Source organism: Mycobacterium pinniadriaticum, from assembly GCF_026242045.1.
Lineage (GTDB): Bacteria > Actinomycetota > Actinomycetes > Mycobacteriales > Mycobacteriaceae > Mycobacterium > Mycobacterium pinniadriaticum.
Genome location: NZ_JAPJDO010000032.1, coordinates 1 through 57,303, shown reverse-complemented (window position 1 = coordinate 57,303; position 57,303 = coordinate 1). Strand labels below are relative to the sequence as shown.

Annotated in this window: 51 protein-coding genes and 1 pseudogene (1 of these 52 only partly in view); 25 read left to right on the top strand and 27 right to left on the bottom strand. The window is 67.1% G+C overall.

What is annotated here, in order from left to right; translation table 11 throughout:
* Positions 1-514, bottom strand: the 5' portion of a protein-coding gene (locus tag ORI27_RS25660) for a methyltransferase domain-containing protein (RefSeq protein ID WP_265999859.1). The gene continues 86 nt to the left of window position 1, outside the view; the window shows 514 of its 600 coding nt (coding positions 1-514); its start codon is at positions 512-514; the stop codon falls past the left edge of the window.
* 497 nt (positions 515-1,011) lie between these two features.
* On the opposite strand from ORI27_RS25660, the gene ORI27_RS25655 reads away from it, so the two are divergent.
* A complete protein-coding gene (locus tag ORI27_RS25655; protein WP_266074025.1) occupies positions 1,012-2,415 on the top strand; it encodes a PE-PPE domain-containing protein in 1,404 nt (467 codons plus the stop codon).
* Between the two features lie 16 nt (positions 2,416-2,431).
* Here the strand turns inward: ORI27_RS25655 and satS are convergent, their stop codons facing one another.
* A complete protein-coding gene (gene satS, locus ORI27_RS25650) occupies positions 2,432-3,706 on the bottom strand; it encodes a protein export chaperone SatS (protein WP_265999861.1) in 1,275 nt (424 codons plus the stop codon).
* A 44-nt stretch (positions 3,707-3,750) separates the two neighbouring features.
* Here satS and ORI27_RS25645 point away from each other — a divergent pair, with 44 nt between their 5' ends.
* Both ORI27_RS25645 and upp read left to right on the top strand, forming a co-directional pair.
* On the top strand, positions 3,751-4,323 hold the full coding sequence (locus ORI27_RS25645; RefSeq protein ID WP_265999862.1) for a YdcF family protein: 573 nt from the start codon (positions 3,751-3,753) through the stop codon (positions 4,321-4,323).
* Between the two features lie 20 nt (positions 4,324-4,343).
* The gene (upp, locus tag ORI27_RS25640) at positions 4,344-4,967 is read left to right on the top strand and encodes a uracil phosphoribosyltransferase (protein WP_265999864.1); all 624 of its coding nucleotides are present in this window, start codon (positions 4,344-4,346) and stop codon (positions 4,965-4,967) included.
* On the opposite strand, the gene ORI27_RS25635 is transcribed toward upp, so the two are convergent.
* The 3 genes and pseudogenes from ORI27_RS25635 to ORI27_RS25625 form a co-directional block, all read right to left on the bottom strand.
* Positions 4,968-6,560 carry a phospho-sugar mutase gene (locus tag ORI27_RS25635; RefSeq protein ID WP_265999866.1) on the bottom strand — a complete coding sequence of 531 codons (1,593 nt, stop codon included), beginning with the start codon at positions 6,558-6,560 and terminating at the stop codon, positions 4,968-4,970.
* Positions 6,557-6,727 (bottom strand): annotated as a pseudogene (locus ORI27_RS25630) (MarR family transcriptional regulator); the annotation flags it as partial. The gene ORI27_RS25635 and the pseudogene ORI27_RS25630, both read right to left, overlap by 4 nt.
* A gap of 42 nt (positions 6,728-6,769) precedes the next feature.
* Positions 6,770-7,570 (bottom strand): purine-nucleoside phosphorylase, encoded by an 801-nt coding sequence (locus ORI27_RS25625; RefSeq protein WP_265999912.1) that lies wholly within the window; start codon positions 7,568-7,570, stop codon positions 6,770-6,772.
* A 22-nt stretch (positions 7,571-7,592) separates the two neighbouring features.
* On the opposite strand from ORI27_RS25625, the gene ORI27_RS25620 reads away from it, so the two are divergent.
* The 4 genes from ORI27_RS25620 (at position 7,593) to ORI27_RS25605 (ending at position 11,915) form a co-directional block, all read left to right on the top strand.
* Complete coding sequence (locus ORI27_RS25620) at positions 7,593-8,783, top strand: M20 family metallopeptidase (protein ID WP_265999867.1); 1,191 nt, start codon at positions 7,593-7,595, stop codon at positions 8,781-8,783.
* Positions 8,780-9,949: an amidohydrolase gene (locus tag ORI27_RS25615; RefSeq protein WP_265999868.1), complete on the top strand. Its 1,170-nt coding sequence runs from the start codon at positions 8,780-8,782 to the stop codon at positions 9,947-9,949. The genes ORI27_RS25620 and ORI27_RS25615 overlap by 4 nt, the downstream gene beginning before the upstream one ends.
* Positions 9,949-10,908, top strand: a complete 960-nt coding sequence (gene galE, locus ORI27_RS25610; protein WP_265999870.1) for a UDP-glucose 4-epimerase GalE — start codon at positions 9,949-9,951, stop codon at positions 10,906-10,908. The genes ORI27_RS25615 and galE overlap by 1 nt, the downstream gene beginning before the upstream one ends.
* Positions 10,909-11,027: 119 nt before the next feature.
* Positions 11,028-11,915, top strand: coding sequence for a hypothetical protein (locus tag ORI27_RS25605; RefSeq protein ID WP_265999871.1), 888 nt, complete (start codon positions 11,028-11,030; stop codon positions 11,913-11,915).
* A gap of 57 nt (positions 11,916-11,972) precedes the next feature.
* Here the strand turns inward: ORI27_RS25605 and ORI27_RS25600 are convergent, their stop codons facing one another.
* On the bottom strand, positions 11,973-12,452 hold the full coding sequence (locus tag ORI27_RS25600) for a gamma-glutamylcyclotransferase (protein ID WP_265999872.1): 480 nt from the start codon (positions 12,450-12,452) through the stop codon (positions 11,973-11,975).
* A gap of 173 nt (positions 12,453-12,625) precedes the next feature.
* Here ORI27_RS25600 and ORI27_RS25595 point away from each other — a divergent pair, with 173 nt between their 5' ends.
* From ORI27_RS25595 to ORI27_RS25585, 3 genes are read left to right on the top strand one after another with little or no spacing between them, the layout of a single operon-like run.
* Positions 12,626-14,053, top strand: coding sequence for an NAD(P)H-quinone dehydrogenase (locus tag ORI27_RS25595; RefSeq protein ID WP_265999873.1), 1,428 nt, complete (start codon positions 12,626-12,628; stop codon positions 14,051-14,053).
* A 9-nt stretch (positions 14,054-14,062) separates the two neighbouring features.
* Complete coding sequence (locus tag ORI27_RS25590) at positions 14,063-15,808, top strand: glycerol-3-phosphate dehydrogenase/oxidase (protein ID WP_265999874.1); 1,746 nt, start codon at positions 14,063-14,065, stop codon at positions 15,806-15,808.
* Positions 15,809-15,815: 7 nt separating this feature from the next.
* Positions 15,816-16,682: a pseudouridine synthase gene (locus tag ORI27_RS25585; RefSeq protein WP_265999875.1), complete on the top strand. Its 867-nt coding sequence runs from the start codon at positions 15,816-15,818 to the stop codon at positions 16,680-16,682.
* On the opposite strand, the gene ORI27_RS25580 is transcribed toward ORI27_RS25585, so the two are convergent.
* Entirely contained in the window at positions 16,668-17,669 is a 1,002-nt protein-coding gene (locus tag ORI27_RS25580) for an AraC family transcriptional regulator (RefSeq protein ID WP_265999913.1), read from the bottom strand. The two genes, ORI27_RS25585 and ORI27_RS25580, sit on opposite strands and share 15 nt — an antisense overlap.
* 120 nt (positions 17,670-17,789) lie before the next feature.
* On the opposite strand from ORI27_RS25580, the gene ORI27_RS25575 reads away from it, so the two are divergent.
* The 5 genes from ORI27_RS25575 to ORI27_RS25555 all read left to right on the top strand — a co-directional run bounded on the left by ORI27_RS25575 (position 17,790) and on the right by ORI27_RS25555 (position 23,514).
* Positions 17,790-20,699 (top strand): arylsulfatase, encoded by a 2,910-nt coding sequence (locus ORI27_RS25575; protein WP_265999876.1) that lies wholly within the window; start codon positions 17,790-17,792, stop codon positions 20,697-20,699.
* A 101-nt stretch (positions 20,700-20,800) separates the two neighbouring features.
* A complete protein-coding gene (locus ORI27_RS25570) occupies positions 20,801-21,631 on the top strand; it encodes an SDR family NAD(P)-dependent oxidoreductase (protein ID WP_265999877.1) in 831 nt (276 codons plus the stop codon).
* Positions 21,628-22,506 carry an alpha/beta fold hydrolase gene (locus ORI27_RS25565; protein WP_265999878.1) on the top strand — a complete coding sequence of 293 codons (879 nt, stop codon included), beginning with the start codon at positions 21,628-21,630 and terminating at the stop codon, positions 22,504-22,506. The genes ORI27_RS25570 and ORI27_RS25565 overlap by 4 nt, the downstream gene beginning before the upstream one ends.
* Positions 22,503-22,883: a DUF1330 domain-containing protein gene (locus ORI27_RS25560; RefSeq protein ID WP_265999879.1), complete on the top strand. Its 381-nt coding sequence runs from the start codon at positions 22,503-22,505 to the stop codon at positions 22,881-22,883. Before ORI27_RS25565 ends, ORI27_RS25560 begins: the two co-directional genes overlap by 4 nt.
* Before the next feature lie 73 nt (positions 22,884-22,956).
* Positions 22,957-23,514 (top strand): DUF1269 domain-containing protein, encoded by a 558-nt coding sequence (locus tag ORI27_RS25555; protein WP_265999880.1) that lies wholly within the window; start codon positions 22,957-22,959, stop codon positions 23,512-23,514.
* On the opposite strand, the gene nei2 is transcribed toward ORI27_RS25555, so the two are convergent.
* Both nei2 and ORI27_RS25545 read right to left on the bottom strand, forming a co-directional pair.
* Positions 23,483-24,250 (bottom strand): endonuclease VIII Nei2, encoded by a 768-nt coding sequence (gene nei2, locus ORI27_RS25550; protein WP_265999881.1) that lies wholly within the window; start codon positions 24,248-24,250, stop codon positions 23,483-23,485. The two genes, ORI27_RS25555 and nei2, sit on opposite strands and share 32 nt — an antisense overlap.
* Before the next feature lie 9 nt (positions 24,251-24,259).
* Positions 24,260-25,666, bottom strand: coding sequence for an HNH endonuclease signature motif containing protein (locus ORI27_RS25545; RefSeq protein WP_265999882.1), 1,407 nt, complete (start codon positions 25,664-25,666; stop codon positions 24,260-24,262).
* Between the two features lie 70 nt (positions 25,667-25,736).
* Here ORI27_RS25545 and ORI27_RS25540 point away from each other — a divergent pair, with 70 nt between their 5' ends.
* Complete coding sequence (locus tag ORI27_RS25540; protein WP_265999883.1) at positions 25,737-26,363, top strand: maleylpyruvate isomerase family mycothiol-dependent enzyme; 627 nt, start codon at positions 25,737-25,739, stop codon at positions 26,361-26,363.
* Here ORI27_RS25540 and ORI27_RS25535 read toward each other — a convergent pair.
* From ORI27_RS25535 to ORI27_RS25510, 6 genes are all read right to left on the bottom strand, one after another.
* Complete coding sequence (locus ORI27_RS25535) at positions 26,360-30,937, bottom strand: ATP-dependent helicase (protein ID WP_266074024.1); 4,578 nt, start codon at positions 30,935-30,937, stop codon at positions 26,360-26,362. The genes ORI27_RS25540 and ORI27_RS25535 overlap by 4 nt on opposite strands.
* A 164-nt stretch (positions 30,938-31,101) precedes the next feature.
* The gene (locus ORI27_RS25530) at positions 31,102-33,714 is read right to left on the bottom strand and encodes a helix-turn-helix transcriptional regulator (RefSeq protein WP_265999885.1); all 2,613 of its coding nucleotides are present in this window, start codon (positions 33,712-33,714) and stop codon (positions 31,102-31,104) included.
* A gap of 18 nt (positions 33,715-33,732) precedes the next feature.
* Positions 33,733-34,995 carry a cytochrome P450 gene (locus ORI27_RS25525; RefSeq protein ID WP_265999886.1) on the bottom strand — a complete coding sequence of 421 codons (1,263 nt, stop codon included), beginning with the start codon at positions 34,993-34,995 and terminating at the stop codon, positions 33,733-33,735.
* A gap of 14 nt (positions 34,996-35,009) precedes the next feature.
* Positions 35,010-36,410 carry an NAD(P)/FAD-dependent oxidoreductase gene (locus ORI27_RS25520; protein ID WP_265999887.1) on the bottom strand — a complete coding sequence of 467 codons (1,401 nt, stop codon included), beginning with the start codon at positions 36,408-36,410 and terminating at the stop codon, positions 35,010-35,012.
* The gene (locus tag ORI27_RS25515; protein WP_265999888.1) at positions 36,407-36,622 is read right to left on the bottom strand and encodes a ferredoxin; all 216 of its coding nucleotides are present in this window, start codon (positions 36,620-36,622) and stop codon (positions 36,407-36,409) included. The genes ORI27_RS25520 and ORI27_RS25515 overlap by 4 nt, the downstream gene beginning before the upstream one ends.
* A gap of 58 nt (positions 36,623-36,680) precedes the next feature.
* Positions 36,681-37,049, bottom strand: coding sequence for a heme-binding protein (locus ORI27_RS25510; RefSeq protein WP_265999889.1), 369 nt, complete (start codon positions 37,047-37,049; stop codon positions 36,681-36,683).
* A gap of 108 nt (positions 37,050-37,157) precedes the next feature.
* On the opposite strand from ORI27_RS25510, the gene ORI27_RS25505 reads away from it, so the two are divergent.
* On the top strand, positions 37,158-37,421 hold the full coding sequence (locus tag ORI27_RS25505) for a hypothetical protein (RefSeq protein WP_265999890.1): 264 nt from the start codon (positions 37,158-37,160) through the stop codon (positions 37,419-37,421).
* Positions 37,418-38,545 (top strand): epoxide hydrolase family protein, encoded by a 1,128-nt coding sequence (locus ORI27_RS25500; protein WP_265999891.1) that lies wholly within the window; start codon positions 37,418-37,420, stop codon positions 38,543-38,545. Before ORI27_RS25505 ends, ORI27_RS25500 begins: the two co-directional genes overlap by 4 nt.
* On the opposite strand, the gene ORI27_RS25495 is transcribed toward ORI27_RS25500, so the two are convergent.
* From ORI27_RS25495 to ORI27_RS25480, 4 genes are read right to left on the bottom strand one after another with little or no spacing between them, the layout of a single operon-like run.
* Positions 38,542-39,192: a TetR/AcrR family transcriptional regulator gene (locus tag ORI27_RS25495; protein ID WP_265999892.1), complete on the bottom strand. Its 651-nt coding sequence runs from the start codon at positions 39,190-39,192 to the stop codon at positions 38,542-38,544. The two genes, ORI27_RS25500 and ORI27_RS25495, sit on opposite strands and share 4 nt — an antisense overlap.
* A gap of 29 nt (positions 39,193-39,221) precedes the next feature.
* A complete protein-coding gene (locus ORI27_RS25490) occupies positions 39,222-40,304 on the bottom strand; it encodes a phosphotransferase (RefSeq protein ID WP_265999893.1) in 1,083 nt (360 codons plus the stop codon).
* Positions 40,301-40,594: a YfhL family 4Fe-4S dicluster ferredoxin gene (locus ORI27_RS25485; protein WP_265999894.1), complete on the bottom strand. Its 294-nt coding sequence runs from the start codon at positions 40,592-40,594 to the stop codon at positions 40,301-40,303. The genes ORI27_RS25490 and ORI27_RS25485 overlap by 4 nt, the downstream gene beginning before the upstream one ends.
* A gap of 1 nt (position 40,595) precedes the next feature.
* Positions 40,596-42,227 (bottom strand): phytoene desaturase family protein, encoded by a 1,632-nt coding sequence (locus tag ORI27_RS25480; RefSeq protein ID WP_323055670.1) that lies wholly within the window; start codon positions 42,225-42,227, stop codon positions 40,596-40,598.
* A 58-nt stretch (positions 42,228-42,285) separates the two neighbouring features.
* Between ORI27_RS25480 and ORI27_RS25475 the strand changes: the two genes are divergently transcribed.
* Positions 42,286-42,882 (top strand): TetR/AcrR family transcriptional regulator, encoded by a 597-nt coding sequence (locus ORI27_RS25475; protein WP_265999896.1) that lies wholly within the window; start codon positions 42,286-42,288, stop codon positions 42,880-42,882.
* An 11-nt stretch (positions 42,883-42,893) separates the two neighbouring features.
* Positions 42,894-43,340 carry an ester cyclase gene (locus ORI27_RS25470; protein ID WP_265999897.1) on the top strand — a complete coding sequence of 149 codons (447 nt, stop codon included), beginning with the start codon at positions 42,894-42,896 and terminating at the stop codon, positions 43,338-43,340.
* Here ORI27_RS25470 and amaB read toward each other — a convergent pair.
* On the bottom strand, positions 43,337-44,887 hold the full coding sequence (gene amaB / locus ORI27_RS25465; protein ID WP_265999898.1) for an L-piperidine-6-carboxylate dehydrogenase: 1,551 nt from the start codon (positions 44,885-44,887) through the stop codon (positions 43,337-43,339). The two genes, ORI27_RS25470 and amaB, sit on opposite strands and share 4 nt — an antisense overlap.
* On the bottom strand, positions 44,884-46,128 hold the full coding sequence (hglS, locus tag ORI27_RS25460) for a 2-oxoadipate dioxygenase/decarboxylase (protein WP_265999899.1): 1,245 nt from the start codon (positions 46,126-46,128) through the stop codon (positions 44,884-44,886). Before hglS ends, amaB begins: the two co-directional genes overlap by 4 nt.
* 102 nt (positions 46,129-46,230) lie before the next feature.
* Here hglS and ORI27_RS25455 point away from each other — a divergent pair, with 102 nt between their 5' ends.
* On the top strand, positions 46,231-46,704 hold the full coding sequence (locus tag ORI27_RS25455; protein ID WP_265999900.1) for an Lrp/AsnC family transcriptional regulator: 474 nt from the start codon (positions 46,231-46,233) through the stop codon (positions 46,702-46,704).
* 34 nt (positions 46,705-46,738) lie between these two features.
* On the opposite strand, the gene ORI27_RS25450 is transcribed toward ORI27_RS25455, so the two are convergent.
* Positions 46,739-47,182 carry a hypothetical protein gene (locus ORI27_RS25450; RefSeq protein WP_265999901.1) on the bottom strand — a complete coding sequence of 148 codons (444 nt, stop codon included), beginning with the start codon at positions 47,180-47,182 and terminating at the stop codon, positions 46,739-46,741.
* Positions 47,183-47,226: 44 nt separating this feature from the next.
* Complete coding sequence (locus ORI27_RS25445; protein ID WP_265999902.1) at positions 47,227-51,690, bottom strand: cation-translocating P-type ATPase; 4,464 nt, start codon at positions 51,688-51,690, stop codon at positions 47,227-47,229.
* Positions 51,691-51,808: 118 nt separating this feature from the next.
* On the opposite strand from ORI27_RS25445, the gene lat reads away from it, so the two are divergent.
* Together lat and ORI27_RS25435 are read left to right on the top strand one after the other, a co-directional pair.
* Positions 51,809-53,179: an L-lysine 6-transaminase gene (gene lat, locus ORI27_RS25440; RefSeq protein ID WP_265999903.1), complete on the top strand. Its 1,371-nt coding sequence runs from the start codon at positions 51,809-51,811 to the stop codon at positions 53,177-53,179.
* 10 nt (positions 53,180-53,189) lie between these two features.
* The gene (locus tag ORI27_RS25435) at positions 53,190-53,864 is read left to right on the top strand and encodes a sensor domain-containing protein (protein ID WP_265999904.1); all 675 of its coding nucleotides are present in this window, start codon (positions 53,190-53,192) and stop codon (positions 53,862-53,864) included.
* Positions 53,865-54,259: 395 nt separating this feature from the next.
* Here ORI27_RS25435 and mbp1 read toward each other — a convergent pair whose 3' ends face one another.
* The 3 genes from mbp1 to ORI27_RS25420 all read right to left on the bottom strand — a co-directional run bounded on the left by mbp1 (position 54,260) and on the right by ORI27_RS25420 (position 54,990).
* Positions 54,260-54,499 carry a microaggregate-binding protein 1 gene (gene mbp1, locus ORI27_RS25430; protein WP_265999905.1) on the bottom strand — a complete coding sequence of 80 codons (240 nt, stop codon included), beginning with the start codon at positions 54,497-54,499 and terminating at the stop codon, positions 54,260-54,262.
* A gap of 16 nt (positions 54,500-54,515) precedes the next feature.
* On the bottom strand, positions 54,516-54,698 hold the full coding sequence (locus ORI27_RS25425) for a Rho termination factor N-terminal domain-containing protein (protein ID WP_265999906.1): 183 nt from the start codon (positions 54,696-54,698) through the stop codon (positions 54,516-54,518).
* A gap of 79 nt (positions 54,699-54,777) precedes the next feature.
* Complete coding sequence (locus tag ORI27_RS25420) at positions 54,778-54,990, bottom strand: hypothetical protein (protein ID WP_265999907.1); 213 nt, start codon at positions 54,988-54,990, stop codon at positions 54,778-54,780.
* 392 nt (positions 54,991-55,382) lie between these two features.
* On the opposite strand from ORI27_RS25420, the gene ORI27_RS25415 reads away from it, so the two are divergent.
* Together ORI27_RS25415 and ORI27_RS25410 are read left to right on the top strand one after the other, a co-directional pair.
* Positions 55,383-55,820, top strand: coding sequence for an ATP-binding protein (locus ORI27_RS25415; protein ID WP_265999908.1), 438 nt, complete (start codon positions 55,383-55,385; stop codon positions 55,818-55,820).
* A complete protein-coding gene (locus ORI27_RS25410; RefSeq protein ID WP_265999909.1) occupies positions 55,817-56,608 on the top strand; it encodes an RNA polymerase sigma factor SigF in 792 nt (263 codons plus the stop codon). Before ORI27_RS25415 ends, ORI27_RS25410 begins: the two co-directional genes overlap by 4 nt.
* Here the strand turns inward: ORI27_RS25410 and ORI27_RS25405 are convergent.
* A complete protein-coding gene (locus ORI27_RS25405) occupies positions 56,579-57,019 on the bottom strand; it encodes an STAS domain-containing protein (protein WP_265999910.1) in 441 nt (146 codons plus the stop codon). The genes ORI27_RS25410 and ORI27_RS25405 overlap by 30 nt on opposite strands.
* Positions 57,020-57,303: the final 284 nt, after the last annotated feature.

Here is a 57,303-nt window from a genome sequence, read left to right as displayed (position 1 = left end):
GGAACATAGACCGCACATCCTCTTCGAGGTAGCTGTTCAACCAGCCGCGGCTGACGCGGTCGATGGCCCCGAGCTTGGTACGCCGGAACTGGTCATTGCTATCCGGGCAGCCGTAGGAGATCACGCAGCGCGGCACGAATGTGGACAGCCAGTCGAGCACCGACGGCACATCACGGAGGTATTCCAGCACCCCCATGATGACGGCGACGTCATAGGTGTCCGGGCCCAGGTTCGGCAGCGGCCGCTCATTGAGATCGCAGACGATCGTTCCCGGGCCGCGGTCGACGAGATCGGAGGGTGTGTAGGTGCTGGACGGGTCGAGATGGCGTTCGAGGGCTCGAGTACCCGCGCCGAACTCGATCACCCTGCTGCCGGCGGGTATCAACTCGGCGGCCCGTTGCGTCCGCGGCTCCCAGTCCGAGTAGAGATTCCGGGTGTCCGCCCAGCGCTTGTAGTCGGTCTTCTGGCGCAGTGCGGCGATAATCCCCAACTTCGGGATATGGACTCGGCTCACTGAATATTCACCCCAACCATGTCGATATCCCGTGTCCGGGTCATGGGTCGGCCGCCCTGATGAGCCAACACCCCTTGTCGTTCCCAGAAGGTTAGCATTCCGCGGTTCGGCGGCTATGACGGGTTTGCGGGAGGGTTTCGCCGGTGTCAATTTCTCGCCGGCCGGGACGGGACGGCTCCTGGCCGGTTTGCCCTAGTCGTCGGTAGTGGTTGCGGTCCGGCTGGCCTCACCGGGGCTGCGGTTGCCCCCGATTCGGTGCACGTCGGGTGCCCAGTTTTGCGTTTGCTGATAGAGTCTCTCAGGCCTGGTCGGGGGCAGGTGGTTCGCTCTCGTCGTGCGTGATACTGACCGGGATAGGGGTGTGACCCGATATGCGCTCAGCGGCTCGGAGCACGGCAGTGTCGATCGCTGCACTGGCAGTGTTCCTGTCCGTGGCCCTCGTTTCGACAACGACGGCGACTCTGAAGCTTCTACTCACTGGCACAACGGTTCTCGTGATGGGCGGCACCGGACACTCGCTGTCACCCGCCGAGGACACCGACGAGTTCGTCGAAAGCTATATCGCAGGTGCCGTCGGCAATTACGTCGACCCCGCCTCGACGCTGGGCGCCGGTATCCCGGCGGGCCCCTACAACGGAGTCGCGGTCGTCACGCCCGAACAGTTCGCGCCGGATACCGGCACGTTGACCTACGACCAGTCGGTGGCCCTGGGCGTGCAGAACCTGGACAACTGCATCAAAGGCACGTCGTGCAACTACAACACCGAGGTGGGCTCGGTCGCACCGGCGCCGGGTGACACATTCGTGGTCTACGGCTTCTCGCAGAGCTCCACGATCGCGACCCTCGAAAAGCGGTCCTTGGCAGCGGAATACGCCTATGGCGAGGGCCCGGACGTCAGCTTTGTGCTGATCGCCAACGGAAACCGCCCCAATGGCGGGTTCTTGTCGCGCGGGCCGACCGGCGTCACCATCCCGTGGTTCCTCCAGTTCGGCGGCGCGACCTTCAGCGGGCCGACCCCGACGAACACCCAGTACGAAACCGTCGACACCGCCGCCGAGTACGACGGATGGTCGGACTTCCCGGAGAATCCGCTGAATCTGCTGGCCGTCGTCAACGCGATGATGGGCATCACCTACCTGCATCTCGGTGGGGTTTACGACGACACCAGCCTCACCGATCCCGGTGTCATCGATCAGGGCCAGTACGGCGACACCCACTACTACCTGATCTCCACCCCGATCCTTCCGATTCTGATGCCGCTGGAGAACTTCGGGACGCTGGGTCATGCGCTGGCGGACACCCTCGACCCCGCCCTGCGCGTCATCATCGAATCGGCCTACGACCGCAGCGTCAGCCCCGGCGAGCCGACGTCGTGGAACATCTTCTACTTCGAGAATCCGGTCAAACTGACCAAAGACTTTGTCGAAGCGATTCCGGTCGGTTTGGACAACGGGATGGAAGATCTCTTCGGGGTTCGTCCGTTGGGGACGACGCGGCCGGGTCCGTACGGTGTCGGCGGACCCGACGTCACTTATACCGACTCGGAAACGACCGAGACCGCCAGTGCCAACTCGGCAGCGACGAGTACCTCGACCGAGTCGACCACGGAATCGACATCCAGCGACTCGTCGTCCTCATCGTCGACTGATGACACCGATTCCGCGACGTCGACGAGCACGAGCAGCGCTATCGGTCACTTCCGGCCGCGCCCCACTTCGACCTCAACGGCCTCGACAGCCTCGGCGGCCTCGACGAAGAAGGCCGTGTCGGCGGCCTCGACTTCGGGCAGCTCGAGTTCCGGTTCCAGCTCGAGTGGCTCCTCCAGCTCGAGCTCGACGTCCAAGCACAGCGGTGTGGGCTCGTCGAAGCGCGCCAAGGCGAGTTCGGGGTCCAGCTCCTAGGGGCCTGGGCGCACCGCTATTCGCGGCGCAGCCGCGACTCCACGAACCGCTCGATCTCTTCCCACTCCTGCACCGCCGCCGCATACGGTCCGGCGGGCCGAGAGTTCTCCTCGGGATCGAGCACGTAGTCGACGAGCTTGCCGAGCGGACGGTCTTGGGCCAGTAGCCGGTCGACAACGTCTTCCTCGGAGTACTCGCCGACATCACGGACGAGTTCGACGGCCAGCTCCAGCTGATCGCGGTCGATCGTGTCGGGCCCGTCGGAGATGTCGTCGCTCAGCCCCGTGAGCATGTAGATGTTGTCCTCGGTCACGTCGACCCGCAGCGAGCCGTCGGTGGCCGCGGTATGGATGTCGTCGTAGGTGCTCAGGTCCGACAGATCGTGGTCGCGTTGGTCGGCGAGGTAGCGGGCCAGCGAACGCTCCGATCCGAACACGCTGATCCTGCCGTTGCGCCCCAGGAAGATCGGCCGGTCGTCGAAATAGCAGCGCAGTGTGTACAGCGTTCCCGAGCCGAGCGTGATGCGCACCGGGTCGATGCCGACCGCGGCCCAGAAGTCCTCGTCACTGCCGAGCACCACATCGTCCTGCGGCGCCCGCTCGTCGGCACTTTTCTCGGTCTCCGGCTCGCCGGCGTCTTCGTCGGCGTCCTCGCCGGCTGCGCTCTCCGACGGCTCCTCCGTCTCCTCCTCGTATGGCTCTTCGAGCTCGTCGGCGGCCAGCTTGGCGGCCCGCTCGTCGACCTCGGGGGTGGTGATGACCTCGTCGATCGCCGACAGCACCCCATCCCACCCGCGGCCGACGATCTCGCCGACCACACTCCAGCGTTTACGCCCTGATTTGCCGCTGAACTGTTCGATACCACCGGAGAGCAGCCCCAGGTTGGGGTTGCCGTTGAAGAACCGCGTCACCGCCGGCAGCTCGCACACCGAGCCGATCGAGGAGACGATCGCCATGGTGTTGGCCAGCGCGGTCACCGACTCCTCGGTCGGCTTCTCCGACAGGGTCTCCTCGACCGAGATCAGATCGACCTCGCGGTCCGGCTTCGGCACAAGCTTGTGGGCATTGGCCCCCACCAGGTCCTCCCACCCTGGGTGATCGGCCAGATCGTTGTCGGTGTTGGTGCGAACGAATGCGGCGAGATCTGCCACCGATTCGAACGCGAAGAGGTCCTCGTCCTTGCCGAGGAACGCCTCCCACTCGTCGCCGCCGTCGCGCCAGCGGGGCGCCCACAGCGTGTACAGGTCACCTGCGGTCACGCCGATGCGGACCGGAACGAGCTCAGCAGCCATGCCGCACAGCCTAACGACGCTTGCTGACCGGTAACCTGCCCCCCGTGGGGAGGTGGCGTCGCGCGCTGGCCATCGTGGCGGTGATCGGCCTGGGAATCGTCGGCATCCTGGGTGTCACCGGATACTTCCTGTTCAACCGCCCGCGCGCAGACCCGTTGACCAAAGCCGACGCGATCATCGTGCTCGGCGGCGACAACGACGGTCGGCTGGAGTACGGCCTGAGCCTGGCCGAGCAGGGCTACGCCGATACGGTCGTGCTGTCCAACGCCTACTCCGAAGACGAGGCGGATTCCGCGGACTACCGCCGCGCGTGCGCCTCGGGCACCCCGACAGTGACCGTCATCTGCTTTCGGCCGGTGCCGTTCACCACCCGCGGCGAGGCGATGTACCTGACCCGTCTTGCCAAGCAACACCACTGGACTCGCGTGATCGTGGTGTCCTGGAACTACCACATGGTGCGGGCGCGCTACATATTTCACCAGTGCTTCGACGGCAGCGTCACCATGCGGCCGGTGCCGCGCACCTACGACTATCCGCTCTGGTACTGGGCCTGGGAGTACGCCTACCAGTACACCGCAATGATCAAGGCGTTTGTTCTCGGCTGCCACGCCCGGTGACGCTCCTCTAGTCTCTGCGCATGGATGTGTGCGTGATCGACCACCCATTGGCCCGGGCGCGGCTGACCACGCTGCGCGATGAGCGCACCGACAACGCCTCCTTTCGCTGTGCGTTGCGGGAGCTGACTCACATGCTGGTCTACGAAGCCACCCGAAGCGCACCCTCTGAGGACGTCACAGTTCGGACTCCGATGGCCGAGACCACCGGCGCGCGCCTGGCTGTTCCGCCGCTGCTGGTACCGGTCTTGCGCGCCGGGCTGGGGATGGTCGACCAGGCGAGTGCCCTGATCCCCGAGGCGCAGGTGGGTTTCGTCGGCGTGGCCCGTGACGAGACCACTCATCAGCCGACGCCCTACCTGGAATCCCTGCCGCAAGACCTGAGTGCTCAGCCGGTAATTGTGCTCGACCCGATGCTGGCCACCGGCGGTTCCATGGTTTACACGATCGGGTTGCTGCTTGACCGTGGTGCCCGCGACATCACCGTGGTGTGTGTGGTGTGTGCACCGGAGGGCATCGCCGCGCTCGAGAAAGCGGCTCCGCAAGCCCGGCTGTTCACGGCCGCCATCGACGATGGCCTCAACGACATCGCCTACATCGTGCCCGGTCTCGGCGATGCCGGTGATCGCCAGTTCGGGCCGCGTTGACTACCAGTTCCGCGCGGACTCCAGCAGACTCCGTTGCAGCGCGCCAGCGCGCTCGCGCGCATCGGCCAGATCCGTGCTGATCGCCTGGCCAACCTCGGTGTAGCACTTGACTTTCGGTTCGGTACCCGAAGGCCGCACCACGACCCGGACCGACGTCTGTTGGTCGCCACCGGTCAGGAACACGGCATCGGCTCGCTCTGTTGCGGTGGCCGGAAAGCCGGCCAGTTCGGTGGGGGGCGCGGTACGAAGCCGGCCCATCAGCGCCGCGGCTTCCTCGGCGTCGGCCACTCGGCGTGACACCGCCGCGGTGGTGTGCACCCCATATCTGCGGGCCAACCGGTCGAGCGAAGCGGGAATCGAATCACCCTGAGCGCCAAGACTGGCCAGCAGATCGCACACGAGGACGGCGGCGCTAATCCCGTCTTTGTCGCGGACGGCGGACGGGTCGACACAGTGCCCGATTGCTTCCTCGTAGGCGTAGACCAGACTGCGCCCGCTCAGACCGAAGTCGGCGCGGGCGAGCCATTTGAAACCGGTCAGCGTCTCGACGTGCTGGGCGCCGTAGTCTGCGGCGATCGCCGCCAGCAGCTGCGAGGAGACCACGCTACTGGCCACCACGCTACTGGTGGCTTGCCCGGGTGGAAGGCTGGACAAGATGTAATCGCCTAGTAGCCAGCCAGTTTCGTCGCCGGAGAGCATTCGCCACCCGTCGGGAGTGGGGATGCCGACGGCGCAGCGGTCGGCATCGGGGTCCAGCGCGATGGCGATATCGGCACCGATCCGACCCGCCAGTTCCAGCAGCAGATCGGCCGCGCCGGGCTCCTCGGGGTTGGGGAACGTCACCGTCGGAAAATCGGGGTCCGGCGTGAATTGGCTTGTCACCGTGTGGACATCGTTGAACCCGGCGGCACGCAGCGTGCGTATGGCGAGTTCGCCGCCGACCCCGTGCATGGCGGTCAGCGCCACCCGCGGCGCTCCGTGGGCGTTCCGCCGAAGGCTCGCCGCTCGCCCGACGTAGGCGTCGACCAGTGTGTCATCGGTGGGCGGCGCGGGTAGGCGGGGAATCTGGTCGGCTGGTGGCGCCGCGGCCATCGCGGTCTCGATCTCGCGGTCGGTGGGCGAGATGATCTGCAGCCCGCCCTCGAGATAGACCTTGTAGCCGTTGTCACCTCGGGGGTTGTGGGATGCGGTGATCTGCACCCCTGCGGCGGCGCCGGTGTGCCGGACGGCGAACGCCACGACCGGGGTTGGCACCGGATGTTGCCAGGTGATCACCGCAAAGCCTTGGGCGGCGAATACTTCGGCCGCGGCAATCGCGAACTGCGCCGACCCGTGCCGGGCGTCGCGGCCCACCACGACGGCCGAACCGCCCAGGCCTCGACCGGCGAGCACCCGGGCGACCGCCCAACTGACTCGCAACACCACCGCGAGGTTCATCGCGTCCGGCCCACCGCGTACCGGACCGCGCAGGCCGGCGGTGCCGAATGTCAAGGGCCGGCCGAAGCGGGCGGCGAGCTCGTCGGGATCCAGGGCGGCCAATTCGGCCGCCGTGACCGGATCGGGATCATGGGCGATCCAGTCCTCGGGGGTCACGGCACCGATTGTGCCCTGTGGTCGGCATCGGCGAGCTTGCGCAGTACCGGCGCGGTGAGCATCAGCAGGTTGAACTCCAACTCGGAGAGGTGATCGCGCATGGTCTCGTACAGCCACTGGTCGCGCTGAGCTCGGTCGCGAAGCAGCAGCTGGAAGCCTTCGGCGGTTTCATCATCGCCTCTGCTCGCCCGCGGTTTCGTTCGAGTCGCCTACAGGCGCGCCAATACCGAGGCCAGCAGCGAACCCATCGCGGTGGCTGACGCGCGGCCGGCGGCCAGCACCTCGTCGTGACTCAGCGGCTGACCGGTCATCCCGGCGGCTAGGTTTGTCACCAGCGAAAACCCGAGTACTTCGGCGCCGACAGCCCGGGCGGCGATGGTCTCGTGCACGGTCGACATACCGACCAGGTCGGCCCCCAGCGTGCGGAGCATCCGGATCTCGGCAGGAGTCTCGTAGTGCGGACCCGGCACGCCTGCGTAGACGCCTTCGGTCAGGGTCGGGTCGACCGAGCGGGCCAGTTCACGCAGCCGCGGCGAGTAGGCGTCGACCAGGTCGACGAACTGTGCGCCGACCATCGGCGAGCGCGCGGTCAGGTTGAGGTGGTCGCTGATCAGCACGGGCTGCCCGACCCGGTATTCGGGCCGCAGGCCGCCGGCGGCGTTGGTCAACACGACGATCTGCGCGCCGGCCGCACGTGCCGCGCGCACCGGATGGACGACGGCGCGCAGGTCGTGGCCTTCATAGGCGTGGATGCGGCCCAGCAGCACCAGCACGTTGTGGTCTCCGAGCGGCACCGACAGCACCCGGCCGCGATGCCCGAGTGCCGACGGGGGAGTGAACCCGGGGATCGCCGACATCGGGATCTCGGCGGCCGGTGTTCCCAGTGCTGCTGCCGCCGGCGTCCAGCCCGACCCGAGAACCACGGCGATGTCGTGTCGTGCCACACCGGTGCTTTCGGCGATCACCGCGGCGGCGTGCTCGGCGTCTGGACTCACAGCCAGCGAGCCTATCGCTGAATGCGATACTGCGTTGATGCCTACCGCCACCGCGTCGACCCGCGTCGAGGACGTCGTGATGGCGCGTCGAGGTGACTTGATCGAACTCTCCCACGCCATTCACGCCGAGCCGGAACTGGCCTTCGACGAGCACCGCAGCTGCGCCAAGACCCAGGCTCTGGTGGCTGAGCGGGGCTTCGAGATCAGCGCGGCGCCGGGTGGTTTGGCCACCGCGTTTCGCGCCGACTTCGGTTCGGGCCCGCTGGTCATCGGGATCTGCGCGGAGTACGACGCACTGCCCGGTATCGGCCACGCCTGCGGACACAACATCATCGCCGCGTCGGCGGTCGGTACTGCCTTGGCGCTGGCCGAGGTGGCCGACGAACTGGGGCTCACCGTGGCCTTGATCGGCACGCCCGCGGAGGAGTCCGGCGGCGGCAAGGCCCTGCTGATCGACGCGGGTGTCTTCGATGATGTCGCCGCCGCGGTGATGCTGCACCCGGGGCCGATCGACATTGCCGCCGCGCGCTCGCTGGCGCTCTCGGAGACGATCGTCACCTATGCCGGTCGTGAGTCGCATGCGGCCGTTGCGCCGTACCTCGGTGTCAACGCCGCCGACGCGGTGACGGTCGCGCAGGTGGCGATCGGGCTGCTGCGCCAGCAGATGGCTCCCGGTCAGCTCGCCCACGGCATCGTCACCGAGGGCGGCTCGGCCACGAACATCATCCCGGGTCGGGCCCAGCTGCAGTACACGATGCGGGCGGTCGACACCGAATCGCTGCGGGAACTGGAAGCCAAGATGCACGGATGCTTCGCAGCAGGAGCGGTCGCGACCGGATGTGAACACGAGATCGCCGAAGCCGCACCACCGTATGCCGAGCTGACCCCCGACTCGTGGCTCGCCGAGGTGTTTCGCGGCGAGATGACCAAGATGGGCCGTCACCCGGTGCCCGTCGAGGTGGAGTCCGCAATGCCGCTGGGAAGCACCGATATGGGCAATGTCACCCAGCTGCTCCCGGGTATCCACCCGGTGGTCGGCATCGAATCCGGCGGTGCGGTGATCCACCAGCCCGGCTTCACCACCGCCGCGGCCGGTCCCAGCGGTGACCGTGCGGTCACCGAGGGGGCGGTCATGTTGGCCCGCACGGTCGTTCGATTGGCGCAGACGGCCGTCGAGCGGGACCGTGTGCTGCAGCTACGGGACCGACGGGAGGCCAAGCGCCGATGAGTATCGCCGATACCGCTGAGTCCTGGCTGGCTGGGCATTTCGACGACCTGGTCGAGTGGCGCCGTCACATCCACCGGTATCCGGAGCTGGGGCGCCAGGAGTTCGCCACCACCCAGTTCGTCGCCGATCGGCTGGTGGAAGCCGGGCTCAACCCGAAAGTGTTGCCCGGTGGGACGGGTCTGACGTGCGACTTCGGCCCCGATTACGCACCGCGGATCGCATTGCGTGCCGACATGGATGCGCTACCGATGGCCGAGCGCACCGGCGCCCCGTACAGCTCGACGATGCCGAATGTCGCGCACGCCTGCGGCCACGACGCCCACACCGCGATGCTCATCGGGGCCGCGACGGCGCTGGCGTCGGTGCCCGAACTGCCGGTCGGTGTGCGACTGATCTTCCAGGCGGCCGAGGAACTGATGCCCGGCGGAGCGATCGACGCCATTGCCGCCGGCGCTCTGGTCGGGGTGTCGCGGATTTTCGCGTTGCACTGCGACCCCCGGTTGGCGGTGGGGCGGGTCGCGGTGATCCCGGGTCCGATCACGTCGGCGGCGGACTCGATCGAGATCACCTTGCACTCGCCGGGCGGGCACACGTCGCGGCCGCACTTGACGTCGGATCTGGTCTACGGGATGGGGACGCTGATCACCGGGTTGCCCGGTGTGCTGTCCCGCCGGATCGATCCCCGGCACGGCACCGTGATGGTGTGGGGGGCGGCCAACGCAGGAGTCGCGGCCAATGCGATTCCGCAGAGCGGGACGCTGGCGGGCACAGTCCGCACCGCGAGTCGCGAAACCTGGGTGGCTCTGGAAAGCCTTGTAGAGGAGACTGTTTCAGGGCTCCTTGCTCCGCTCGGCATTGAGCACACGCTGCAATACCATCGCGGTGTGCCGCCGGTGGTCAACGAGGAACGTTCGACGCAGATCATGACGCACGCCATCGAGGCGGTGGCTCCCGACGCCCTGGCCGACACCCGTCAGTCGGGTGGCGGTGAGGACTTCTCCTGGTATCTGGAGGAGGTGCCCGGGGCGATGGCGCGGCTGGGCGTATGGAGTGGTCGCGGACCGCAACTGGACCTGCACCAGCCGACCTTCGACCTCGACGAGCGGGCGTTGGCGGTCGGGGTTCGGGTTCTGGTCAATATCGTCGAGCAGTCCGCGGCGTTCTGATGAAGCTGCTAGTCACCGGCGGGGCGGGCTATGTCGGCAGCGTGTGCGCCCAGGTCCTGCTGGAGCAGGGGCACGAGGTGGTGGTCATCGACGACCTGTCGACGGGCAATGCCGACGCCGTGCCGCCCGGGGCGCTGTTCGTCGAGGCCGACATGGTCGCGGCCGCGCCGGAGTTGCTGGGCGGCGGATCCTTCGACGGGGTGTTGCACTTCGCGGCGAAATCCCTGGTGGGGGAGTCGGTGGCCGAGCCGGAGAAGTACTGGTACGGCAATGTCGTCAAGACCCTGGAGCTGCTGGAGGCGATGCGCGCGGCCGGCACGCCTCGGCTGGTGTTCTCCTCGACGGCGGCGACCTACGGTGAACCGGAGTCGGTGCCGATCACCGAGAACGCGCCGACCCGGCCGACGAATGCCTATGGCGCCACCAAACTCGCGATCGACCATGCGATCACGTCATACGCCTCCGCGCACGGACTGGCCGCCACGAGCCTGCGCTACTTCAATGTCGCGGGTGCCTACGCCGGCTTCGGTGAGCGCCATGCCACCGAGACCCATCTGATTCCGCTGGTATTGCAGGTGGCCAGCGGACAACGACCGGAGATCCTGGTGTTCGGCACCGACTGGCCCACTCCGGATGGCACGTGCATCCGTGATTACATTCACGTCCGCGATCTTGCCGATGCGCACCTGCTTGCGTTGCAGAGCTCGCGGCCGGGCGAACATCGCATCTACAACCTGGGTAATGGCACCGGCTTTTCGGTTCGTGAGGTGATCGCCTGCTGCGAGCGCGTCACCGGCGGGCCGATCGCGGCCCGTGATGTCGAGCGACGCGCGGGTGACCCGGCGGTGCTGATCGCCTCCAGCGAAAAGGCCATCACCGAACTCGGCTGGCGGCCACGGCACACCAGTATCGACGAGATCGTCTCCGACGCTTGGGAATACACGCGCTCGCGCGGCTGATCTGAGTGCGAGCGTGCGTGTCGGTGCCGTGACACGCGGTATTGGTCGGCGTGTCGCGCACGCTCGTTATGCACAGGGCTGGCTTTCGGGCGAGGCGGCACGCGTGCAGCATCACCGGTGTGCGCGATGAGCTTGCCGCCCTATTCGACAGGCAGGACGGAGTGGCCACGGCAGGGCAGATTCTTGCTCTGGTGAGTCGGGGTAACTTCAATACGTTGCTGGAATGTGCTGCAGTAGAACGTATCTGGCGAGGTATCTACAGCCGCGGAGCCGCCGATAGGGTCCGCAGGCTCAAGGGTCTCGATCTGGCCTGCGGTGAGGCGGTTGCCGTTTGCATGGGTACCGCGGCGCATGTCCACGGTTTCGACACCGAGGGCTCCACCGATCTGCACGTGGTGAACCCGAATGGGCACCAGTTGCGGCCCGCCGACGGACTTGTCGTGCACCGCCGCGATGGCGCGCCTCTGGTCACGGTGTCGGGGCGGCCGGCTACTGCGCCGGCGTGGACTGCCGTGGAGGTGGCTCGCACGTTGCGCCGTCCGCGAGCGCTCGCCACGCTCGATGCCGCCCTCCGCTCACGGTCATGCGATCTCGATGAGCTGGCTGGCGCGGTGGTGGCACAGCAGGGGAGGCGGGGCATCGTCAAGGTCCGCCAGCTGGTTCCGCTTGCCGACGGTCGAGCCGAGTCGCCGATGGAAAGCGAGGCCCGCCTGGTCATGATCGATGGCGGACTACCCAACCCGGTCCTTCAACACGAAGTGGTCGACGCCAGGGGAAGGCTGCGCAGGCTCGACTTCGCCTGGCCAGAACACAGGGTTGCCGCAGAGTACGACAGCGGCGAATGGCACGTCGGGGCGGACGCGCTTCGGCGCGACAGGGAGAAGCTGGCTGCACTCCAAGACCTCGGCTGGATGGTCGTGCCGATAGTCGTCGACGACGTCCGGCGCCAACCGAGCGTACTCGTCAACCGCATCGGTGCGCATTTGGCGTCGCGCGAGTATGCGTGAAGTGCGCCCCCGCAGCGGCGTGTCGGCGAGCAGACACGCACGCTCGCCGGGAAAGGCTTAGCCGCCGTGCCCGGGGCCGATGTTGCGCGCCGGGCGGGTACGCAGGTCGTGTACGTACTCCGCTGGCGCGCCGGCGATCTCGGCGGCGTCGGCCATCACGCCGAGGTAGCGCGCCGAGGGAAGTCCGCCCTCCCAAGCATCCAGCACATAGAGCCAGGCCAACACGGGATCGGTTGTGGTGTCGGTGGATTCGCACTCGATGCGGCATCTGATCTTCTTGTGGAAGCCGAGCTCGGAGCCTTCCCAGCGGTCCAGGTTCTGCTCGTCGGCGGGCGTCATGTCGTAGAGCACCACGAACACCCTGGCGTCCGGGTCCTCGACCAGGGTCGCCAGTGCACCCTCCCAGCCGATGTCCTCGCCGGCGAAGGTCAGCCGCCAGCCGTGCAACCAGCCGGTCCCGGCCATCGGGGAGTGCGGCGCGCGCTCGAGCATCTGCTCGGGATGCATGTTGGACCCGTAGGCGGCGTAGAGCGGCACGGAGAAAGCCTAGAACGTCCCCAGAGCGGGAGCGCAGGGAGTCGGACGATTAGATCCGGTGGGCAGGAGCGAAGCGACCCGGGTGATTAGATCCGGTGGGCAGGAGCGAAGCGACCCGGGTGATTAGATCCGGTGGGCAGGAGCGAAGCGACCCGGGTGATTAGATTGGGCACGTGACGACGCGGATCGTGATCATCGGTGGGGGACCGGCAGGCTACGAGGCCGCATTGGTCGCAGCGGGCCGCGGTAAGGACGTGGCCGAGGTCACCGTGGTGGACTCCGACGGCATCGGCGGTGCCTGCGTTCTCTTCGACTGCGTCCCGTCCAAGACGTTCATCGCCTCGACCGGGGTGCGGACCGAGCTGCGCCGCGCGTCCGGGATGGGTTTCGACATCGGCATCGACGCCGCCAAGATCTCGTTGCCCGCGATCAACAACCGGGTCAAGACGCTGGCCCGCTCCCAGTCGGCCGACATCGGCACCCAGCTGCTGCGCGAGAAGGTCAACGTGGTGCAGGGCCGCGGCGAACTGATCGATGCCGTCCCGGGAATGGCACACCACCGCGTCCGCGTGACGACGCCCACCGGCCAGTCCGGCGTCCTCAAGGCCGACGTGGTGCTGATTGCGACCGGAGCCAGCCCGAGGGTCCTGCCGAACGCCGTACCCGACGGTGAGCGAATCCTGACCTGGCGTCAGATCTACGATCTCGCTGAGTTGCCCGAGCACCTGGTGATCGTCGGCTCCGGCGTCACCGGGGCGGAGTTCTGCAACGCCTACACCGAACTCGGAGTGACGTGCACGGTGGTGGCCAGTCGTGACCAGATCCTGCCGCACGAGGACAGCGACGCCGCCGCCGTGCTGGAAGAGGTGTTCGCCGAGCGTGGTGTGACACTGGTCAAGAACGCCAGGGCCGACTCGGTGCTGCGCACCGGCTCAGGAGCATCTGGCGGGGTCAAGGTCACGATGGCTGACGGCCGTGTCGTCGAGGGCAGCCATGCGCTGATGACGGTCGGGTCGGTACCCAACACCGCTGGCCTGGGCCTTGAGCGGGTCGGTGTCGAGCTCGGGCCGGGCAACTACATCCCGGTCGACCGGGTGTCCCGGACGGCGGCATCCGGCATCTACGCCGCAGGCGACTGCACCGGGCTGCTGCCGCTGGCCTCGGTCGCGGCGATGCAGGGCCGGATCGCGATGTATCACGCGTTGGGCGAGGGGGTGGCCCCGATCCGTCTGCGCACGGTGGCCTCGGCCACCTTCACCCGACCCGAGATCGCCGCGGTCGGGGTCCCGCAAACCGCGATCGACAACGGCTCGGTCCCGGCCCGGACCCTGATGCTGCCGCTGAGCACCAATGCGCGGGCCAAGATGTCGTTGCTGAAGCGTGGCTTCGTCAAGATCTTCTGCCGCCCGGCCACCGGCGTGGTCATCGGTGGGGTGGTGGTGGCCCCGATCGCCTCGGAGTTGATCCTGCCGATCACCCTGGCGGTGCAAAACCGCATCTCGGTGACCGATCTGGCGCAGACGCTGTCGGTTTACCCGTCGTTGTCGGGGTCGATCGTCGAGGCTGCGCGCCGTCTCATGGCGCACGATGATCTCGACTAGCCTGAGCCTATGAGCGACCCGATCCTTAGACCGGGCACCGGTCAGACCCTTCTCGGACCAACTGAGCGCGCACACGCCTGGGAGCGACTGGGCAGCGAACAGTTCGACGTGGTCGTCGTGGGCGGCGGTGTGGTCGGGGCCGGCTGCGCACTGGATGCCGCGACCCGCGGGCTCAAGGTCGCCCTGGTCGAGGCGCGGGATTTCGCGTCGGGAACGTCGAGCCGCAGTTCGAAGATGTTTCACGGCGGGCTGCGCTACCTCGAGCAGCTGGAGTTCGGCCTGGTGCGCGAGGCGCTGCACGAGCGCGAGCTGTCCCTGACCACCCTGGCGCCGCATCTGGTCAAGCCGCTGCCGTTCCTGTTCCCGCTGACCAAGCGGGTGTGGGAGCGGCCGTACATCGCGGCCGGCATATTCCTGTATGACCAGCTGGGTGGTGCGAAATCCGTTCCGCCACAGAAACATCTGACGAAGGCCGGCGCGCTCCGACTGGCGCCGGGCCTCAAGCGCAGCTCGCTGATCGGGGGCATCCGCTACTACGACACCGTCGTCGACGACGCCCGCCACACCATGACCGTCGCCCGGACCGCCGCGCATTACGGCGCGGTGGTGCGAACATCGACCCAGGTGGTGTCGCTGCTGCGGGAGGGCGACCGGGTGATCGGCGTGACGATCCGCGATTCCGAGGACGGCGCCGTGGAAGACGTTCGCGGCCATGTGGTGATCAACGCCACCGGGGTGTGGACCGACGAGATCCAGGCATTGTCCAAGGAACGCGGCCGGTTCCGGGTCCGCGCGTCCAAGGGCGTGCACGTCGTGGTGCCCCGCGACCGCATCGTGTCCGAGGTGGCGATCATCCTGCGCACCGAGAAGTCGGTGCTGTTCGTCATCCCGTGGGGCACGCACTGGATCATCGGCACCACCGACACCGACTGGAATCTCGACCTGGCCCACCCCGCCGCGACCAAGGCCGACATCGAGTACATCCTCAGCCATGTGAACACCGTGCTGGCCACACCACTGACCCATGACGATATCGACGGGGTGTATGCCGGGTTGCGACCGCTGCTGGCGGGGGAGAGCGAGGAGACCTCCAAGCTGTCCCGCGAGCACGCGGTGGCGGTGCCGTCGCCGGGGCTGGTGGCGATCGCGGGCGGCAAGTACACGACCTATCGGGTGATGGCCGCCGACGCGGTGGACGCCGCGGCCGAGTACATCCCGGCCCGCGTGGCGCCGTCGATCACCGAGAAGGTGCCGCTGATGGGTGCCGACGGATACTTCGCGCTGGTCAACCAGACCCAGAGCGTGGGGGCCCGCTACGGTCTGCATCCCTACCGGGTGCGCCACCTGCTGGACCGCTACGGCTCGCTGATCGGCGACGTGCTGGCGCTGGCGGCGGACAGCCCGGAGTTGCTCGAGCCGATCACCGATGCGCCCGTCTATCTCAAGGTGGAGGCGGCCTATGCGGTGGCCGCCGAGGGCGCCCTGCACCTGGAGGACATTCTCGCCCGCCGGATGCGGATCTCGATCGAATACCCGCACCGCGGCGTCGACTGCGCCCGGGAGGTCGCCGAGGTCGTCGCGCCGATCCTGAACTGGAGCCAGACCGACGTCGACCGCGAAGTCGAGACCTATCGGGCGCGGGTGGAGGCCGAGGTGCTCTCGCAACGCCAGCCCGATGACGAATCGGCCGATGCGCTGCGAGTGGCGGCGCCGGAGGCCCGGGCCGAGATCCTCGAGCCGGTGCCCCTGAATTGAGTGGGCATTGAGGCGACCCGCGCGCGTGCCCCCTTTGCCGGTGCGCGACGGTGTGGGGCCGGCACGGCTTCGCCTGCAGGGCGGCAATGTTGCCGACGAGTTCGCCCGGCGGTTCGGTGCCGACGGACTGGCCAAGGTGCGCGCCGGTGAGGTGGTCGACGCGGCTGGCGCGGTGGTCACCCCGGCTACCGAGTTGCCGCCCGGTGCGCATGTCTACCTATACCGGGAGCTGCCCGACGAGGTGGCGGTGCCGTTCGACATGCCGGTGCTCTACCGCGACGACGACATCGTCGTCGTCGACAAACCGCACTTCCTGGCGACGATGCCCCGCGGCGGACATGTCGCCCAGACGGCCCTGGTGCGGCTGCGGCGCGCGCTGGATCTGCCCGAGCTGAGTCCAGCCCATCGGCTGGACCGGCTGACCGCGGGGGTGCTGCTGTTCACCGTGCGCCGCGAGGTTCGTGGTGCGTATCAGACGCTGTTCGCGCGCGGCGCGGTACATAAGACCTATTTGGCCCGTTCCTCGGCGCAGTTGAACGTCGAGTTACCGTTACTGGTACGCAGTCGAATCATCAAGCGGCGCAGTCAGATGCAGGCCTTTGAGGAGCCGGGTGAGCCCAATGCCGAGACGCTGGTCGAGTCGCTGGGTGGCGGGTGTTATCGGCTGAGTCCGCGCACCGGCCGCACTCATCAGCTGCGGGTGCATATGGCGTCGCTGGGGTTGCCGATCGACAACGACCCGCTGTATCCGCGGATCCTCGACGTGGCCGCCGACGACTTCTCCGCGCCGTTGCGGTTGGTGGCGCGCCGACTGCAGTTCGAAGATCCGTTCACCGGGGAGTTGCGGTCCTTCGTCAGTTCAGTTGAGCTTTAACTGTTTACGGTATGCGGCCGGCCCGCTGCCGAACCAACGGTGGCAGGAGCGGGTCAATACGCTTTGCTCGGCGTAGCCCAATTCACGAGCCAGGTGAGCCAAAGTGATCCGGGTGTCGCGCAGGTAGCGTTCGGCAAGCCCGCGGCGAATCTCATCGACGACCGCCGCGAAGGTTGTGCCCTCGGCGGCGAGGCGGCGCTGCAACGCCTTCGGGTGCAGGTGGACCTGCTCGGCGACGAGCTCCAATGTCACTGTGCCGCTAGGCAGCAATTGTCGCACCAGCGTCCGTACCGAGGTTGTGGTGCGCGAGTCGACGGCGATGATGCTCGTCAGGTATTGGACGACGGCGTCGTGAGCGAGGTCGTCGCGTTTCAGTGGCCTCTTCAGGTCTGCTGATCTGATGGTGAAACCCGCGGCACGCTGAGCGAACATCGGAGTGCAGCCGAAGAATTTTCGGTACTCCTCGACTGGGGTGAGCGGGTCGTGAGGAATGTGCACCGAAAGTGCGGCGTACTGTTCGCCGAGCAGGAATCGCAGCACTCGCAGGATCACCCCGAGGGAGAGTTCGCACCCCTGTGGGGTTGCGGGGAGGGCGGGGTCGACGAACTGGAACTCGAAGAACGAGCGTTGCGGGTTGGGGAGCGCGGCAACCCGGACCGTCATCGCCGGGCTGTATGCCGTCAGGAAGTTCTCGAATATGTCCAGCGCGTCGGCCACCGTGGCGGAAGTGCGGGCAGCCACGCCGACCGGTCCGAGGATCTCGATGCCCTGCAGTGCGGCCAGCCGACGGCCGAAGTCGGGAGCCTCCAGGACTTCGGCCGCGTTCTCGATGGCGGCGATGACTCGTGACAGGGGCACGAACACGTCGCTGCTGCCGACGGCTGCCGGATCGATCCCTGCGTGGGCGAGCAGGGCAGCGGTGTCGCCGCCCAGCCTGGCTACCAGCTGGGGATAGTTCGACATCGACGTCCCGCGCACCACCGACATGTCCTGGACTGTCAAATATTCGTCCTCATATGTCAAGTGTTTGGTGGGGTAGCAGGTGGCCGGTCGCAGGAGCCGCGCCTAGGGTGGTGGCCGGAATCCCCCCGGACCGGAGGAGAAGTCATGGCAGAGGATCCTGCGATCGTCGTTGTTGCTGCGTATCAGGATCTGGGCGTCGCGACAACGGATTTCGACGCACTGACCGCGCAGGTAGTGGAGAAGAAGTTCGCAATGCGTGGCGCGGTGCTGGTGGCCAAGGACGCCGAGGGGAACGCAACCCTCGTCGACACCGGCAACCAGATGGGCCGCCGGGGTGCTGGCTGGGGTGCGGGTGTGGGCCTGGCGGTCGGGCTGTTCGCGCCACCGCTGCTGGCCGCGGTCGCCGTCGGCGCCGCTGCCGGCGCTGTCGCAGGCACGTTCGCCGATCATCGGGTCAAGTCGGGCTTGCAGGACAAGATCGGACAGGCGCTGGCGGAGGGCACAGGGGTGATCATCGCGGTGATACCGGCGGCCAGCCGACTGGCTCTCGAGCGAGTCCTGACCGGATCTCTGTTGAAGTCGGTCGCAGAACTGGATTCGAAGACGATGCGTGGCCTGGAAAGCGCTCTGGAAGAGGCGATGGGTAAGTTCAGCCCCGACCGCACCAGGCTGCCGATCCCGGACAAGGCTTTCGGCGGTGTCGCGGGCCGTACTCTGCGCGAATCGGTTTCCGACTGGTCCATCGCGGCCGGTGTGAAGGCCCCCGAAGGCGCGCCCAACGTGCTGATCGTCCTGATCGACGATGCAGGGTTCGGTGGCCCGGATACCTTCGGCGGCGACATCAGCACCCCGACCATGAGCCGACTCGCCGAGAACGGGCTGACCTACAACCGTTTCCACGTCACCGCGGTGTGTTCGCCGACCCGGGCTGCCCTGCTGACCGGCCGCAACCACCACCGCTGTGGATTCGGGTCGATCGCCGAGTACCCCGGGCCGTACCCGGGTTACTCGGCCACTTTGCCGCGTACCATCGCCCCGCTGCCGCGCGTGTTGCGCGACAACGGTTACGTCACCGGCGGCTTCGGCAAGTGGCACCTCACACCGGACAATGTCCAGGGCGCCGCCGGGCCGTTCGACCGGTGGCCCAACGGCTGGGGCTTCGACCACTGGTGGGGCTTCCTGTCGGGGGCGGCTGGGCAGTACGACCCGATAATCACCCAGGACAACGGGGTGATCGGAGTTCCGAGCGAAGGCAAAGACGGCAGAGCGTACTACTTCCCGGACGACCTGACCGATAAGGCCGTCGAGTGGTTGCACGCCGTACGTGCCCAGGACGCCACCAAACCCTGGATGATGTACTACTCAACCGGAGCGACGCATGCGCCCCATCACGTCTTCTCCGAATGGGCCGACAAGTACAAGGGCCGTTTCGACGACGGCTGGGATGCCTACCGCGAGCGCACCCTGGAACGTCAGAAGCAGCTCGGCATCGTCCCGCCCGACACCGAACTCACCCCGCGCCCGGACTTGTTCCCGGCCTGGGACAGCCTGACCGACGACCAGCGCAAGCTCTATGTCCGGCAGATGGAGGTCTTCGCCGGCTTCTCGGAGAACGCCGACTGGAACGTAGGCCGGCTCGTCGACGCCATCGATGACCTCGGTGACCTGGACAACACCCTGATTTTCTACATCTGGGGTGACAACGGGGCATCCATGGAGGGCACGATCACCGGTTCATTCAACGAGATGACCTTCCTCAACGGCGTCGTGCTCGACGCGGAGCATCAGCTCAAGCTCATCGAGCAGTACGGCGGCATCGAGGCTCTCGGAGGCGAGCACACCGCCCCGCACTTCGCGTCGGCGTGGGCGCATGCCAACAACACGCCATTCCAATGGGGCAAGCAGATGGCCAGCCACCTCGGCGGCACCCGCGATCCGATGATTGTGCACTGGCCCGCGCGCATCACCGCCGACAAGGCCCCGAGAACCCAGTTCACGCACTGCATCGACATCGCACCGACCGTGCTCGACGTGGTGGGGCTGCCGATGCCGGTCAGCGTCGATGGATTCGACCAGGAACCGATGGACGGCACCAGCTTCGGTACCAGCCTCACCGACGGCGGCGCGGCCGAAACCCGCACGGTCCAGTACTTCGAGATGTTCGGCAGCCGGGCCATCTACGCCGACGGTTGGTGGGCGTGCACGCGCCTGGACAAGGCGCCGTGGGACTTCTCGCCGGAGACCATCCGCCGCTTCGGGCCAGACGGTGACTACGACCCCGACAATGACGTTTGGGAGCTCTACTACCTGCCCGACGACTTCTCGCAGGCGCACGACCTCGCCGACACGCAGCCCGAGAAACTCGTCGAGCTGAAGGAACTGTGGTGGTCCGAGGCCGAACGCAACCGGGTGTTGCCCTTGCTGGGCGGGATGTCGGTGCTGCTCGGCGACCTGCCGCCGATGCCGACGATCACCCGCTTCGCTTTCCGGGGTGACGTGCAGAACATCCAACGCGGCATGGTTCCCCGCATCCTCGGCCGCTCCTATTCGATCGAGGCGCAGGTCACTATTCCCGACGGCGGCGCTGAGGGCGTTCTGGTGGCCAACGCCGACTTCATCGGCGGGTTTGCGCTCTGGGTCGACGAGCAGTCACTGCTGCATCACACCTACTCGATGCTCGGAGTAGATACCTACCACCAGGTATCGAGCACGCCTATTCCTACCGGCGACGTCACTGTGAAGATGTTGTTCGAGATCACCGACCCCACACCGGGTTCCGGTGGGCACGTGACTTTGTGGGCCGACGGGGAGCTCATCGGCGAAGGCGACATGCCCAACACGGTGCCGATCGCGTTCTCGTCGTACGCGGGCATGGATATCGGCCGCGACAATGGGCTGGTTGTCGACCGCGCATATGAGGACAAGGCGCCCTACGCGTTCACCGGCACCGTCAAACAGGTCGTGTTCGACCTGCAGCCGATTGATCACGAGGCGGAGAAGGCGCTGCACGAGCACGCGGCCATGCAGGCCGTCGGGCAGGGTGCAGCGGGCTGATCGCAGCGACCCCCCGTTGCGCGCACCCGGTGTCCGGCGAAGCGAAGTCTTTGTCCTGAACTGTCAAGACTTCGCGGGTCGGATCCGCGATGGTGGTGAGCATGATTCGCACGATCGCCATCACCGGGGGTGCCCGCGGAATCGGGCGCGCCACTGCGGAAGCCTGCCTGGCAGCAGGGATGAGCGTGGTCATCGGTGATGTCGAGGGCGCGGCGTGTGCCGACGTCGCGGCTGAACTCGGTGACCGCGCGTTCGGCTTGCCGCTGGACGTCCGTGATCCACAGGGTTTCAAGGCCTTCCTCGACCACGCGGAAAACGCTGTCGGCCAGCTCGACGCCCTGGTCAACAACGCCGGGATCGCGCCGATCGGGTTGTTCGCCGATGAGGATCCCGACGACACCCAACGCGTGTTGGACATCAACCTCGGCGGGGTACTGACGGGAACGCGGCTCGCGCTGCAGCGGTTCCTGCCGCGGGGACACGGCCACATCGTGAACCTGGCCTCCTCGGCCGGTCAGATCGCCACCGCCGGTGGCGCCACCTATGCCGCCACCAAACACGGCGTTGTGGGGTTCACTCGCGCCATTCGGGCAGAGACCAGGGGGACCGCGCTGCGAACGACGCTCGTGATGCCCGGCCTGATCCGCACCGACATGATCCAGGGGTTCGCCAAGGCGCGCGGGACTCGTGTCGTCGGGCCCGAGAAGGTTGCCGGGGCCATCGTCGAAGCCCTGCGTACCGGTCGCGAGGAGGTCTTCGTTCCACGTGAGCTCGGTCCGGTTGCGCGGCTGGTGGCGGGAACCCCGCCGGCGATTGCCGACAGAGTCAAACGTGCGCTGCGGGCCGACGCGATCATGGTGGCCGCCGACATGGGTGCCCGCACCGACTACCGAAATCGGATGCAGCGCACCGTGCGGCAGTCGCAGCCGTGACACCAATAGCCACCTACCGGCTCACCGTCGCCGGCATCACCACGTCGGTGCTTGACGGCGGCGCCGGTGTCCCCGATGAAGCCGTGGTGTTCGTGCACGGCAATCCTGATTCCGGCTCGGACTGGATGCCTTTGATGACGATGGTCGCGGAATTCACCCGTGTTGTCGCTCCCGATCTGCCCGGTTTCGGGGCCGCCGGTCCACGGGTGGATCGCGACTACACGGTCACCGGGTACGCACGGTTCCTCGAGGACCTGATCGGGCAGCTGGACATCGAACGGGTGCACCTCGTCGCCCACGACTTCGGTGGGCCCATCGCCGCCGCCTGGGCCGCGGAGCACCCCGGCCGCGTGGCCAGTGTCACGTTCATCAACACGGGTGTGCTGACGAACTACCGATGGCACCGGATGGCGAGGGTGTGGCGGACACCGTTGCTCGGCGAGCTCGCGATGCGCTTCACCACTCTCGGGGTCGCCCGCGCTCTGCTCGCGCACGACAATCCCGGACTCTCCCCGGCCTGGGTCGACACCGTTGCGGGTCATCTGATGCCTTCCGAAACCAAGCGCGCGGTGCTGAAGCTCTACCGGTCCACCTCCATCCGGGACGTCGAGGCGCTGGCGCCGCGGCTGCGCCGCCACGACCACGATGCCCTGGTGGTATTCGGCGACGCCGACGTCTACATCCCTGTCGAACAGGCCCACCGTCAGAGGCAGGCGTTCCCGCGAGCCGAGATCCACGTGCTGCCCGGGGTCGGGCACTGGAGTTGGCTCGAGCAGACCGAGCAGGTCGCCGCTCATGTCGTGCCGTTCCTGCGTGATCGGGTTGGTTGCGCACGGACCACCAAAGATCAACCACTGCAAGGAGGTTCCCAATGAGCAAGACCGCCGACGAGCGCCCGATCAACCTCGAGGTGTTTACGGATCTACCGGCCGATGAGCCGGTGGTGATGATCAACCTGCTGAAGTTCAACGACGGTGAGGGCGTCGACCGCTACCTTCAGTACACCCGCGAAGTCGTGCCGCACCTGGACAGGGTCGGCGGGTCGGTTCGCTATGCGGGCACGACTCCACGCAATGTCATCGGAGACGGCGAGCGCCCCTGGTGGGACGCGATCCTGGTCGTCGAGTACCCGTCTCCCCAGGCCTTCGTCGACATGGTCGTTGATCCGGGGTACCAGAAGGTGCACCAGCATCGTGCCGCCGCCTTGGAGCAGGGCGACCTCGTTGCCACCTCGCAGTGGATGCTCGGCTGAGGGGCCGCAATGCCCTTGCGGCGATGACCCCGGCCCCTTTCCATTTGGTGTGAAGTACGTCACGCTTGAGAGCATGGACGACGATCATGACCTGGTGCTGGTAGCCGCATACCCAGACGTCGATCGGGCAACCACCGACTTCCGGGAGTTGGAGAAGCGGATCAAGCATGGTCTGGAACTGCGCGCCGCAGCCCTGGTGACGAAGGATTCCGAAGGCCATCCGCATGTGGTGGAGGCGCACAACCGGCACGGTCGGGTCGCTGCCGGCCTGGGTGCGGGTGCGGGGATTCTGGTCGGGCTCTTCCTGCCGCCGGTGGAGTTGGCGGTGGTGGTCGGTGGCGCGGCCGGTGCGCTCGTGGGCGCTTTCGCCGAGCACGAGCTACGGACCGGCCTGCAACGTGAAATCGGTAACGCACTGGACGTCGGGACCGGCGTGGTGATCGCGCTGGTCTATCCCAACGGGCGCGGACCAGTGGAATCGACGCTGTATCGGGCGGCGGAGATCAGGTCGGTTCGGCTGGATCGTTCCACCATCAACAGCCTCGACGAGTTGGTTGCCGAGGAGATGACAAGGATGTCGCACCCGCCTGCCGGCCCGATCACCGCTGACACGACGGGCACCAATAGCTGACGCGGTCGGCAGCCGAGGATTCGGCACGGCGGATCGGTGTCCCGCACCGGCGGCAGGGTTCTCTCTCTCGGCCGTAAACCCAGAGTTCCTGCTTGTGTCTACGGTTTCCCGTGGTGGTGCGGTTCGCGCGGGCGCGGTTGGACCACAACATCTCTCGCGCTCGAGTCGCTACACGTAACGGGTCGGCCAGGCTGCCCACCGGGCTGGTCGGCAGGCGACCGAACACGAAGCAGAGTTCATTGGCGTAGACATTGCCCACACCGGCCATCACCCGTTGATCCAGCAGTGCCGCCGCGATCGGCCGGTCCGGGTCGGCCGCCAGGTTCAACGCGGCCAGTTCGGGATTCCAGTCATCGCCGAGAAGATCAGGTCCGAGATAAGCGACGACGTCCTGGTCGTTCTCCCGGTCCACTACCTCCAATACGCCCAGGTCGATACCGAGCGCCTGAATATCACCGGCTTCCAAAATGATTCGAATCTTGTGAGCTGACCCGACGGGCCTGCCCCGCGGGCTCACCCGCCAGCTGCCGTCCATCTTGAGATGAGAATGAATGCTGGCCGGCCCGACCCGGATGAACAGATGCTTGCCGCGGCTGATCACCTCGTCGACGGTGTTGCCGCGCAGATCCACGGTGGCGTAGCGCGGCACCCGGATATCGCAACGGGTCAACGTCTTACCCACCAGCGCCTCGCGCAGGGTCGCGGCGGTGTGGAAGACGGTATCGCCCTCGGGCATGGTTCCAGTCTAGAAAGGTGGTGGATTGGCAGTGGCTCTTGCCTCGTTGAGGCCACGCTCCCAGCGGATCCGGTACTCCCGATCTTGAGTTCGGGTCCGGCGGCGGGTCGGCATCATCAGTCCGCGTCCGGGCACGCGCGCTCGGGCCGAAGGGTCCGGCGATCTGAGTTCCTCAGTGGGATCGAAGTGCCGTGGAAAGAACAGCGATCCACCAGGTTTGGTGGTGTAGGTGCGTCCTGATGGCGACGTCCAGATCACCGTACCGTCAGCCAGCTGACGGTCCGCCCAGCCGCCTGATCCTGTATAGAAGGTCTTCAGGAGATGATGGACGCGACACAATAGTTTCAGGTTCGATGGATGTGTCGGTCCCAACGGGTACGGCACGGTGTGATCGATGTCGGCGATCTCGGCGGGACGGTCACAACCGGGGAACCGGCATGTCAGATCGCGGCACCGGATGAACTCCGCCAACGCGGTCGACGGCCGGTAGTGCGGTTCGGCGCTCAGTTCTTTGCCGTCGATGACTGGCCGCAGTTTCGCGCGCGTCGCCAAGGCGCGCACGGTGTCAGCGGGAATCGCGCCATAGCCGGCCAACAGTGCCGGAGTGTTCTCGTTGTCCGTAATGGTCTTGGCTTCGGCCAGCAGGTGGATGACGATCTGGCCCGACTGGCTGTCAGTGCCGGACCGGGCGGGGCACTCCTTGGACATGCAATCACAGGTCATCGTCGAGATGCCTGCCGACAGCGGGGCCAGTGCATCGGCCCTGCGCTGACGGACGGTCCGGGGGTCATCTCGACAGACCGTCGCGGCCAGCTGATTCAGCCTCTGGTCGAAGGCAGCCGCGTCGGATGCGCGAACACGCGCCCAAATCTCAGCCATTCCGTCGTTCCCCGGAACGACTTCGACGTGGCGATCATCGTCGGCGTTGCGCGCCGCGCGTACGGCGTCAGGATCCAACTCGCGGATGGACCAGTCGATGATCTCGGTGATCTTCTTCCGCGAGAACGTGTTCCACCCCGTCGCGTGTGCTGCCAGGTGCTCGTCGATGGTGACGAGCATGTCGGGGTCGGTGATCAGGCCGGTGCGAAATACCGCGGCGCTCACGACGCGAAACTCGATTGCTCCCGAGGCGAACAACGCGCCCAGTTTGGGCAGCCGCTCGATGAGCTGCAGACCATAGTCCATCTGGCACGATGCCCGCCCGCGGCTGATTCCCAGCTCAGCTCCCACTTCGGCGGCTACCGCTTCCCAATTGTCGATACACCACTGGGTGCGCTCGGCTGCGTCGACCGACCTCATCCGGCGCTGACAGAGCCGACCGGCCGCGAGCAGTCGGTGGGCGATGGCAACTCGCTCGGCCCGCTGCGCCTGCTGCATGGTTTCCAGCAGGGCGGACTCGTCGAGTAGTTCGAACATGTGTTCGAGTATAGCGAAGCCGGCGACAAGATTCGAAGCCTCCGGCAACGGTGTGCGACAGTCTCATCCAATGGACGTGACGACCATGGCAACCGCCGAACGCGCCGACTTCGCCGACATGTTGTTGAGCCTGACCGGCGCGCAGTGGAAGGCGTCAACCCTGTGCGGGGAGTGGCGGGCCAGAGATGTGGCAGCCCACGTGGTCGCCTACCTCGACCGATACCGTGGCGCCTTCACCGCCGCGCTGATTCGGCACCGATTGCGGATGGATCGGCTCAATGCCCGTGACGTGGACGCTTATTCGACCTGCTCTTTGGGCGAGATCGCCGAGCGCATGCGTAGTGGGATCGTGCCGCACAGCGTGGGGACCGGCTTCGGAGGGCGAGTTGCTTTGGTGGAATGCATGATCCACCAACAGGACATTCGCCGACCGCTCGAATTGCCCCGGACTATTCCCGCCGAGCGCCTTCGCGAAGCGCTGGCCTTCACCCGAGTGGCTCCGTTGATCCGGGGCGGCTGGAGGGCCCGAGGCGTCCGGCTGATCGCTACCGACCTCGAATGGGCCGCCGGGCGCGGAGCCGAGGTCCGTGGCTCCGGTGAGGCGATATTGATGGCGATGGCGGGACGCCGTAGCGCGTTGGACGACCTCGCCGGGCCGGGTGTCACCGTTCTGGCGGCTCGTAGCTCCGCCAACTAACGCAATCGCAGGCCTCTGGGTGTGCGAGCGAAACCCGCGTCGACCAGCGCCTCGGCGGTCGCCCGGCGGTCGGCGTGCGCGGCGGCCTCCAATACCGGCACACCGTCCAGCTTTTCGACCAGCACACCGCCGATGCGTCCGCTGCTCACCAGTTCGGCCAGCGTCCCCGCCGCGGCCCGCTGCGCCTCCGGGTCGCTACTGAAGTTCAACAACGAACGACCGCCGCGTTCCAGGAACCACGCCAGCTCGCCGTCCACCAGCACCACCAGCGCGCCCGCCTTGCGCCCCGGGCGATGGCCGGCGTCGGCGTCCGGGCGGGCCGGCCACGGCAGCGCCGCACCGTAGGGGTTGGCCGGGTCGGCCGCGGCCAGTACGACCGCGTGGTAGTCCGGGCGTTCGGGATCGACCCCGTCGAGGTAGGTGCGCAGCCGGTCGACGGTCGACGCGACGGCGAACTGCGCCCCACCGAGCGACTCGACGAAGTACCCGCGTTGACATCGGCCGGCCTCTTCGAAGCCGGTGAGCACCTTGTACAGGGTGGCGAAACCGCCTGGCACACCTTCGGCGGCGGCCGCGCCCTTGGTCAGCACACCGTGCCGGTTCAGCAGCAACTCAGCCGAGAAGTGAGCGCGCACGGTGGAATCCGGCTCACGGGCCGCCAGCGCCGACCATCGCCCGGCAACGGTCGCATCCACAGCGCGGGTCTGTGGGTGTGCCACCGAATAGCGGCTCAGTCGTGGTGCCCGCCGGTGCCGGTGCGCGGGCGCGGCCGGACGGCGGGTGCCCGGCCTGCGGCCGCCGGCCAGCATCGCGCGCACCGGGGCGAACGTATCGCCGGTGACCCAGCCGGCCCAGATCAGATCCCACAGTGCGGCTTTGACGATCTCTTCGGAACCGCCCGCCAGTTGCCGGAAGAAGAACGCTCCGCGCGCCTCGCCGGGCTCACCCAAGACCTCGAGGATCGCTCGGTGTGCGTCGGTGAAGTCGATCTCGGCAGGAGTTGCCAGCGTCAGCGGCGCGGTGTCGGCGTGATGGAAGGCGATCCAGCCGTCGCTGCCCGAGATCGAACCCATACCCGACCAGGTGACCTCACCTGCGGCGAGCAGTTCGTCGAGCATCGCCGGCTGGTAGTCGCGCACCCTGGGGCCGAACACCAGCGACTCGACCGCCGAGGCAGGCACGGGCACACCGGCGAGCTGGTCGATCACCGTGGCCAGCCCGTCGATGCCGGACGTGGCGGCGCTGCCGACCTGCTGCCAGGCCGGCAGGAAGCGTGCGTATGCCGCAGTACTGACCGGTTCGACCTGTGCGCGCAGAGCGGCCAGCGAGCGGCGGCGCAGGATGCGCAGCACCTCGGCGTCACACCATTGGTCTGCGTCAGGACTGGCGACGAACTCGCCGCGAACCAGCCTGCCGTCCACAGCCATTCGACCGAGGACATCGGCGGCCACCCGCAATCCGAGGCCGAATCTCGCCGCGGCCTCGGCGGTGGTGAATGGTCCGTGGGTGCGGGCGAACCGGCCCATCAGCTCACCCAGCGGATCGGTAACCGCTTCGGTGAAGCTCATGGGCACACCGACCGGCACCGCGACGCCGACCGCATCGCGTAGCCGCCCGATGTCCTCGATCCCCGCCCACCAGGACCGGCCGGCGTACGACAGCGGCAGTACACGCTTGGCGGTGTGCAGCGCCTCCAACCATCCGCCAACATCGGTGGCGGTGCAGCGTTCGGCGATCTCGGCCTCGGTCAGCGGGCCGAGCAGCCGCAGCAGGTCGGCCACACCCTCGGCGTCGCGCGCCTTGCGGTCATCGGAAAGATGCTGCAGCTGGCGCGATGTAGCGGCGATGACGTCGGGGTCGAGCAGCTCGCGAAGCTCAACACGGCCGAGCAGCTCGGCTAGCAGCGTGCTGTCCAGCGACAGCGCTGCCGCCCGGCGCTCGGCCAGCGGGCTGTCGCCCTCATACATGAAGGCCCCGACGTAGCCGAACATCAGCGACGCCGCGAACGGCGACGGCATCGGTGTCTCGACCTCCACCAGCCGCACCCGCCGCTGGGCGATCCGGCCCATCAGCTCGATGAGGGTCGGCACGTCATAGACGTCCTGCAGGCACTCGCGCACCGCCTCCAGCACGATCGGGAAGTCAGGGTATTTGCGCGCGACGTCGAGCAATTGGGCCGCGCGCTGCCGCTGATGCCACAGCGGCGACCGCTTGCCGGGATGGCGTTTGGGCAGCAGCAGGGCGCGTGCCGCGCATTCGCGGAAGCGCGACGCGAACAGCGCCGAACCGCCCACTTCGGTGGTGACCAGCGGCTCGACCTCGTCGGGGGAGAAGACGAACAGATCAGCCCCGGGCGGGGCGTCCTCGGTGTCGGGCAGCCGTACGACGATACCGTCGTCGGAGGCGGTCGGCTTCTCGTCGATGCCGTAGCGCTCCAGCAGCCGCCGGCTGACCGCCAGGGCTAGCGGGCCGTGCACCTTGAGTCCGTACGGTGAGTGCAGCACCACCCGCCAGTCGCCCAACTCATCACGGAAACGCTCGACCAGAAGCGTGGTGTCGCTGGGCACCACGGATGTCGCGGTGCGTTGCTCGTCGAGCAGCTGCCAGAGATTGTCGGTCGCGTAATCGGCAAAACCCAAAGCGCCGCAACGATTGTCGAAATCATCGCGGCTCATCCCCGCCAGCTCACCGGTGAACTTTCCGATCGCCTGACCGAGCTCGGCCGGGCGCCCCGCGTCGTCACCGCGCCAGAACGGCAGTCGCGCCGGTTGGCCGGGTGCGGGAACGACGAGCACCCGGTCATGGGTGATCTCGGTGATCCGCCAGCTGGTTGCGCCCAGCGAGATCACATCGCCGGGTCGGGATTCGTAGACCATCTCCTCATCGAGTTCGCCTACCCGAGAGGGCTTTTCGGAGTCAGTCGCCAGGTACACGGTGAACAAACCGCGGTCCGGGATCGCCCCGCCGGACGTCACCGCGAGGCGCTGGGCCCCCGGGCGCGCGGCGAGCGTACCGGTGTCGCGGTCGTAGACCAGCCGCGGGCGCAGCTCGGCGAAATCGGTGGACGGGTACTTGCCCGAGAGCAGATCCAGCGTCGCCTCGAAGGCGCTGCGCGGCAATGTGGCAAAGGGCGCGCTGCGGCGGACGATGTCGAACCATTCCTCGGCGCTGATCGGCTCGAGAGCGCAAGCGGCAACGGTGTGCTGGGCCAGCACGTCGAGGGGATTGGTCGGCACCCGCATGGTTTCGATCTGTCCGGCGAGCATCCGCTGCACGCTGACGGCGCAGCCGATCAGATCCGTACGGTGTTTGGGGAACAGCACGCCGCGCGAGATTTCACCGACCTGGTGGCCGGCCCGGCCGATGCGCTGCAGCCCGCTGGCGACCGACGGTGGTGCCTCGACCTGGATCACCAGGTCGACTGCCCCCATGTCGATCCCCAGCTCCAGGCTCGACGTCGCCACCACCGCTTTGAGTCGTCCGCTCTTGAGATCGTCCTCGACGGCGGCGCGCTGCTCCTTGGACACCGAGCCGTGGTGGGCGCGGGCCAGCAGCGGCTCCGCCCCGAAGGATTGGCCGCTGGCCATGATGTGTGCCGGTGGCCCGCCGGGCACCTGCCGGTTGGGCGGTGCGTCCAGTTCGATTCCGGAGCGTTCGGCGTGAATCTCGTTGATGCGGGCGGTGAGTCGCTCGGCCAGCCGCCGCGAGTTGGCGAACACGATGGTCGAGTTGTGCGCCTCGATGAGGTCGACGATGCGGGCCTCCACATCGGGCCAGATGGTGTTGTTCTCCAGGTTGGCCATGTCGGGCACCGGTACCTGCACCGTCAGTTCGAACGTCTTGGCCGCCGGCGGGGCGACGACGGTCGTCGGCCGGCTACCCGACAGGAACCGGGCCACCTCCTCGGGCGGGCGGACGGTCGCCGACAGCCCGATCCGCTGGGCCGGTGTTTCCAGCAGCGCATCGAGCCGCTCGAGAGACAGCGCCAGGTGGGCCCCGCGTTTGGTGCCGGCCACCGCGTGCACCTCGTCGACGATCACGGTCTGCACGCCGGTCAGCGTTTCGCGGGCCGCCGAGGTCAACATCAGGAACAACGACTCGGGCGTGGTGATCAGGATGTCGGGCGGCTTGGTGATCAGCTGGCGGCGGCGGGCGGGCGGGGTATCCCCGGAGCGGACCCCGACGCTGATCCGCGGGGCGGGTACGCCGTCACGTTCGGCGATGCGGGTGATACCGGTCAGCGGCGTGCGCAGGTTGCGCTCGACGTCCACGGCCAGTGCCTTGAGCGGGGACACATAGAGCACCCGCGTGCCGCGGCTCTCGGGCTGGTGAGCCAGCCGGTCGATCGCCCACAGGAAGGCCGCCAACGTCTTGCCCGACCCGGTTGGGGCGATGACCAGGGTGTTGTCGCCGTCAGCGATGGCAGACCAGGCGCTGGCCTGGGCTGCCGTCGGCTCGGCGAAGGTGCCCGTGAACCAGAGCCGGGTCAGTTGACTCAACCGGCCCAGCGGATCGACGGCGTGCACGGATCCAGAGTGCCAGGCGGCACCGACAGACGCGTCATCCGATTCCATCACCAGGCTGCCCCCGCCACAGTCTGGGGAAGAATCGCATCACGATTCAGTTGTGCCGCGGCTTGGGTGCACCCCTGCCATCGGCGATCCTCTCTGTCAGTTCCAGGGTGAATCGTCGCTCGGGTTCGCCGGTGACGTGTTCAGTAGTCGACTACTGCAATCCGCTAGCGGGGTTTGGTGACCAGGGCGGCCAACTCGTCACGGCTGTTGGTCCCGGTCTTGCGCATGGCGCGCAGGATATGGCTTTCGACGGTGCGCGGCGACAAGGTCAGTCGCTCGGCGATCGCGCGGTTGGACAATCCCTGTCCGACGAGCATCGCCATCTCCCGCTCCCGCTCCGTCAACGGCAGAGGTTCGGCGGCCTCGCGCAGCGCAGGGGTGACCAGCCCACCGCACCGTTCGGCCAAGGTCGTGGCGCGTGTCGAGCATCCCAACGCCGACCCGCGCTGATCATGACGGCGATGAGCCAGTGCCGCGTGCGCGGCGGCGTCGACAGCGGCAACCCGATCGCCGATTCCCTCGAAACCCTCAGAGATCGCCGCCAACTCGCGGGCATCGCCGTCCCGCAGGGCCGCAGCGAAGCGGGCGGCCAAACCGACCCGCGGTCCTTCGACGATCGATTCCAGTTCGGCCAGCCGCGACGCGCAGGTGCGATCCCCGAACTGGGTGGCGGTCTGCAGGCATAACACCTCGGCCGCGAATTGGCCATTGTGCGCGGCGCGCTCGGCCGCCGACAAGCAGTCGCGCACTGCTTCACTGATCGCGCCCTGGCTCGCGGCCAGCCACGCCCGCGCCAGGTTCTGCTCGTAATCCAGTGATCTGAACGGGCGCCTGACGCCATCGAGTTCGGCGATCACAGCAGCGGCTTCTGCGGAATCACCATGCATCGCCAACGCTGTCGCTAGTACCACGCTGTAGCGAAAACCCCAACCCATGGCGTGGCCGGCGGAGGACAAACCGAGTGCGCTCTGCTTCAGTAAGCGACAGGCGGATCCGAGGTTCCCCGCGGCGAGATCGGCTCGGCCGGCGACCGCGCTCCCCAACAACTGGGCCTCGCCGGGCAGATCGGCGGCTTGCCCGCGCACGTCGTCGGCGACCACACCGGCGTCGCCCACCCGGCCGGCCAGCAGCAGTGCGGTGAGATGTCCATCGGCGATGTTGAACCGCATCTGGGGTGCGTCGAAACGGCGTGTGGCGGCTTGGTATCCGGCCTGTGCGTGGGCTTCCGCCTCAGCCGTGTGTCCGGCTTCGCCGGACACCACAGTCAGTGCCCACGCGATTTCGGCTCCGACGACAGGAGGTAGATCGGCGAGGGCGAGTTTCTTCGCCGTCTGTTCGGCGGCGTGGGGATTGTCCATGGCGAACGCGTGCACCGTGCGAAAGGCGTCCAGGTAACCGGATGCCTGCGGTGTCGCGATGCCCGCCGCATCGTCGATGATTTCCAGCGCGCGCGCCGGATCGCCCAGTGCCCACAACATGTTGCTGGCGCGTAGGAAAGCGAGCCTTGCGCGGTCGACATCATTGAGTTGGTCGTCGGTTATTCTGTTGAGCACCGCGTCGGCCTCTTCGCCACGGGAGAGCCATGAGAGTGCATGCGCCCGAATGAAATTCGGCTCGGGTCCGGCGTTCGCGGCAATCGCCGCTCCGGCAAGCCGATCGGCCAGCTGAAGGTCGGCCAGCCACACGGCACCGTGCGCTGCCCGAACGAAGAGATCGGGGTCGGGAGCAAGATCGGACTCCATACACAACGCCGCTCTCTTCACGACGCCCCGAATATCATCGGCATCAATCGATCTGGCCAGTTCAGCCGCGACCAGGCCGCGCAGCCGTCGTAGTCGGGTCACGGAGGCTCGGCGGCGCCGCACCTCACCGTAGATCGGATGAGCAACTCGGTCCTGAACCGTGACGCCTCCCGGCTCGAGTGTGATGAGGTTGCGGACCTCAGCTTCTTCGACGGCGGCCGGATCGGTGATTCGAGTAAGGGTGTTCAGGTCCAGGGGTTCGGCAACGGCGAGGATGTCGACCACATCGCCGACCGGCGCCGGTAGCGTGCCGATCCGGGACTCGACCAACCCGATCAGGTCGGCAGGCAACACCGGGTCACCGCTCCAACTCCACACGTCGCGCTGCTGTATGAGCCGTCCGTCTGCCACTTCCTGCTCGACGATGTTGCGCAGGTACAGGGCATTGCCGCCGGTCAACTTCCAGAGTCGCTGCGTTGAGGCAGGTTCCACGGTTCCGCCGAGCGTGGTCGAGAGCAGCGCGGAGGTCTCCTCCAGCGACAGCGGGTGGATATCGAGCCGTTCGAACTGCCCGAGAGTCCAGATCTCCTGGAGGGCAGGGAGAATCGGTTCACCATCGCGCACGGTCAGAACCACGCGTGCGGCGTTTCGCTGCACGAGCTGATGGACGACGAAGATGGACAGCTCATCAAGCAAATGGGCGTCGTCGACGGCGACTACGACTCGTGCGCCCGAGGTCGTGGCCGTGAGTGCGTCGATGACACCTCGCACCAGCTGAACGGTCTCAGTGGCCCCGGGCTGGGTCCATGCGGTGAAGGCGCCCAACGGAATCGACCGCGCCGAGGACGCACCGACAACCCACCTGCCCTCCAAACTCCGGGACTCGGCGGAACTCAGCGCCTCGCGCGCGATCCTGCTCTTGCCGACCCCGGCTACACCCGTCACGACGACACCGGCGATGTCCGGCGCCGCGATGGCCGACCCGATGGCTCGCAACTGCCTGGTGCGGCCGATCAACGGCCACGATAAGCGCACGTCAGAAGCCTAACGGCGTCAATCGGCAATGGACGCGAAATCCACCCACAGATGCCTGGGTCCGCGGAACACCTGGTTGTGCCGGTACGGCGGCGGGTCGACGACCAGTCGCGGCGAACGCACTCGTCGCAGGAATATCTCGAGAGCGGCATTGATTTCGAGCCTGGCCAACGGTCCGCCGAAGCAGGTGTGGATACCGCTGCCGAAACCGAGGTGCTCGTTGTCCTCGCGCAACGGATCGAATCGGTCCGGATTCTCGAATCGGCGCGGGTCGCGGTTGGCCGCCGCCCAGACCAGGAACAAAGCGGATCCCGCCGGAATCCGGGTTCCGGCGATCTCGATGTCCGCGGTCGCCCACCGGCTCGGGAAGAACTGCACCGCCCCCTGCAGCCGCTGCACCTCTTCGATGGTGCGCGGGACCAGGTCGGGATTGCTGCTGACCAGGTCCCATGCACCCCGGTTGCGCAGCAGGGTCATCACGCAGTTGCTGATGGTGTTGACCGTCGAGTCGTGGCCGGCGATCAGGAGCAGCAGAGCGTTGGACTCAACCTCCGGCACCGGTACCGGGCCGTCGGGACCGTCATCGTGCAGCGCCGCCGACAACAGCCCCGGCCCCGGCTCGCGGTTCAGGCGGTCCACGAGATCGTGGATGTAGGAACCCAACTCGTCCATACTCGTTGCGGCCTTCGCGGCGGCGGCCCGGCCTTCCTCGGTGTGCGCCTCCGGCCCCACATCGGCGCCCCGCATGAAGTCCATCACCCAGCTGTGGAATTTCGGTTCGTCGGCGATCGGGGCGCCCAGAACCCGAAAGATCACCGACACCGGGATCGGGTAGGAGAAGTCCTCGACGACATCCATGCGGGTACCGCCGCGCGCTTTGACCTTGTCCAGCAGGCTGTTGGCCAGGTCGGCGACCATTGTCTCCATGCTGGGTATCAGGTCGGGGGAGTGCGGCGGGCCGAAGTGGCGCATGAACTGCCGGCGCATCCTGTCGTGATCGGGTGGATCGGACACCAGCATGCTCCAGTCCCGTGCCTGAGCGGCTTCCGCGGCATCGAGTTGCGTGCCGTGCTCACCGAACAGGCCCGAAGGGCTGCGGCTGATGTCGGAGCTGACCCGTGGATCATGAGACAGCGCAACCGCTTCCGGATACCCGGTGACCACGTAGGTCCTCTCTGAGACCTTGGCTACCGGCGTCTTGCGAAGTTCCTCGAAATAGGGGTACGGGTTCGGGCGATTCTCGAACTTCATCGCCTCTGCCCAGGCTGTTGCGGCGTCCATGACGTGAATCTTCCTTAAGCGCGCGGCCGGAACTCGGCATTCCGGTCGGTCGGGTCGTGTCCGGTGAGGATCACGTCGGGGTTGCCGGCGGGCTCACGGGGATCGGGGAAGCGTGCGGGGGTGACCTCTGCGTCCACCGGTAGGTCGTAGCCCGGTGGCGGGGGAGGGAATGGCGCGGATTTCTCGATCAGCGAGGCGTAGTAGGGCAGCCACTTGCCATGGTTGAAGGTGACTGCGCCGACGATGCGGCCACGCTTGCCGTAGGCGGCCGCGAAGCGGCGTTCGGACGGCGAACCCTGGGTGAACACGATCTCGTCTCCGAAGGAGCACACCCCGACGCTCTTGATGTTCACCCCGAACTGCCCGGACCAGAACGACGGTAGCGGCAGGTGCGGGCGACGGCCCACCTCGAGGTGGATCATGTTGTTGGCGGCCACTTGGGCGCCGAAAACCGCATTGTCCCAATGTTCCTGGGACAGGAACTCGTAGTCGTAGAGCACATGGGGTGCGCGGGCGACGTCACCGGCGACGAAGATGTGGTCGGTCACCACGCCGTTGATGTCGAAGGCCCGGCAGCCGGCGTCGCAGGCCAGGCCCCACTGCCCGGCGGCGAGGCCGGCACCGTCGAGCCACTCGACATTGCGGATCGAGCCCAGCGAGGCCACCACCACGTCGACATCGAGGACGGTGCCATCTGAAAAACGGGCTTGGCGGACCTTCCCGGAATCGTCGCCGTCGAGGCCCACCACGCCTACGCCGGTGCGCAGATCAACTCCGGCATCGCGCATCATCCCGGCGGCGATCTCACTGATCACTCCGCCCAGCGCGCCCATCAGCGGCCCCTTGCCCCGCTCGGCCACCGTCACGGGGAGGTCGAGATCGCGGCACACCGAAGCGATTTCAGATCCGACGAAGCCCGAGCCCACGACCAGCACGCGCTTGGGGCGAGCCTTCAACGCCGCTGCGAGACCGGCGGCGTCCTCCACGGTGCGCACGGTGAAAACACCTTGCAGAGCGCCCTCAGCGGGATTGGGCCAGGGCCGCGCCCGGGTGCCGGTGGCGATCAGCAGTCGGTCGTATTCGACGTCTTCGCCGTTGGCCAGTTTGACCACGTGGTTGATCCGGTCGAGGCTGACAGCCGCCACGCCGAGTTTCCAGTCGGCATCCACCCGGCGCAGCCGGGGCAGCTTTGTGTGGTCGGCCGGCACCCAGCCCTTGAGCACCTGTTTGGACAGCGGCGGGCGATCATAGGGCTCATGGGGTTCGTCGCCGATGATGGTGAGCGAACCGTTGAACCCTTTTTCCCGCAATGCCTCCGCTGCCCGTAAACCCGCCAACGACGCGCCCACGATCGCGATCTGGCCCTCGGCGCGGAACTTCGTGACGATCTCGTCCAGCTGATAAGTCGCGCTCATTTGGTGTCCCGATCGGCGGGCGGTTCCACTTCGACGATGATCGCCTGCACCGGGCAGGACGCCGCGGCCCGCAACACCCGCTGGCGCTGCGAATCGTCCGGATTGGGGTCGTAGGCCAGAGCCTCTTCACCGAGGAGTTGGAGAACGTCCGGTGCCAGCGGCACACACTGGGCGTAGCCCTGGCACTTGTTGAGATCCACCACCAGTCGCATGACCGCCGAGACTAGCCCCGCGACAAGCGCCAAGTGGCACTTTAAGTTGGCGCGGGAGTTAAATGACGCTCGCTATTTCGGTCTTCAACGGGATATTGCACCGGTTGCGAAGGTCGACACCGGGCTGGCGGATCGCATTGAGCTCGTCGCGTACCTGCGGGTTGGCGGCGAGGTAGTCCTGGGTCTTTTGCTTGACGTCGGACTTCTTCATCCCCTGCAGACTGGTGAAGAAGTCGTTGACGTCAGGATGGGTGAACAGGTACGTCGTCATCGACGCCGACACGCCCGTCATCACCGCGGTCACGTCGGCTGTTGTGCAGTTGGGGATCGGATCCGCGGCCGCGGTTCCCGCCACGCCGAGGACGATCCCGCCGGTGCCCACGATCGCCGCGGCGGCGCGAACGAGGGAATGAGTTGCAGACTTCATGCGGCTCCTAAGTCGTGGTTTCGGCGATACGGGCAGTCTAGACAACTCACAGCTATCTGGAAGCCACACCGACTCGCTACGATCAGTGAAACGACACGGAGGTCCCTCATGCCACGCATTCGTCATTTCTTGCTTCTGCCCGCCGCCGGGATCGGGGTCGCGGCCGCGATCTTGTCGGCTCCGATCGCCGCGGCGGACGAGACGGGGACCAACTCGCAGCTTCCTCAGTGCGAAACGGTCAGCGGTGATTCCATCAGCGGCGGCCAGACCGAGGAATGTGCCACACCGGGCAACACCGAACTCAACGCGACACCGCAGCAGTTCCCCGGCGAGGAGGAGTTCTGGGGCTTCCCGGCCTTCGGATTCTGGTGACCGAAGTCCGTCCGTTCCGGATCGAGGTATCCGACGAGGTCCTGACTGATCTGCGGGGCCGGCTCGCTCAGACCCGATGGCCCGATCGGGAGTGCGTGGATGACTGGAGCCAGGGCATCCCGCTGGAGTACACCCGCGAGCTGGCCACTTACTGGGCCGATGACTACGACTGGCGGCAACGTGAAGCCGCGCTCAACCGCTTCGATCAGTTCGTCACCGAGATCGACGGTCTCGATATCCATTTCATCCATCAGCGCTCCGCGAATCCCGACGCTCTGCCGCTGATCATCACGCACGGCTGGCCGGGTTCGGTCGTCGAGTTCACCAAGGTGATCGAACCGCTGACCGAGGACTTCCACGTGGTGTGCCCCTCGTTGCCGGGATACGGGTTTTCCGGAAAGCCGGTATCGGCCGGTTGGGGGATCGAGAAGATCGCCGACGCGTGGGATGTCCTGATGGCGCGGTTGGGCTATCAGCGGTACGGCGCCCAGGGTGGCGACTGGGGTGCCGCGGTGACCACCCAGATCGGCCGCAATGGTGGGAGCCGGGGCCGCTCGGCAGGCGATATCGGGACATGTATCGGCATCCACACCAACATGCCGATCGGTTTCCCCCGCGGTGGCATCGACAATCCGACGCCAGAGGAACAGGACGCACTGGCGGCCGCCGAGTACTACGCGAAATGGGATTCCGGCTACTCCAAGCAGCAGGCGACCCGGCCGCAGACGCTGGGCTACGGATTGGCGGATTCGCCGGTCGGACAACTCGCCTGGATCATGGAGAAGTTCTGGGCCTGGACCGATTGCGACGGGCATCCCGAGAACGTGCTCACCCGTGACGAACTGCTCGACAACGTGATGCTGTACTGGGTCACCAACTCCGCGGCCTCCTCGGCCCGGCTGTACTGGGAGAGCTTCTCGGTGTTCGGTGCGCAGGGCATGGTCGAGCTACCCACCGGGGTGGCACGGTTCCCGAAAGAGATCCTGCGCTCCCCGCGCAGCTGGTGCGAGAACAGCTACAACATCACCCATTGGACGAACATGCCGCGAGGCGGCCATTTCGGTGCGTTCGAGCAACCCGACCTGTTCGTCGAGGATGTCCGGGCCTTTTTCGCCACGCTCTAGCGCAGGCGGGCCGAGGAGGCCAGAACCTCGGGAATGCCCGGTACCCGGGCGATGGCGTCGAGCAGGGCATGAGCACCGGAATCGGCCAGATGGTCGGCGTCGACCGACGGATCCAGCACGCGCTGGCGGCACAGTTCGAACGTGAACGCCAGCCAGGCGTAGACGATCACCCGCAGGTCGCGTTCGACCTTCGAATCCAGGTCGCCGTGCACCACGTCGGTGATGGCGGCCATGATCCGCTGCATCTGGCGCTCGTTGTCCACGTCGTCGATGCCGCGCAGCACCGGGTCGGTACGGCCCATCCCGATATAGGCCGCCCACGCCCCGTGCGGATGCTCCTCGTCGTAACGGATGTAGGCCAGCACGCCGGCGCGCAGCCGATCGAACAGCGTCTGCCCTCCGGCGGCCGGAGTGTTGGTGGCGTCGAACAGACGCTCGCTCTCGGCGCGCACCACCGCGGCGAAGAAAGCGCGCTTGTCGGGGAAGTAGTGGTACATCAGCGCCCGCGAGACTCCGGCACGTTCGGCGATCTCGTCGATACGGACCTCGTCGTACGGGCGCTGGCCGAACACCTCGGCGCCCAGGGCGAGCAGCTCGCTGCGCCGGTCGTCGGGAGACAGGCGGCGGCGTACGGGTGGTTCCGGCATTCGGACATACTGACACATGTACAACAGCGTCACCGCGTGAGATCGCGGTGCAACAGTTCCAGGCTGCCGAGGTCGCGGACGCCCGCGACAGCCCGGTCCAGGCCTGATCGCGTCGCCTCTTCGCCCTGCAGCCGGCGGCCGAAGGCAGCCGTGACCCCGGCCGCGATATAGGCGGTGAAGGCGAACAGCCGGTATGCGTCGCGGGCCTCCTCGGCGCGCAGTCGAGTGATTCCATCGGAGTTCAGCGCGTCGACGTAGGCGTCCACGAGTTGGTCGTCGATCGACCGGCGGAGTCCGGTCTCGATCGACGTGCAGGCGAAGTAGGACAGGTCCTTCACCGCGGGTCCCTCGGATGCGACCTGCCAGTCGAAGAGGATGGGCCGCCCGTCGACGAAGCAGATGTTGCCCAGGTGGGTGTCGCCGTGGATGAGGGAGTGCGGATGAGCCTGCATCAGTTTCGCGATGGCCCAACGGTTCTTGATCAGCATCCGCGCCCGCTGACGAAACTCTGGAGGGACGATGTCGTTGAACGCCCGGGGAATCGTCCGCAACAGGTGCCAGGAATGCGGTCCGGCCCGGGTGCTGCGCGACGCTGATGCGCTGAGCTGGGCCAGATCTCCGCCGGCGAATCGGTCCGTCATCCAGAACCGTTGGTGCAGGCGGCCGAGCGTCTGGGCGACGGCAACAGCTTGGGCGGCCGTGGCACCGGCCCCCATCGAGGGAAAGGTCGCATCGCGTTCGGTGAGGTCCTCCATGATGACGATGGCCCGACCGCCGTGCCGGTCGGCCGCCACCCCGTAGGCTCGCGGCATGATGTCGGCGAGTTCGTCGCCGAGCAGCCGGTAGACGTGAGTTTCGTTGCGCGCCAGGTTCATGAACCGGTTGAAGGCCCGTTCGGCCGGCCGCACCGGCGCGAGTTTGACGAAGGCGGTGTGTGGAAGGTCGGTGCGCCCGACGATCTCCAGCCGCGCCCGCAGCGCGGTGCCATGGTTCTCGTCGACCACCCGGACCGCGGTGACGTCGGTGCGTGCGCTCAGCGCACGAAACGTCGCGGCGTCGATATCGGCCGGGCGCCTGGGCACCGCGATGTCGGCCGCTGCGACGGGTGTCACCGGAAGTGGGAGTTCATCGCGGTCAGCTCCACGTGGTCCAGCTTGCCAGGGTGCAGCCGCCGTGCGCGGTCGATCAGGGCATCTTCGGTTTCGACGCGGCCCGGGTCGGGCAGGCAGCAGTCGACCGGACATGCCTGCGCGCACGCCGGACCGCCGTTGAAACCGACACATTCGGTGCACAGGGTGGGGTCGATGACGAAGATCTCCGGCCCCGGCGAGATCGCGGTGTTTGGGCACGTGTCTTCGCAGGCGTTGCAGTTGACGCACTCCTCGGTGATGTGCAGCGCCACGTCAGACTCCGGTGGCGGCGAGCGCCTCGAGGTCGGTGTGCAGCCGGGCTTCGGGCCCGTCACTGACCTCGAGGACGAGGTTGGCGGCGTTCCAGCCGGGCAGGGAGCTGACGGCGGGTCCAGGGTGGCAGCCCGAGCCGGCCATGTACAGGCCGCGGATCGGGGTGGCGTACTGGTTCCACCCGGTCACCGGGCGTTCGTCGAATACCTGTCCGGTGTGCAGAATTCCGTGGCAGAAGTCGCCGCCGGTGATGCCGAACGTCTTGGCGAAATAGTCGTTGGTGAATACCACGCGGTTGGTGATGAGGTCGCGCAGGTTGGGTGAGAAGCGCGACAGCACCTCGAGGCCTCGGTCGACGTAGGCCTCCTTGAGCGTGCGGTGCTCGTCCGGAGGCAGGCTGTGCGGGAAATAGTGCATGAAAATGGTGGCGGTGTGCTTGCCCTCGGGGGCCATCGACGGGTCGACCAGGCTCGGCACGTACATGTACACAGCGGGATTGCTCGGCAGTTTGCCGTCGCGATACTCCTGCCAGGCGTCGGAGACGTATTCGGGGGAGGGGATGTAGGCCATGGTCGAGGCGACATGGCGTTCGGCGACATACTTCTCGAGGTGCCCGGTCCATTCGGGCTCCCCATCGAGGGTGAGATGGGCCTGGACATAGCCATTGCGGTAGTCGATTTCGCGGATGCGGCGGCAGAAGTCGGCGGGCAGGTTGGCTTCGGCCCCGGCCAGCCCGATGAAGGTGGAGCGGGCGTCGACGGTGCTCATCACCACCGGTGCCGACACGGTCTCACCACCCTTGAGGCGAATGCCGGTGACGGTGCCGTCGACGACGATGAGTTCTTCGACGATGGCCTTGTAGCGGATCTCAGCGCCCAGATGCTCTGCGCGCCTTGCCAACGCACGGCTCACCGCGCCGACCCCGCCCTTGGGCATCCGGAATGAGTTGGCGACGCCACCGGCGAGATAGTGGAAGGTCATCGACGGTCCCGCACCCGGAGTGAATGGTCCGAGGTGAGTTCCGTCGATCGTCATCGCCGCCATCGATCCGGTGATGGTGCGGTTCGTGTTCGGGTCGGGGAAGAATTCGCGCAGTGTGTCCATGCAACTGCCAAACCATAGCTTCGCCATCTGCTCGCGGGTGGTCGCGTCGGGCTGTTCGGCCAGAATGCGGTAGATATTGGGCGGCTCGGTGTGCAGGGAGCCGTCGATGTAGGGCGCGAACTGGGCCAGGCGTGAGTACAGGGCGCCGACGGCCATCGCGGTCTCGGTGCCGTGGTCCTCGATCAGGTGCTGTGCGGTGCGTTCGAGGTCGTTGAACGCGATGAAGGGGACGTCTTCGGGCTCGCCGAAAGAGCAGAACGACGCCCACTGGTCGGTCAGCTCGAAGCCGAAGTCGGCCAGCCCGAGCGCCTTGGCCATCTCGTCGCGGTAGACGATGAACGTCCACGCCCCGATGCTGTGCTGGTACCCGGGGAACAGTTCGCGGGTGGTGGCCATTCCGCCGGGAAAGTTCGTCTTCTCGGTGACGAGAACCCGTTTTCCTTGCTGTGCAAGCACATTGGCGGCAGTCAGTCCGTTGTGTCCTGCGCCGACGATGATCACGTCGTAGTCACTCATGAGCTCGACAATGTCATTTACGACTCAATGATGTCAATACTGACATTCAAATGTCAGGTATGCTTCTCGAATGCCGAGAGGCGCAACCAGGGTCGATCGCCGTGAGTTGACCCGTCGCGCGCTGATCGAGGCGGCCATCAAGCGGTTCGCCGACAACGGTATCTCCGGCACCACCGTGACCGACATCGCCGGCGATGTCGGCGTCACCGAGCGCACGTTCTACCGCCACTTCGCGAGCAAAGAGGAAGTCCTCTTCGCCGATTACGACGATCACATCGAGTGGTTCCGGCGTGCGCTGGAAGTACGTCCGCGGGGCGAGCCCATCACCCGATCGGTGCGGGCCGCCATGAACGCCTTCCCGATGGACCACCGGATCGTCACCGAGACGGCCCGGTTGCGCAGCAGCGAGCTCAGTGAACAACAGATCGCTGTTCATATGCAGCGGGTCCAGGCGCTGCTGGGTGCGGAGATCGAACGGCACCTGAAGGCCACCACGTTCAGCGAACCCGAGGACGAGCCGCGCGCCGCCGTCACCGCGGCCATGATCGCGGCTGCCATCTTCGCCGCGATGGCTGCCTGGAGCCGCTGCGGCGACAGCCTGCAGATGCTCGGTCCTATGGTGGAGCAAGCCCTCGAAACGGTGGAACGAGGGATCGGCACAGTCTGAAGGAGTCGACGATGATCACCGACGAACTACGCCGGCGCCGGCTCGACGTCATCAAAGAACACATGGACACCGAGGTGACCAAGGAGTTCGATCGCACCCTGGCCACCTTCAACGGCCACCCGCGCTACGAGATCGTCCCGACAAAACAGGTCTTCGACGGCGACGACGAAGTGATGACGTACTACCTGACGACCCGCACCGCGTTCCCCGACCAGCGCCACGAGAACGCCCGCTTTCACGTCACCGACGATGCGGTGATCGTCGAGTTCGACCTGCTGGGAACCAATCTCGGCGAGTTCTACGGATTGCCGCCGACGGGCAAGGCGTTCCGGGTGCCGGTCATCGCGGTGTTCTCCTTCGAAGGTGACCGGATCACCAACGAGCGCATCTACTTCGACGCCGCCACCCTCGTCAACCAGATCGGCCGCGGGGAACTGCTCAGCCTGCTCGGCGGCTAGCCGAAATGCACGCCCTGGGCCAGCGGTAGTTCCGAGGAGTAGTTGACGGTGTTGGTGGCTCGGCGCATGTAGGCCTTCCAGGAATCGGAGCCGGACTCTCGGCCACCGCCGGTCTGCTTCTCGCCGCCGAACGCCCCGCCGATCTCCGCGCCCGACGTGCCGATGTTCACGTTGGCGATACCGCAGTCCGAGCCGTCGGCGGCCAGGAAACGCTCGGCCTCCCGGACGTCTGTGGTGAAGATGGCCGACGAGAGGCCCTGCGGCACAGCATTGTTCAGCGCAATCGCCTCGTCCAGGGTCTCGTAGGTCAGCACGTAGAGGATCGGCGCGAACGTCTCGTGGTGCACGATATCGGTCTGCGCGGGCATCCGCACCACCGCAGGCTCGACGTAAAACGCCTCGCTTGCCTCGCCGACATGGTGACGTCGGCCGCCGATGACGTCGCCGCCGTCGGCGCGAGCCTGTTCCAGGGCGCCGACCATGTCGCGGTAGGCGGTCTCGTGGATGAGTGGGCCGACGAGGGTACCGTCGGCCGCGGGATCGCCGATCGGCAGCGTGCGGTAGGCGGCGGTGATCCGGTCGACGAGGGTGTCCGCCACCGACGAATGCACAATCAGCCGCCGCAGTGTGGTGCAGCGCTGACCCGCGGTGCCAGCAGCGGAGAAGACGATCGCCCGTACCGCCAAATCCAGATCGGCGGAGGGCGTTACGACTGCGGCGTTGTTGCCGCCGAGTTCCAGCAGCACCCGGCCGAAACGCTCGGCGACACGCGGACCGACCTGCCGGCCCATCCGCACCGAACCGGTCGCCGAGACCAGCGCCACCCGGGGGTCGTCGACCAGCGCCTCACCGATCTCGCGGCCGCCGAGCAGCAACTGGCTCACGTCGCCCGGCGCGGCCACGTCGGCGGCGGCTCGCTCGATCAGTGCCTGGCAGGCGATCGCGGTGAGCGGGGTGAGTTCGGAGGGCTTCCACACCACCGTGTCCCCGCACACCAGCGCCACCGCGGTGTTCCAGGCCCAAACCGCCACCGGGAAGTTGAATGCGGTCACCACCCCGACCACGCCGAGTGGATGCCAGGTCTCCATGAGCCGGTGCCCGGGACGTTCGGAGGCGATGGTGCGGCCGTACAGCTGGCGGGAGAGTCCGACGGCGAACTCGCAGATGTCGATCATCTCCTGGACCTCGCCGAGAGCCTCGGACGTGATCTTGCCCGCTTCGATGCTCACCAGGGTGGCCAACTCCGCCTTGTGCTCGCGCAGCAATTCTCCCAGTCGCGCGACCAGTTGACCCCGCACCGGGGCGGGCGTCGCGCGCCACGTCGAAAAGGCTTGCGCCGCTTTGGCGATCGCGGCGTGAGCCTCCTCGGGTGTGGTTTCGGCGACGGTGAACAAGATGTCACCGGTCACCGGGGTGCTCGCCTGCAGACCGTGCACACCGGGCTGGGCCAGTTCGACGCGGGCGCCGACGGCGTCGAATGAGGCGCGCACTTTGGCGCGCAGCTCCACGGCGGTGGGCAGCGAGGTGGTTGTGATAGCGGTGCTCATGCGGGGGCCTCCTGGGCGGTCGCGTCATAGAGGTCGTAGGGGTCGTGAATGTGACGGCCGATCGTGCCGGCCATCCAGTCGATGTCGTAGCCGGATTCGTCCGGCACGGCGGCGGCTTCGGTGTCGGTGTCGAGGTTGGACCGGAAGATCCCCGCCGCCGACGTCGGCAGGAAATCCTCGTAGACCACCGGGGCCGAGGGGTCTCCGCGGTGATAGTAGGCCAGTCCCTGGGTGGCCATCTCGTCATCGGAGCGGGGGAAGTAGTCGCCCCACACCGCGGCCGGATCGGCGCTCGCCATTGCGGCGTCATACCGTTCGCGACCCTTTCGGGTCAGGGCGACACCGCGGGCCTCCACCTCGCCGAACCGTACCCGCAATGTTCCCTCGGTGACCAGGGAGTCGGCTTCCCGGAAGCGTCGCGGCTCGGCGAGCGCGCGAAACGAGGTCTGGCGCAACAACACGTCGGGACCGTCCCAGCGCGGTGGTCCCTGGATCGCGTCGATCATCGTGATCCCACGCCTGCTCATCCGCTGGTACAAGTCGTCGATATCGAGCACGCGGGGGGTCAGGTGATTGATGTGGGTGGTGGGCACGCCGGCGATATCGGCGGCCACGGCCGACACCGCGGTCAGCTCGGCATACCAGGCCCGGTCGACCGGTTCGCGCGACAGCGCGAACGCAGCGGCCGCGCGAGCCACGAAGTCCTCTGCGGTATCGGCTCTGCAGCCGCCGTCGCTGGCGATCCGGCGGGCGTCGGCAATCAGCTCTGAATTGAACAGGGAGCGCCTGCTGAGGAATTCGTCGACTCGGCGACGCAGGTCGGCATCGAAGAAGCGACCGTCGCGAGTGGCCAGCATCGAGGTGAACACCCGGAATGGGTTGCGTGCCAATTCCGATGCAGCCACCGGCCGGAATGCCGTGGACACCACGGGGACGGGTGATGCCGCCTCGCGGAGGTCGTAATAGCCCACCGGATACATCCCGAATGCCGCGAAAAGATCTGCGACGTCGGTCAATTCGCCGGGTGCGCCGACGCGGATCGCGCCGTGCCGTTCAGCGGTGACTCGTTCGATGGAGCCCAGTCGCCCAGCGTCCGGATGGGTGGCGACAAAATCGCGGTTGACGGCCTCGCTGACCTCGACCAACGTGGTGTAGGCCGGAACCTCCGCTCCGTACATTGCCGACAATGCGGCGGCGAAGCGTGCCCGCAGCTGCCAGATCTCGACGTCAGGTGCGCTCACGAGGCACGTCGATTCCCGGGTCGCTGCGCTCCTGCCCTCCGCCTTGCCAATTCCGGGGTCGCTGCGCTCCTGCCCTCCGCCCAGCTGAGATAGTCTGCGGCCATGGCGGACAGTGCAGAGGCGACGCACGGTCTCGACGAGGTCGATCGCACCCTGGTGCGTGAGCTTGTCGCCGACGGCAGGGCCACGCTGGCCGAGCTGGCCTCTGCCACGGGACTGTCGGTGTCGGCGGTGCAATCGAGGGTGCGCCGTCTCGAGACGCGCGGTGTGGTCACCGGGTACAGCGCCCGGGTGGACCCCGAAACGTTCGGGCACATGCTTTCGGCGTTCGTGGCGATCACCCCTCTCGATCCTTCCCAACCCGATGATGCCCCCGCCCGCCTGGAGCACATCGCCGAAATCGAGGCGTGCTATTCGGTGGCCGGCGAGGAGAGTTACGTCCTGTTCGTGCGCGTCGAGTCGCCGCGGGCGCTGGAAGTCCTGCTCCAACAGATCCGAACCGCCGCAAACGTGCGTACCCGAAGCACCATCATTCTAAACACATTTTACAGTGATCGAGTCTACCTACCGGAATAGTTACGGCCAAATCGTGAAAATGCCGATCTAATTCCTAGGGATGCTGGGGTGGCGCCTTCTTGACGGCCTTCTTGGCGGCTTTCTTGGCCGGCGCCTTCTTCACCGCCTTCTTGGCTGGCGCCTTCTTCACCGCCTTCTTGGCGGCTTTCTTGGCGGGTGCCTTCTTGGCCGGAGGTCGTTCGGCCGGTGCCGCCGGCGCCATGGCCGGGGCGGCCAGGGCCGCCTCGACGCTGGCCTCGCGTTTCTCCAGATCGCTCAGGTGGCGCGCCACCACGGCCGACCCGATACCCATCGCCACCGCCAGCGGCCAGTCGATGAGCTCCAGGGCGGCCAACCCGCCCAGCACCGCATAGAAGGCCAGCTGGTCAGGCGGGGGAACCCGAACCGCGCCGATCAGCGGTAGCCGGATCGAGAACTTGCGTGCCTCGGCGACCCGGCGCGAGGCGTCGCGCTGAGCCGCCACCAGCGACCGCGTCATTGACAACATGTTCGTGTCCTGTTCACTCTCGGGTCCCGATTCGGTCACGGGCTTGGGCTGTCCTGGATCTCGTGACCGATATGCTCCGCTTCACCGGACCAGACGCTCTCGTCCTGGCCGGTGTCCGGCTGTTGACGCCGCCGGTTCGGGAAATCTACGCCGTCCTCGTGCGGGCCGGCATCGTCGTCGTCGACGACTAGGCGATAAAACCCCGAGCCGAGCCGTTCAAGCACCCCGGGTGCCAACGCCGAGACGGCGGTGGCCGCCGCGGTGGCGAGGAAGGCTTGGCCCCAGCCCAGCGGGTCCACCGGAGTGCAGCCGAACAACTGACTCACACCTGGGGTGCTGATCAGAGCGGCCAGCGCCACGAACGAGCCGCCCGCCGTCGCGACGACCAGCGGGCTACGGGAGTCGGCCAGGGTTTGTGCCAGCTGCGTGGACACCAGACCGATCAGCGCGATGGTGGCGGCGCGGCGCTGGGTTCCCGTCATTCGCCCCATCAGCCAGGCCAGCGTCGCGCCGGTCGTCGTGGCCGTGCCACGGATGAAGATCGCCTGCCACATCGCCGACTCGTCGCGGTCCAGTTGCTCGGTACCGTCGTGTGGACTGACCGCCAGCGCCGCGGCCGGTAGCGCGTCGGTGAGCATGTTGACCAGCAGCATCTGCCGGGCGTTCAGAACCGAACGGCCGGTCGCCACACTGGTCAGCAGGGCGAACGCGACTTCGCCCAGGTTGCCTCCGAGCAGCATGGACACCGCGGACTGCACCCGATGCCACAGCTGCTCGCCCTCATCGAGGGCATCGACGAGAGCTTCGATCTTCCCGTCCAGCAGCACCACGTCAGCGGCGGTGCGGGCCGGATCGCTGCCACGTGCGGCGACCCCGATACCGACGCTGGCCGCCCGGATCGCCGCCGCATCGTTGGCGCCGTCGCCCACCATCGCCGTGACCAGACCCGCCCGCTCCAGTGTCTGCACCACGTCGATCTTGTGCTCGGGTGCCATCCGCGCGAAGACCACGTGGGACAGCACCGCGTCGGTCCGCTCCTCAGCCGACAACGCCTCCCATTCCGAGCCGGTGATGACCTGGTCGGTGGTGACGTCCAAACCCAGTTCGTTCGCTGCGACGGTCGCTGTCAGGGGATGGTCTCCGGTGATGAGCCGCACGCCGATCTCGCGTTCGGTCAGCTCTTGTAGCAGTGCGCGCGCGTTCGGGCGGGGGGTGTCGGCGAGCCCGAGCAGGCCGCACGGCGTGAGCCCGGAGCGGCAGAGTTCTTCCATCACGGCGGCGTCGGCGACCGCGGCGGCGGCCTGGTCGGCGCTCAGCTCGCGCTCGGCGACCGCCAGCACTCGCAAGCCCTCCGCCGCCATGCCCGCGATCAGCTTGTCCAGCCGCCGGGAGTCGTCGGCCAGCGCGGACGACAGCACCTCGGGTGCACCCTTGATGGTCAGCCGGGTGCCGGTCAATGCCGCGGCGAAGGGGCGACCGGATTGGAACGGCAGGAACGCATCGCGAGCGGCCAGCTCTTGCGGCCCGGCGGCCTCATGGATCGCGTCGTCGGTGGCGTGCTCGACGCGGTGCTTGTGCCTCGAGTACGACGTGGACAACGCCGCGTGCAGAACCTGTTCCTCCGTGTAGCCGGTCAGCGGCCGCACCGCCTTCACCCGCAACCGGTTCTCGCTCAGTGTGCCCGTCTTGTCGAAGCACACCACGTCCAGGCGCGCCAGCGCTTCCACCGAGTGCGCGTTGCGGACCAGGACGGACTCGTTGGTGAGACGGCGCGCGGCCGCCAGCTGCGCCAGCGTGGCCACCAGCGGCAGACCCTCGGGAACAGCAGCGACGGTCAGCGCCACCGCGCTGGCAACCGACTCGCGCAGCGGTGTGCCACGCAGCACGCTGAACAGACCCACCGCCGCACCGCCGGCAAGGCTCCAGGGCAGCGCGCGGTTGGTGATGCGGCTCAGTTGTCGCTGCAGGCCGATCTCGCGGGACTTCGTCGGCGCCATGGCCAGCGCGCGGCGCATCTCGGTCATCGGGCCCACCGCGGTGACGACGGCCAGCGCGGTGCCGGCCACCACCGTGGTGCCGTCGTAGATCATGCAGGCGCGCTCGGCCAGCGGCGCGCCCGGCGTCGGGAGGGTCTGTTTGGGCACCGGGAGTGATTCACCGGTCAACGTGGACTCGTCGACTTCGAGGTCGCCGGCCTCGAGCAGGCGGGCATCCGCCGGCACGACCTCACCGGCGCGCACCTCGATGACGTCGCCGGGTCGGAGACTTGCCGCGGCAATGTGTTCGCTGTGGTGTCCGGCCAACTCGCCGACGCGGCGGCGGGCCAACGGATCCTGAACGGACATCAGGCGCCGCAGCACCCGTTCGGCATGCAGCTGCTGTTCGGAGGAGAGGGCCGCGTTGGCGAGGAGCACACCGCCGACGAGCACCGCGTCCAGCGGGGAGCCCAGCAGTGCACTGGCCACCGCGCCGGTGGCCAGGATCGGTGTGATCGGATCGGCCAGGTTGCTTCGCATCTCGCCGGCGAATTCGCGCAGCAACGTCCAGGTGGAGCTGCGGGCCTGGTTCAGCGCCCGGATCGGCAGTAGCAGCGGAGACGGCTCGCTGTGCGGCTGGTCGGACATGGCCGGCGGGCGGGGAAGTAGGCGTTGCACCTCGGCCGTCGACAGCGCATGCCAGTCGTGCCCGGGCTCGGGCACCGGCAGCGGGTCGGCGAAAAGCTTGCTGCCCGAGTTGAAACCCGCCCAGAGTCCGCCCAGCACACCGAGATTGACCGACTCGGGACCGTAGCCCGGAACACCGGGAATCAGCATCAACGCGCCGATCGCCGAACTCGACATCGACAGCCGCACGCCCTTGGCGGCGGTCGAGCGAGCGACGGGAATGGCTCGCAGGACCCGCCACACCGCGGGCAGGTCGGGAACGAAAACATCGGCACCCCAGGGCGGTACCGAACCGTGGGCGACGCCGACAGTGATATCGGCCTCGTGTTGGGCGGCCATCGCCGAGGTGGTCAGCAACGCCACGGTGCAGCCGTCGGCGCCGAGCTCGGCCACCAGGCCGGCCAGTGCGTCGTCCAGCGAATCACCCATCGGGTACAGCTTGTCGAAGCCCTGGGCCAGCGAGCGCAGACCGTCGTCATCGACCGACACCACCCGCGCGCCGGTCTTGCGGGCCTCGCTCACCAGGGCGCTTGCCAGGGGCTTTCGGACGGGACTCACCAGCGCCTCGCCCGCCCGGCCGGCGCCCTTGATCTTGGCCAGCGGATGCCAGCCCGGCGTGAGCTTTCCCTCGCGGAGGGCGACTTGCGCAGCCTCCCAGGCCCTCTCGCGATGCGAGTTCTCCACCCCGCGAACGCGGCCGATCATGAGGTCGTCGGTGTAGAGGGTGCGCGGGTCGATGGCGATGACATCCACCCGATCGAGCGCCCGCAGGGCACGAGGCCTGATCACCAGCGCATCGTGATGGTTGATCAGGCCGCGGGTCATCGCACAGCCGAACGCTTCTCGGGTCGCGCGGGTGGGCTTCGGCGCGGCGACCAGGGCGGCCGCACCGCTGATCGCCGGGTTGCGGGTCACCGCGCCGATCGCCGCGGCGGCCACGACACCGATCCAGCCGGCCCTGTTCGCGTAGTCCTCGGCGTCGCCCTCGGCGAACTCGGTGGTTCCCCTCCTGGGGGCGCCGCCGGTCGGGATGCTGTCGGCCAGCAGCGGCTCGTGCCGGCGCCACGCTAGCCGGGAGTTCCACGCCTCGGCAGCGAGCATCGCCCGGGCGGCGGCCTCGGCGGCGGCGGAGGTGGGGGAGACGGTCAGGGTGGCGACCAGCGAATTCGTCACGGAGAACAGCAGATCGGTGCCGTCATGGCCGAGTCTGCGTTCGAGTTGACGGCGCACGACGGGGATGTGGTCGGCCACCGTCGGCACGACCGAGACGAGGTCGGGCAGGCCGGGCATCCGGAGTAACTGCCCGGTCAGGGACAGGCCGAGCCCGACAGTGGCCGCGGCCGCGCCGAACGTGCGGGCTACCAGAACTTCGTCGTCACCCGGCAGTGTGATCGGACGGTGCCGGGCGCCTTGCGGTTCGGTGCGCGCCCGCCGCTCGGCCTCGGCGACCACCGCCCGCAGGCTTTCGGATACCCCGTCCGGGCCGATGGTGACCACGACCCGCGATACCGACGCGTTGATGACCGCGTCGGTGACTCCCGGTACCTCCCGGAGCGCCGCCAGCACCTCCGTGGCGATGGCATCCGCGTCGGGACCGCTCAGACCGCGTACTTCGATCCAACGGCGGGTGCCGTGCCTGCTGCTTCGGCGGGCGGGCGGTCCGCCGATCGCCTCGACTGCCATGTTGACGACCGAGCGGCTCACCTGGCCGACACCGGGTATGGCGTTCAGTGCCCGGGCACCGGTGCGAACGGCGGTGTCGCCGCCCAGCAGGGCCGCCGATCCGGCCAGGCCAGCCACCGCCATGCCCGCACGCAGCGGCGCGGTGAGCAACATGACCAAAACCGTACCTGCTGGAAGTGACCCGCACGCGTCGGAGGTACTACGGCCTATTGAGTGTAAACATTCCTGCTACATGGCTGCTATGAAGGAAAAATTACGATAGGATCGCCTAATGACGGAACTCTTATCGCGAGATGACGTGTTGTCGGGGGCAACTACCGACCGGGGCCGTGTCGTCGAACCTGGAAATGTCCGTACCGTTCTGGCCCGCAGCATCCTGGCCGACGGGCTCGATCTCGTCCTCGATCTGCAACAGTCGAGGGGTTCCTGGCTCGTCGACGCCCGCGACGGTAAGCGGTACCTCGACATGTTCACGTTCTTCGCCTCCTCGGCGTTGGGCATGAACCATCCCGCACTCGCCGACGACCCGGCGTTCCGTGCCGAGCTGGCCCAGGCCGCCATCAACAAGCCGTCCAACTCCGACGTGTACAGCGTGCCGATGGCGCGATTCGTCGACACCTTCGCCAGGGTGCTGGGCGACCCCGACCTGCCGCACCTGTTCTTCGTCGACGGCGGTGCTCTCGCGGTGGAGAACGCGCTGAAGGTCGCCTTCGATTGGAAGAGCCGGCACAACGAAGCCCACGGGATCGATCCCGCGCTGGGCACCCGCGTCATGCACCTGCGGGGTGCCTTCCACGGGCGCAGTGGCTACACCCTGTCGCTGACCAACACCGACCCGGTCAAGGTGGCCCGATTCCCCAAATTCGACTGGCCGCGCATCGACGCTCCCTACCTTCGCCCAGGCTTGAGGGACCAGGCCATGGACGCGTTGGAAGCCGAATCCATCCGACAGGCCCGCGAGGCATTCGAAACCCACCCGCACGACATCGCCTGCTTCATCGCCGAACCGATCCAGGGCGAGGGGGGCGACCGGCACTTCCGCCCGCAGTTCTTCGCCGCGATGCGCCAATTGTGCGACGAGTACGACGCGCTGATGATTGCCGACGAAGTGCAGACCGGCTGCGGCATCACCGGCACCGCCTGGGCCCACCAGCAGCTGGGATTCACCCCTGACGTCGTCGCGTTCGGCAAGAAGACGCAGGTATGCGGGATCATGGCCGGCCGGCGGGTCGACGAAGTCGCCGACAACGTGTTCGCGGTCAGCTCCCGGATCAATTCGACCTGGGGCGGAAACCTTGTCGACATGGTGCGCTCCCGGCGGATATTAGAGGTCATCGAGGCCGAACAGCTGTTCGCCGGCGCCGCCGAGCTGGGCGCCTACCTGCTCGCCGGGCTGGACGACCTCGCCCGGCAGCTGCCCGACCTCGTCCGCGACGTGCGGGGCCGGGGGCTGATGTGCGCCTTCAGCCTGCCGTCCACCGAGCGCCGCGACGCCGTGCTGAGCGCCCTGTGGGATCGCGGGGTGATCATGCTCGGCAGCGGTCCGGACAGTGTGCGGTTCCGCCCCGCGTTGACCGTGACCCGCGCGGAGATCGACCGCGCACTGGCTGCCCTCAGAGAGGTATTGCCGCCGGCGGTCTAGCATTCGGGACATGCGGTTGCCCGCGATCCTCGGTGCGGCGGCGGTGGTGCTCGCCGGGTGCGCGCACAGCGTCGCAGGCGTTGCGGTGTCTAATCCGGCCCAGGGCATCACGCCGCTGCGCGCCGATGACACCGACCAGGTGCTGATCGGCCCGGCGCAATTGCGCGACATCGTCGGCGTCAGACTGCAGACGGAGGCCGATCAGTCCCGGCCGATACCCGGCTCCTCGGCAGTCCCCGCGTGTTCGGCGCTCGACGCCGCCGGCATGGCCGCCTTTCTCGGCGACCAGTCGCTGGGATTGCACGTCCTGCTTTTCACCGACGGTGACAGGCATGACCACGTCGTGGCCGAGGCCGTCGCGATCTATCCGGATGCCGGGGCGGCGGCAGCGCAGTTCGCCGCCGGTACCAAGAACGCCAAGGCCTGCGACGGCCAGCGGGCGTTGAGCACCGGCGGCGATGCCGCGTGGAAGTTCACCGTTCCCGAGATCAACGCCGACACCGTGCGGTGGAGCAAACAGCAGATCGGTATCCCGTTCGACTGGACCTGTTACGCGGAGGCCAGGCTGCGCAACAACGCCATCGTGCAGGCGATGGCGTGCCAGGGTGACGATGGCGGCCAGGTCACGGTGACGAGGATGACCGACCGGATGTCGGCCAGCGTGTGGGAGCTGTCGGGCCGCTGACCGTCGCTCGATTCGGCTGTCCCGCAACGTTTACCCGGGCCCGCATCGGGCAAATAGCAAAGATGCGGCAAGCGCGGGGACGGCCAGGGTCGGTCCGGTTCGGGTCGGCCGAAGACGGTGTGGGTGCGGCTATCCGATTCACCTTGTCGGCCGTTGCCGCAGGTGTCGGATTCCTGGTGGGCGGCGCCGTGTCCACGTGTAGCGGCGCGGCCGGACTCGACACCGCCGCCTGCGGACCCGTTCAACACACGCTGCTGGGCATGGGTGCCCCGGTCATCCTGGCCATCGCCGCCGCGTTCGCGTTCTGGCCGCGGCGGCCCTGGTTCCCGCGAACTAAACTCTTCTACGACAAATGCCCAGCGGATCCGCTGGGCATTTGTCGTAGAAGAATGGTGCTACTGGTGCGCCTTCTGACGCTCCTCGGCGGCCTTCGCGCCGGCGCGGGCCGCCTCTGCCTCGGCTTCTTTCTTGGCGGCATCGCGCTGTGCCTCGGCCTTGTCCTGCTGGGCCTTGCCTTCGTTGATCAAGTCGTTGCGGCCGGTCACTGTGCCCACGACTTCCTTGGCCTTGCCCTTGACGTCCTCGACGACGCCCTTGATTGCCTCTTCCGGTCCGCTGTTGTTGTCGTCGGCCATGAATCTTTCCTTCCGGTCAATAACTACGGATCAGTGCGATCAGTTTTTCCTTGCTCAGCCCGGAATACCCCGAAATCCCAAGCTGCTTCGCCCTCTTCTTGAGCTCAGCGACGGTCCAGCCTTCGTAGGCGCAGGACCGACTGGGTCGAAAGAACCGAATGTCGTCGACTTCGGTTCTCGCCGCGGCGGCGCTCGACATCTCCTACCCCCTTTGCTGAGGTTGCGTTTCCTCGGGTGGGCTTGTACCCGGGGGGCCTATTGGGCCAAACATGGCGTGATCAACGCAACTCGTCCGGATCCGGATCTTCGATGACCTGGTGTTGTTCCTGCCAATCTGATTCGTCGCTCTCCAGCGGTGGAAGGGCGTCATCGATCAGCGCACTGTCATCTCCGTCGACATCGTCTGCGTCGGCCGCGCCTGCCGCACTGCGGTTTTGCTCGACGATATCGGCGATGGGCACGTCGTCGGGGAATGAGTCCCGATCGGTCATCTTTTCCAATCTACCCCGGTCGACGAGCTCGGCTTCGGCCCAGCGACTTCGACTTTCGGCCTACCGGGATCGAAATTTACGCTGGCGCAGGCGATGACGCCGTCAGCGGATCAGCGGTCGGTGTCGGGTCGGTATCAGCCGGGCGGTGACCTTCGCGGTCAGGCGTCCTGGAATGGGCCGATGTCGACCAGGAACTTGCGATCGTCAGGTTTGACCCGAGCCGCTTGGTGGGTACCAGGGACCCATCATGACGACGACTTCCCGGGCAGTGCTGTGCTCGCTTCCGCCATCCGTGTATGCATCGGTAATCCGGCCGATTCGGTCGGCGCAACGCCGTGGCTAGCAGCTCTCTGAACTGGGGTAGTGTCGGGTCGACATCGCCAGGAGGCCAGATGACCGATGCCGAAAGCCGAGGTGGCGCGGCACAGCGAGGCACCAGCGCCGTCGAGTTGAGGGTTGCCGCCAGGTTGGAGAATCTCGCCGTGTTGCGCACCGTGGTCGGCGCGGTCGGCACGTTCGAAGACCTGGATTTCGACGCCGTCGCCGACCTGCGGCTGGCTGTCGATGAGGCGTGCACCAGGCTGATCCGTTCGGCGTCACCGGACGCGACGCTGGTGGTGGTGGTGGACGCCCACGACGACGTGGTCGTCGTGGAGGCCTCGACCACCTGCGACACCTACGACGTGGTCACCCCCGGCAGCTTCAGCTGGCACGTGCTGAGCTCGCTGACCGACGATGTGCAGACATTCCACAACGGTCACGAGCCCAGTAGCGACGGGCAGGTTTTCGGCATCACCTTGACCACGAGGCGGGCGGGCTCCGGGCAGTGACTCCCCGAGCCACGAACAGTTCGTCACCAAGGGCGAACTCGGAGTACGCGGACGTTCCCGACCTGTTCCGGGAGCTCGCGAAACTAGACCCCGAATCGACGGAGCGCCAGCGGCACCGCGACCGCATCGTCGAGCGGTGTCTACCGCTTGCCGACCACATCGCCCGTCGTTTCGACGGTCGTGGCGAACCGCGCGACGACCTGGTCCAGGTGGCCCGTGTCGGCCTGGTGAACGCCGTCATCCGCTACGACGTCGAAACCGGTTCGGACTTCGTGTCCTTCGCGGTGCCCACGATCATGGGCGAGGTTCGCCGTCACTTCCGCGACAACAGCTGGTCGGTCAAGGTGCCGCGCCGGCTCAAGGAGCTCCACCTGCGGCTGGGTGCGGCCACATCGGAACTGTCCCAGCGATTGGGGCGCGCACCGACCGCTTCCGAACTGGCCGAGGAGCTCGGCATGGAACGCGAAGAGGTCGTCGAAGGCCTGGTCGCGGGCAGCTCGTACAACACGCTGTCGATCGACAGCGGTGGCAGCGGTGGCGACGACGACGCACCCGCGATCGTCGACACGCTGGGTGACGTCGACCTGAGCCTGGATCAGATCGAGAACCGCGAAGCGCTGCGTCCGTTGCTGGAAGCGCTGCCGGAGCGGGAGCGCACCGTGCTTCTGCTGCGATTCTTCGAATCACTGACTCAGACCCAGATCGCCGAGCGCGTCGGCATCTCCCAGATGCACGTCTCGCGGCTGTTGGCCAAGTCCTTAGCGCGGCTCCGCGACCAGCTGGAGTAGTCGACGAGGTTCCCCGTCGAGCAGTGCGATCGCTTCGACGATCGAGTCGGCGACCGGCAGCGTATGGTCCGGGTCGCACACCCGCAGCAGTCGGGATACCGCGTCGCCGGTCACCATTGCCCACCGCGACGAGGCGTTGGCGCAACGGACGTTGATCGTGTGCAGTGCCGAGAAGCCGGCTGTTCCGAAGAACTGCAGTGGGCTGAGGTCCAGGACCAGATGGGTGCCGGCGGCCGCGCATTCATCGACATGGTCGGCGAAGGCAGCGGAGTTGGACGCGTCGAGTTCGCCCTGGACGGTGATGATCCCGACGGTGGCATCGGGCCAGTGAGTGGTGAAGCGTGCGGTGTGGCAATCACGAGAATGCAACGCAGCCGGACGCTCGGACTGATCTGTGCTTGTGACAGACATAGTGACTCCATCAGTGAACGAGTATTCGTACTGTGGATCACGCCAAGTGGGTAAGCCCGTACAGTGCGGGAGCTCGCGCGCCTCGCACGTCATTGACGTAGTTCCGGGCGGCTGTTAACTCAACCTCTTTCGAACACTACGCCACCGGTACAGGCTCGTGACAGCTGACAGGGGAGGAATTGTCAATACCTGTGGATTGGGGTGTTTCAGGCGACCTCCGTTCCGGCTGATGTCGCCTCGGTGGTGGCCGATTCCGGCGGGGTGATGTCGGTGGGACGTTCGAG

Bases quoted from the DNA above. Each gene is read 5' to 3' on its own strand.
- ORI27_RS25655 (WP_266074025.1), top strand. From the start codon at position 1,012: ATGGGCGGCACCGGACACTCGCTGTCACCCGCCGAGGACACCGACGAG.
- satS (WP_265999861.1), bottom strand. From the start codon at position 3,706: ATGGCTGCTGAGCTCGTTCCGGTCCGCATCGGCGTGACCGCAGGTGAC.
- upp (WP_265999864.1), top strand. From the start codon at position 4,344: ATGGATGTGTGCGTGATCGACCACCCATTGGCCCGGGCGCGGCTGACC.
- ORI27_RS25620 (WP_265999867.1), top strand. From the start codon at position 7,593: ATGCCTACCGCCACCGCGTCGACCCGCGTCGAGGACGTCGTGATGGCG.
- ORI27_RS25615 (WP_265999868.1), top strand. From the start codon at position 8,780: ATGAGTATCGCCGATACCGCTGAGTCCTGGCTGGCTGGGCATTTCGAC.
- galE (WP_265999870.1), top strand. From the start codon at position 9,949: ATGAAGCTGCTAGTCACCGGCGGGGCGGGCTATGTCGGCAGCGTGTGC.
- ORI27_RS25590 (WP_265999874.1), top strand. From the start codon at position 14,063: ATGAGCGACCCGATCCTTAGACCGGGCACCGGTCAGACCCTTCTCGGA.
- ORI27_RS25580 (WP_265999913.1), bottom strand. From the start codon at position 17,669: ATGTCGGTGGTGCGCGGGACGTCGATGTCGAACTATCCCCAGCTGGTA.
- ORI27_RS25575 (WP_265999876.1), top strand. From the start codon at position 17,790: ATGGCAGAGGATCCTGCGATCGTCGTTGTTGCTGCGTATCAGGATCTG.
- ORI27_RS25570 (WP_265999877.1), top strand. From the start codon at position 20,801: ATGATTCGCACGATCGCCATCACCGGGGGTGCCCGCGGAATCGGGCGC.
- ORI27_RS25560 (WP_265999879.1), top strand. From the start codon at position 22,503: ATGAGCAAGACCGCCGACGAGCGCCCGATCAACCTCGAGGTGTTTACG.
- ORI27_RS25555 (WP_265999880.1), top strand. From the start codon at position 22,957: ATGGACGACGATCATGACCTGGTGCTGGTAGCCGCATACCCAGACGTC.
- nei2 (WP_265999881.1), bottom strand. From the start codon at position 24,250: ATGCCCGAGGGCGATACCGTCTTCCACACCGCCGCGACCCTGCGCGAG.
- ORI27_RS25545 (WP_265999882.1), bottom strand. From the start codon at position 25,666: ATGTTCGAACTACTCGACGAGTCCGCCCTGCTGGAAACCATGCAGCAG.
- ORI27_RS25540 (WP_265999883.1), top strand. From the start codon at position 25,737: ATGGACGTGACGACCATGGCAACCGCCGAACGCGCCGACTTCGCCGAC.
- ORI27_RS25535 (WP_266074024.1), bottom strand. From the start codon at position 30,937: ATGGAATCGGATGACGCGTCTGTCGGTGCCGCCTGGCACTCTGGATCC.
- ORI27_RS25525 (WP_265999886.1), bottom strand. From the start codon at position 34,995: ATGGACGCCGCAACAGCCTGGGCAGAGGCGATGAAGTTCGAGAATCGC.
- ORI27_RS25520 (WP_265999887.1), bottom strand. From the start codon at position 36,410: ATGAGCGCGACTTATCAGCTGGACGAGATCGTCACGAAGTTCCGCGCC.
- ORI27_RS25515 (WP_265999888.1), bottom strand. From the start codon at position 36,622: ATGCGACTGGTGGTGGATCTCAACAAGTGCCAGGGCTACGCCCAGTGT.
- ORI27_RS25510 (WP_265999889.1), bottom strand. From the start codon at position 37,049: ATGAAGTCTGCAACTCATTCCCTCGTTCGCGCCGCCGCGGCGATCGTG.
- ORI27_RS25505 (WP_265999890.1), top strand. From the start codon at position 37,158: ATGCCACGCATTCGTCATTTCTTGCTTCTGCCCGCCGCCGGGATCGGG.
- ORI27_RS25495 (WP_265999892.1), bottom strand. From the start codon at position 39,192: ATGCCGGAACCACCCGTACGCCGCCGCCTGTCTCCCGACGACCGGCGC.
- ORI27_RS25475 (WP_265999896.1), top strand. From the start codon at position 42,286: ATGCCGAGAGGCGCAACCAGGGTCGATCGCCGTGAGTTGACCCGTCGC.
- ORI27_RS25470 (WP_265999897.1), top strand. From the start codon at position 42,894: ATGATCACCGACGAACTACGCCGGCGCCGGCTCGACGTCATCAAAGAA.
- amaB (WP_265999898.1), bottom strand. From the start codon at position 44,887: ATGAGCACCGCTATCACAACCACCTCGCTGCCCACCGCCGTGGAGCTG.
- ORI27_RS25455 (WP_265999900.1), top strand. From the start codon at position 46,231: ATGGCGGACAGTGCAGAGGCGACGCACGGTCTCGACGAGGTCGATCGC.
- ORI27_RS25450 (WP_265999901.1), bottom strand. From the start codon at position 47,182: ATGACGCGGTCGCTGGTGGCGGCTCAGCGCGACGCCTCGCGCCGGGTC.
- ORI27_RS25445 (WP_265999902.1), bottom strand. From the start codon at position 51,690: ATGTTGCTCACCGCGCCGCTGCGTGCGGGCATGGCGGTGGCTGGCCTG.
- lat (WP_265999903.1), top strand. From the start codon at position 51,809: ATGACGGAACTCTTATCGCGAGATGACGTGTTGTCGGGGGCAACTACC.
- ORI27_RS25435 (WP_265999904.1), top strand. From the start codon at position 53,190: ATGCGGTTGCCCGCGATCCTCGGTGCGGCGGCGGTGGTGCTCGCCGGG.
- mbp1 (WP_265999905.1), bottom strand. From the start codon at position 54,499: ATGGCCGACGACAACAACAGCGGACCGGAAGAGGCAATCAAGGGCGTC.
- ORI27_RS25425 (WP_265999906.1), bottom strand. From the start codon at position 54,698: ATGTCGAGCGCCGCCGCGGCGAGAACCGAAGTCGACGACATTCGGTTC.
- ORI27_RS25420 (WP_265999907.1), bottom strand. From the start codon at position 54,990: ATGACCGATCGGGACTCATTCCCCGACGACGTGCCCATCGCCGATATC.
- ORI27_RS25415 (WP_265999908.1), top strand. From the start codon at position 55,383: ATGACCGATGCCGAAAGCCGAGGTGGCGCGGCACAGCGAGGCACCAGC.
- ORI27_RS25405 (WP_265999910.1), bottom strand. From the start codon at position 57,019: ATGTCTGTCACAAGCACAGATCAGTCCGAGCGTCCGGCTGCGTTGCAT.